The sequence below is a fragment of the Klebsiella sp. D-Nf1 genome (assembly GCF_002810515.1).
GTDB lineage: Bacteria > Pseudomonadota > Gammaproteobacteria > Enterobacterales > Enterobacteriaceae > Klebsiella > Klebsiella variicola.
This window is the reverse complement of the sequence record NZ_PIOK01000001.1, coordinates 1,936,340-1,992,272: the sequence shown is the minus strand read 5'-3', so window position 1 is coordinate 1,992,272 and position 55,933 is coordinate 1,936,340. Positions and strand designations below refer to the sequence as shown.

The 55,933-nt window shown below is 61.3% G+C and carries 55 protein-coding genes, 1 tRNA gene, 1 pseudogene and 1 other annotated feature (2 of these 58 cut by a window edge); of the genes and pseudogenes, 24 read left to right on the top strand and 33 right to left on the bottom strand.

All coding sequences use genetic code 11. The features are described from left to right. From hisC to hisL, 4 genes are all read right to left on the bottom strand, one after another. Positions 1-552, bottom strand: partial view of a histidinol-phosphate transaminase gene (gene hisC, locus CWM54_RS09820; protein ID WP_012967604.1) — the 5' portion only. 510 nt of this gene lie to the left of the window's left edge; only the first 552 of its 1,062 coding nucleotides appear in the window; it begins with the start codon at positions 550-552; the stop codon falls past the left edge of the window. Then, positions 549-1,853 carry a histidinol dehydrogenase gene (gene hisD, locus CWM54_RS09815; RefSeq protein ID WP_100696864.1) on the bottom strand — a complete coding sequence of 435 codons (1,305 nt, stop codon included), beginning with the start codon at positions 1,851-1,853 and terminating at the stop codon, positions 549-551. Before hisD ends, hisC begins: the two co-directional genes overlap by 4 nt. A gap of 39 nt (positions 1,854-1,892) precedes the next feature. Then, the gene (gene hisG, locus CWM54_RS09810) at positions 1,893-2,792 is read right to left on the bottom strand and encodes an ATP phosphoribosyltransferase (RefSeq protein WP_002912152.1); all 900 of its coding nucleotides are present in this window, start codon (positions 2,790-2,792) and stop codon (positions 1,893-1,895) included. Positions 2,793-2,839: 47 nt separating this feature from the next. Next, positions 2,840-2,962: a sequence feature (His leader region), on the bottom strand. Then, complete coding sequence (gene hisL, locus CWM54_RS09805) at positions 2,938-2,988, bottom strand: his operon leader peptide (protein ID WP_004899375.1); 51 nt, start codon at positions 2,986-2,988, stop codon at positions 2,938-2,940. It overlaps the preceding feature by 25 nt. Positions 2,989-3,164: 176 nt before the next feature. Here hisL and CWM54_RS09800 point away from each other — a divergent pair, with 176 nt between their 5' ends. The 4 genes from CWM54_RS09800 to plaP all read left to right on the top strand — a co-directional run bounded on the left by CWM54_RS09800 (position 3,165) and on the right by plaP (position 6,566). Continuing rightward, positions 3,165-3,989, top strand: a complete 825-nt coding sequence (locus CWM54_RS09800; RefSeq protein ID WP_074385334.1) for an SDR family oxidoreductase — start codon at positions 3,165-3,167, stop codon at positions 3,987-3,989. Positions 3,990-4,027: 38 nt separating this feature from the next. Then, positions 4,028-4,918 carry a LysR family transcriptional regulator gene (locus CWM54_RS09795; protein ID WP_100696862.1) on the top strand — a complete coding sequence of 297 codons (891 nt, stop codon included), beginning with the start codon at positions 4,028-4,030 and terminating at the stop codon, positions 4,916-4,918. A gap of 237 nt (positions 4,919-5,155) precedes the next feature. Next, a complete protein-coding gene (gene yoeI / locus CWM54_RS29500) occupies positions 5,156-5,218 on the top strand; it encodes a membrane protein YoeI (RefSeq protein ID WP_096335043.1) in 63 nt (20 codons plus the stop codon). Beyond that, positions 5,208-6,566 (top strand): putrescine/proton symporter PlaP, encoded by a 1,359-nt coding sequence (plaP, locus tag CWM54_RS09785; protein ID WP_061153942.1) that lies wholly within the window; start codon positions 5,208-5,210, stop codon positions 6,564-6,566. Before yoeI ends, plaP begins: the two co-directional genes overlap by 11 nt. Positions 6,567-7,372: 806 nt before the next feature. Here the strand turns inward: plaP and CWM54_RS09775 are convergent. The 4 genes from CWM54_RS09775 to nifL all read right to left on the bottom strand — a co-directional run bounded on the left by CWM54_RS09775 (position 7,373) and on the right by nifL (position 12,514). Then, a complete protein-coding gene (locus CWM54_RS09775; RefSeq protein ID WP_100696858.1) occupies positions 7,373-7,888 on the bottom strand; it encodes a nitrogen fixation protein NifQ in 516 nt (171 codons plus the stop codon). Further along, positions 7,888-9,294: a nitrogenase cofactor biosynthesis protein NifB gene (gene nifB / locus CWM54_RS09770; RefSeq protein ID WP_100696856.1), complete on the bottom strand. Its 1,407-nt coding sequence runs from the start codon at positions 9,292-9,294 to the stop codon at positions 7,888-7,890. The genes CWM54_RS09775 and nifB overlap by 1 nt, the downstream gene beginning before the upstream one ends. A gap of 164 nt (positions 9,295-9,458) precedes the next feature. Beyond that, positions 9,459-11,033, bottom strand: coding sequence for a nif-specific transcriptional activator NifA (nifA, locus tag CWM54_RS09765; protein ID WP_008804120.1), 1,575 nt, complete (start codon positions 11,031-11,033; stop codon positions 9,459-9,461). Continuing rightward, the gene (nifL, locus tag CWM54_RS09760) at positions 11,030-12,514 is read right to left on the bottom strand and encodes a nitrogen fixation negative regulator NifL (protein ID WP_100696854.1); all 1,485 of its coding nucleotides are present in this window, start codon (positions 12,512-12,514) and stop codon (positions 11,030-11,032) included. Before nifL ends, nifA begins: the two co-directional genes overlap by 4 nt. Positions 12,515-12,833: 319 nt before the next feature. Between nifL and CWM54_RS09755 the strand changes: the two genes are divergently transcribed. Further along, the gene (locus CWM54_RS09755; protein ID WP_100696852.1) at positions 12,834-13,364 is read left to right on the top strand and encodes a flavodoxin; all 531 of its coding nucleotides are present in this window, start codon (positions 12,834-12,836) and stop codon (positions 13,362-13,364) included. Positions 13,365-13,388: 24 nt separating this feature from the next. On the opposite strand, the gene nifM is transcribed toward CWM54_RS09755, so the two are convergent. The 14 genes from nifM to nifH all read right to left on the bottom strand — a co-directional run bounded on the left by nifM (position 13,389) and on the right by nifH (position 27,136). Continuing rightward, the gene (gene nifM / locus CWM54_RS09750; protein ID WP_100696850.1) at positions 13,389-14,189 is read right to left on the bottom strand and encodes a nitrogen fixation protein NifM; all 801 of its coding nucleotides are present in this window, start codon (positions 14,187-14,189) and stop codon (positions 13,389-13,391) included. Further along, a complete protein-coding gene (locus CWM54_RS09745; RefSeq protein WP_061153948.1) occupies positions 14,189-14,632 on the bottom strand; it encodes a nitrogen fixation protein NifZ in 444 nt (147 codons plus the stop codon). Before CWM54_RS09745 ends, nifM begins: the two co-directional genes overlap by 1 nt. Further along, positions 14,629-14,886, bottom strand: coding sequence for a nitrogenase-stabilizing/protective protein NifW (locus tag CWM54_RS09740; protein ID WP_061153949.1), 258 nt, complete (start codon positions 14,884-14,886; stop codon positions 14,629-14,631). Before CWM54_RS09740 ends, CWM54_RS09745 begins: the two co-directional genes overlap by 4 nt. A 2-nt stretch (positions 14,887-14,888) precedes the next feature. After that, entirely contained in the window at positions 14,889-16,031 is a 1,143-nt protein-coding gene (nifV, locus tag CWM54_RS09735; protein WP_100696947.1) for a homocitrate synthase, read from the bottom strand. A 16-nt stretch (positions 16,032-16,047) separates the two neighbouring features. Continuing rightward, positions 16,048-17,250, bottom strand: coding sequence for a cysteine desulfurase NifS (gene nifS / locus CWM54_RS09730; protein ID WP_100681272.1), 1,203 nt, complete (start codon positions 17,248-17,250; stop codon positions 16,048-16,050). Positions 17,251-17,265: 15 nt separating this feature from the next. Further along, positions 17,266-18,105 (bottom strand): Fe-S cluster assembly protein NifU, encoded by an 840-nt coding sequence (gene nifU / locus CWM54_RS09725; RefSeq protein WP_061153951.1) that lies wholly within the window; start codon positions 18,103-18,105, stop codon positions 17,266-17,268. Between the two features lie 194 nt (positions 18,106-18,299). Further along, positions 18,300-18,770 (bottom strand): NifB/NifX family molybdenum-iron cluster-binding protein, encoded by a 471-nt coding sequence (locus tag CWM54_RS09720; RefSeq protein ID WP_061153952.1) that lies wholly within the window; start codon positions 18,768-18,770, stop codon positions 18,300-18,302. Further along, complete coding sequence (gene nifN / locus CWM54_RS09715) at positions 18,757-20,142, bottom strand: nitrogenase iron-molybdenum cofactor biosynthesis protein NifN (RefSeq protein ID WP_008804130.1); 1,386 nt, start codon at positions 20,140-20,142, stop codon at positions 18,757-18,759. The genes CWM54_RS09720 and nifN overlap by 14 nt, the downstream gene beginning before the upstream one ends. 9 nt (positions 20,143-20,151) lie before the next feature. Continuing rightward, a complete protein-coding gene (nifE, locus tag CWM54_RS09710; protein ID WP_100681270.1) occupies positions 20,152-21,525 on the bottom strand; it encodes a nitrogenase iron-molybdenum cofactor biosynthesis protein NifE in 1,374 nt (457 codons plus the stop codon). Between the two features lie 715 nt (positions 21,526-22,240). Beyond that, positions 22,241-22,903, bottom strand: a complete 663-nt coding sequence (locus tag CWM54_RS09705) for a NifB/NifX family molybdenum-iron cluster-binding protein (RefSeq protein WP_074385344.1) — start codon at positions 22,901-22,903, stop codon at positions 22,241-22,243. A 10-nt stretch (positions 22,904-22,913) separates the two neighbouring features. Next, on the bottom strand, positions 22,914-23,132 hold the full coding sequence (gene nifT / locus CWM54_RS09700; protein WP_004203557.1) for a putative nitrogen fixation protein NifT: 219 nt from the start codon (positions 23,130-23,132) through the stop codon (positions 22,914-22,916). A gap of 39 nt (positions 23,133-23,171) precedes the next feature. Next, the gene (gene nifK, locus CWM54_RS09695) at positions 23,172-24,734 is read right to left on the bottom strand and encodes a nitrogenase molybdenum-iron protein subunit beta (RefSeq protein ID WP_100696848.1); all 1,563 of its coding nucleotides are present in this window, start codon (positions 24,732-24,734) and stop codon (positions 23,172-23,174) included. Between the two features lie 55 nt (positions 24,735-24,789). Further along, the gene (gene nifD / locus CWM54_RS09690) at positions 24,790-26,238 is read right to left on the bottom strand and encodes a nitrogenase molybdenum-iron protein alpha chain (RefSeq protein ID WP_100681269.1); all 1,449 of its coding nucleotides are present in this window, start codon (positions 26,236-26,238) and stop codon (positions 24,790-24,792) included. Between the two features lie 16 nt (positions 26,239-26,254). Then, entirely contained in the window at positions 26,255-27,136 is an 882-nt protein-coding gene (gene nifH / locus CWM54_RS09685; protein WP_004203553.1) for a nitrogenase iron protein, read from the bottom strand. 403 nt (positions 27,137-27,539) lie between these two features. On the opposite strand from nifH, the gene nifJ reads away from it, so the two are divergent. Further along, entirely contained in the window at positions 27,540-31,055 is a 3,516-nt protein-coding gene (gene nifJ / locus CWM54_RS09680; RefSeq protein ID WP_100696846.1) for a pyruvate:ferredoxin (flavodoxin) oxidoreductase, read from the top strand. A gap of 16 nt (positions 31,056-31,071) precedes the next feature. Here the strand turns inward: nifJ and CWM54_RS09675 are convergent, their stop codons facing one another. Further along, positions 31,072-31,380: an ArsR/SmtB family transcription factor gene (locus tag CWM54_RS09675; RefSeq protein WP_008804136.1), complete on the bottom strand. Its 309-nt coding sequence runs from the start codon at positions 31,378-31,380 to the stop codon at positions 31,072-31,074. Positions 31,381-31,620: 240 nt separating this feature from the next. On the opposite strand from CWM54_RS09675, the gene fusA reads away from it, so the two are divergent. Continuing rightward, positions 31,621-33,723 (top strand): elongation factor G, encoded by a 2,103-nt coding sequence (gene fusA, locus CWM54_RS09670; protein ID WP_100696844.1) that lies wholly within the window; start codon positions 31,621-31,623, stop codon positions 33,721-33,723. A 105-nt stretch (positions 33,724-33,828) separates the two neighbouring features. Here the strand turns inward: fusA and CWM54_RS29395 are convergent, their stop codons facing one another. After that, entirely contained in the window at positions 33,829-33,957 is a 129-nt protein-coding gene (locus tag CWM54_RS29395; RefSeq protein ID WP_021313317.1) for a hypothetical protein, read from the bottom strand. Then, positions 33,958-35,382: an exodeoxyribonuclease I gene (sbcB, locus tag CWM54_RS09665; protein WP_023340484.1), complete on the bottom strand. Its 1,425-nt coding sequence runs from the start codon at positions 35,380-35,382 to the stop codon at positions 33,958-33,960. Positions 35,383-35,562: 180 nt separating this feature from the next. Here sbcB and dacD point away from each other — a divergent pair, with 180 nt between their 5' ends. The 6 genes from dacD (at position 35,563) to cobT (ending at position 41,172) form a co-directional block, all read left to right on the top strand. Continuing rightward, entirely contained in the window at positions 35,563-36,726 is a 1,164-nt protein-coding gene (dacD, locus tag CWM54_RS09660; protein ID WP_008804139.1) for a serine-type D-Ala-D-Ala carboxypeptidase DacD, read from the top strand. 176 nt (positions 36,727-36,902) lie between these two features. After that, positions 36,903-37,376: a DNA gyrase inhibitor SbmC gene (gene sbmC / locus CWM54_RS09655; protein WP_012967620.1), complete on the top strand. Its 474-nt coding sequence runs from the start codon at positions 36,903-36,905 to the stop codon at positions 37,374-37,376. A 98-nt stretch (positions 37,377-37,474) separates the two neighbouring features. Continuing rightward, the gene (locus CWM54_RS09650) at positions 37,475-38,533 is read left to right on the top strand and encodes an FUSC family protein (protein ID WP_100696842.1); all 1,059 of its coding nucleotides are present in this window, start codon (positions 37,475-37,477) and stop codon (positions 38,531-38,533) included. 167 nt (positions 38,534-38,700) lie between these two features. Further along, positions 38,701-39,024, top strand: coding sequence for a DUF496 family protein (locus CWM54_RS09645; RefSeq protein ID WP_002911883.1), 324 nt, complete (start codon positions 38,701-38,703; stop codon positions 39,022-39,024). Between the two features lie 312 nt (positions 39,025-39,336). Beyond that, a complete protein-coding gene (gene cobS / locus CWM54_RS09640; protein WP_100696840.1) occupies positions 39,337-40,077 on the top strand; it encodes an adenosylcobinamide-GDP ribazoletransferase in 741 nt (246 codons plus the stop codon). A 27-nt stretch (positions 40,078-40,104) separates the two neighbouring features. Further along, positions 40,105-41,172, top strand: a complete 1,068-nt coding sequence (gene cobT / locus CWM54_RS09635) for a nicotinate-nucleotide--dimethylbenzimidazole phosphoribosyltransferase (RefSeq protein ID WP_100696838.1) — start codon at positions 40,105-40,107, stop codon at positions 41,170-41,172. Between the two features lie 45 nt (positions 41,173-41,217). On the opposite strand, the gene CWM54_RS09630 is transcribed toward cobT, so the two are convergent. Continuing rightward, on the bottom strand, positions 41,218-42,327 hold the full coding sequence (locus CWM54_RS09630; RefSeq protein ID WP_100696836.1) for an adenosylhomocysteinase: 1,110 nt from the start codon (positions 42,325-42,327) through the stop codon (positions 41,218-41,220). Positions 42,328-42,526: 199 nt separating this feature from the next. Between CWM54_RS09630 and CWM54_RS09625 the strand changes: the two genes are divergently transcribed. After that, on the top strand, positions 42,527-43,258 hold the full coding sequence (locus tag CWM54_RS09625) for an HPP family protein (protein WP_061153966.1): 732 nt from the start codon (positions 42,527-42,529) through the stop codon (positions 43,256-43,258). Between the two features lie 21 nt (positions 43,259-43,279). Here the strand turns inward: CWM54_RS09625 and CWM54_RS09620 are convergent, their stop codons facing one another. Next, positions 43,280-43,669 carry a tautomerase family protein gene (locus tag CWM54_RS09620; RefSeq protein WP_008804146.1) on the bottom strand — a complete coding sequence of 130 codons (390 nt, stop codon included), beginning with the start codon at positions 43,667-43,669 and terminating at the stop codon, positions 43,280-43,282. A gap of 115 nt (positions 43,670-43,784) precedes the next feature. Between CWM54_RS09620 and CWM54_RS09615 the strand changes: the two genes are divergently transcribed. Beyond that, positions 43,785-44,741, top strand: a complete 957-nt coding sequence (locus tag CWM54_RS09615; RefSeq protein ID WP_100696834.1) for a LysR family transcriptional regulator — start codon at positions 43,785-43,787, stop codon at positions 44,739-44,741. On the opposite strand, the gene CWM54_RS09610 is transcribed toward CWM54_RS09615, so the two are convergent. Together CWM54_RS09610 and shiA are read right to left on the bottom strand one after the other, a co-directional pair. Beyond that, positions 44,701-45,441 carry a lipoyl protein ligase domain-containing protein gene (locus CWM54_RS09610; RefSeq protein ID WP_100696832.1) on the bottom strand — a complete coding sequence of 247 codons (741 nt, stop codon included), beginning with the start codon at positions 45,439-45,441 and terminating at the stop codon, positions 44,701-44,703. The two genes, CWM54_RS09615 and CWM54_RS09610, sit on opposite strands and share 41 nt — an antisense overlap. Before the next feature lie 46 nt (positions 45,442-45,487). Further along, positions 45,488-46,807, bottom strand: a complete 1,320-nt coding sequence (shiA, locus tag CWM54_RS09605; RefSeq protein WP_100696830.1) for a shikimate transporter — start codon at positions 46,805-46,807, stop codon at positions 45,488-45,490. 306 nt (positions 46,808-47,113) lie between these two features. Between shiA and CWM54_RS09595 the strand changes: the two genes are divergently transcribed. After that, positions 47,114-47,611, top strand: coding sequence for a molybdopterin-dependent oxidoreductase (locus tag CWM54_RS09595; RefSeq protein WP_061153970.1), 498 nt, complete (start codon positions 47,114-47,116; stop codon positions 47,609-47,611). Between the two features lie 10 nt (positions 47,612-47,621). After that, positions 47,622-49,532: a putative bifunctional diguanylate cyclase/phosphodiesterase gene (locus tag CWM54_RS09590; RefSeq protein WP_100696828.1), complete on the top strand. Its 1,911-nt coding sequence runs from the start codon at positions 47,622-47,624 to the stop codon at positions 49,530-49,532. Between the two features lie 4 nt (positions 49,533-49,536). Here CWM54_RS09590 and CWM54_RS29065 read toward each other — a convergent pair. After that, positions 49,537-49,656, bottom strand: a pseudogene (locus tag CWM54_RS29065) (hypothetical protein); the annotation flags it as partial. 97 nt (positions 49,657-49,753) lie between these two features. On the opposite strand from CWM54_RS29065, the gene CWM54_RS09585 reads away from it, so the two are divergent. Then, on the top strand, positions 49,754-50,086 hold the full coding sequence (locus tag CWM54_RS09585; protein WP_061153971.1) for a DUF1971 domain-containing protein: 333 nt from the start codon (positions 49,754-49,756) through the stop codon (positions 50,084-50,086). Between the two features lie 6 nt (positions 50,087-50,092). Further along, positions 50,093-50,428: a DUF1869 domain-containing protein gene (locus CWM54_RS09580; RefSeq protein WP_100681259.1), complete on the top strand. Its 336-nt coding sequence runs from the start codon at positions 50,093-50,095 to the stop codon at positions 50,426-50,428. Between the two features lie 5 nt (positions 50,429-50,433). Here CWM54_RS09580 and CWM54_RS09575 read toward each other — a convergent pair whose 3' ends face one another. Beyond that, positions 50,434-51,348, bottom strand: coding sequence for a LysR substrate-binding domain-containing protein (locus CWM54_RS09575; RefSeq protein WP_100696826.1), 915 nt, complete (start codon positions 51,346-51,348; stop codon positions 50,434-50,436). 131 nt (positions 51,349-51,479) lie between these two features. On the opposite strand from CWM54_RS09575, the gene CWM54_RS09570 reads away from it, so the two are divergent. The 3 genes from CWM54_RS09570 (at position 51,480) to CWM54_RS09560 (ending at position 54,248) form a co-directional block, all read left to right on the top strand. Then, on the top strand, positions 51,480-52,055 hold the full coding sequence (locus tag CWM54_RS09570) for a hypothetical protein (RefSeq protein WP_100696825.1): 576 nt from the start codon (positions 51,480-51,482) through the stop codon (positions 52,053-52,055). A gap of 178 nt (positions 52,056-52,233) precedes the next feature. Next, complete coding sequence (locus CWM54_RS09565; RefSeq protein WP_064323654.1) at positions 52,234-53,070, top strand: alpha/beta fold hydrolase; 837 nt, start codon at positions 52,234-52,236, stop codon at positions 53,068-53,070. 206 nt (positions 53,071-53,276) lie between these two features. Beyond that, positions 53,277-54,248 (top strand): sensor domain-containing diguanylate cyclase, encoded by a 972-nt coding sequence (locus CWM54_RS09560; protein WP_012541130.1) that lies wholly within the window; start codon positions 53,277-53,279, stop codon positions 54,246-54,248. On the opposite strand, the gene CWM54_RS09555 is transcribed toward CWM54_RS09560, so the two are convergent. Continuing rightward, positions 54,245-55,345, bottom strand: a complete 1,101-nt coding sequence (locus CWM54_RS09555) for a phosphotransferase (protein WP_100696824.1) — start codon at positions 55,343-55,345, stop codon at positions 54,245-54,247. The two genes, CWM54_RS09560 and CWM54_RS09555, sit on opposite strands and share 4 nt — an antisense overlap. A 159-nt stretch (positions 55,346-55,504) precedes the next feature. Between CWM54_RS09555 and CWM54_RS09550 the strand changes: the two genes are divergently transcribed. Continuing rightward, on the top strand, positions 55,505-55,777 hold the full coding sequence (locus CWM54_RS09550; protein WP_319823384.1) for a type II toxin-antitoxin system PemK/MazF family toxin: 273 nt from the start codon (positions 55,505-55,507) through the stop codon (positions 55,775-55,777). Positions 55,778-55,830: 53 nt separating this feature from the next. Here CWM54_RS09550 and CWM54_RS09545 read toward each other — a convergent pair. Then, positions 55,831-55,906 (bottom strand) — tRNA-Asn (locus tag CWM54_RS09545). A gap of 5 nt (positions 55,907-55,911) precedes the next feature. Here CWM54_RS09545 and CWM54_RS29495 point away from each other — a divergent pair. Beyond that, a protein-coding gene (locus CWM54_RS29495; protein WP_219163281.1) for a DUF5951 family protein crosses the window boundary here: on the top strand, positions 55,912-55,933 show its 5' end (the start). 158 nt of this gene lie beyond the right edge of the window; 22 of the gene's 180 nt are visible here — the first part of the coding sequence; the start codon lies at positions 55,912-55,914; its stop codon lies beyond the right edge, outside the window.

Sequence of the window (55,933 nt, the reverse complement as noted above, 5' to 3'; positions counted from 1 at the left end):
ATAGGCTTCGTCGGCGACCACGATGGCTTTATCGCGGGTCATCTCCAGCAGGTCGCGTATCGACTGCGGATCGATGATCTGACCGGTCGGGTTGTTCGGGCTGCAGACAAAGACCACCTTCACGCCGTCCAGCTGCGCCTCGATACCTGGCAGGTCGAGCTGCCAGTCGGCGAGGGTCGGCACGGTGCGGCATTCGACGCCGATGGTCTCGGCGCTGACGCTGTACATGCCGTAGGTGGGCGGGCAGTAGAGTAGCGCGTCTTTGCCGGGCTCACAGAAAGCGCGGATCAGCAGCTCAATCCCTTCGTCGGCGCCGCGGCTGACCAGCACTTGCTCCGGTTTGACGTCGGCGTAGCGGGCGTAGCTCTCGATGACTGCCTTCGGCTGCGGCTCCGGATAGCGGTTCATCGTTTGCGCGGTAAGCTGGAAAGCCACGGCGGTCGGGAATTCGTTGGCGTTCAGCCAGACGTCGCCTTTGCCGCCCAGGCGGCGAGCGGATTGATACGGGGTCAGCGCGCGGACGTTGGCGCGGGCTAAATCTTCAATGCTCATGCTTGCTCCTTCAGGGCGGCAACGCGCAGCGTTACGGCGTTTTTGTGGGCGTCAAGGCGCTCGGCGGCGGCCAGGATCTCAATCGTTGAGGCGAGGGCGGCAAAGCCGTCGCGCGACAGCTCCTGCACGGTCATCCGCTTCTGGAAGTCGGCCAGGCCGAGGCTCGAACAGGTGGCGGTATACCCATAGGTCGGCAGGACGTGGTTGGTGCCCGAGGCGTAATCGCCCGCGGATTCCGGTGACCAGTCGCCGAGGAAAACCGAACCGGCGCTGGTGATGCTGTCCACCAGCTCGCGGGCCTGACGGGTCTGAATGATCAGGTGCTCCGGACCATACTGGTTGGAGATAGCCACGCACTGCGCCAGGTCGCGGGCCACGATGATCCGGCTGGCGGAGAGGGCCACGCGGGCGGTTTCCGCGCGCGGCAGGGCGGCCAGCTGGCGTTCGACGGCCTCAGCGACGCGGTTGCCGAGGTCGGCGTCCGGGGTCAGGAGGATCACCTGCGAGTCCGGGCCGTGTTCCGCCTGCGACAGCAGGTCGGAGGCGACAAAGTCCGGGGTGGCGCCGCTGTCGGCGATCACCAGCACTTCCGACGGGCCGGCCGGCATGTCGATGGCTGCGCCGTCCAGACGCTGGCTGACCTGACGTTTGGCTTCCGTGACGTAAGCGTTACCCGGGCCAAAGATTTTATCCACCTTCGGCACCGACTCGGTCCCGAGGGCGAGGGCGGCGATAGCCTGGGCGCCGCCGACGTTAAAGATGGTTTTTACGCCGCACAGCTGCGCGGCATAGAGGATCTCATCGGCAATCGGCGGCGGCGAGCAGAGCACTACCTGCTGACAGCCGGCGATGCGCGCCGGTGTCGCCAGCATCAGCACTGTGGAGAACAGCGGCGCCGAGCCACCCGGGATGTACAGCCCGACGGAGGCGATAGGGCGGGTGACCTGCTGGCAGCGCACGCCCGGCAGCGTTTCGACATCCACCGCCTGCAGCTGCTGCGCGTTGTGGAAGGTCTCGATGTTTTTCACCGCCACCTCCATCGCCTGCTTCAGCTCGTCGCTGAGGCGTTCACCGGCGGCGGCGATCTCCGCCTCGCTCACCTGCAGCGCGGCGACGGTGGTTTTATCAAACTTCGCGCTGTATTCGCGCAGCGCCGCGTCGCCGTTGGCTTTGACGTTATCGAGGATCTCCGCCACCGTTTTACTGATGCTGTCGGAGGCGGAAATCGCCGGGCGCGTTAAGAGTTGTTGCTGTTGGTCTGCGCTACAGCTGTTCCAGTCGATGATTGTGTTGAAGCTCATGATTGTTTTCCCCTGTGTGTCCCGTGACCGGCTGGCCGATTACTCCATCATCTTCTCAATCGGCAGCACCAGAATGGAGCTGGCGCCCAGCGCTTTCAGTTTTTCCATGGTCTCCCAGAACAGGGTTTCGCTGCTGACCATGTGCATCGCCACGCGCTGCTTGTCGCCTGCCAGCGGCAGAATAGTCGGACGCTCGGCGCCCGGCAGCAGGGCAACCACTTCTTCCAGGCGTTCGGTCGGGGCGTGCATCATGATGTATTTCGACTCGCGGGCCTGGATCACGCCCTGAATACGGGTCAGCAGGCGGTCAATCAGCTGCTGTTTGGCGTCGGCCATCTCGCCGTCGCGCTGGATCAGGCAGGCTTTGGAGCGGTAGATCACTTCCACTTCGCGCAGGCCGTTGGCTTCCAGGGTGGCGCCAGTGGAGACGAGGTCGCAGATGGCGTCGGCGAGGCCGGCGCGCGGCGCCACTTCCACGGAGCCGTTCAGCAGACAGGATTTAAAGGAGATACCTTTTTGATCGAGGTAACGCTTCAGCAGGTGTGGGTAAGAGGTGGCGATGCGTTTGCCATCCAGCGCCGCCGGGCCGTTCCAGGCTTCATCCACCGGGGTCGCCAGCGACAGGCGGCAGCCGCCGAAGTCGAGACGGCGCAGGGTGAAGTAGCGCGGGTCTTCGCCCTGAGCGCGGCGGCTGAGCAGCTCTTCTTCCAGTACGTTTTCGCCGATAATGCCGAGGTCGACAACACCGTCCATCACCAGGCCCGGGATATCGTCATCACGCACGCGCAGAATGTCGATTGGCATATTTTCTGCCAGCGCAATCAGACGCTGGGTGTGCAAATTGACTTTAATGCCGCAGCGGCTGAGTAATTCGCGTGAATCTTCGCTTAAACGGCCTGATTTCTGAATAGCTATGCGTAAACGGGTGTTGTCTAACATTGTTCTTTTCCTCTGAATACCTGTCTGAATCTGTCCGAATTTGGTCCAAAAAAAAGCCCCCGGAAGTGAATCTTCCGGGGGCTCTCTGCGCGTTCATGCACCACTGGAAGATCCAAATGTCTTCCAGCACACATCGCCTGAAAGACTAGTCAGGATGATGGTGATGATGGTGGTGTTTAAATTGAACGCGGTTCATAAAAATTCTCTGTGAATGACTATGCATTTGATGTCCTTTAACCTAAACCACTTCCGCCGCAGAAAGCAAGGGCTTTTTTCTATCATTAATTCATTTCACATTGAGCGAAGAAATTGTCAGTTGCCGCTGGCTGGCGTAGCCTGTAATCAGCACAGCGAAAGAGTCAGGAGCCTGGGATGAAAAAGGTCGCGATAGTCGGTTTGGGATGGCTGGGGATGCCGCTGGCGCTGTCATTGATGGCGCGAGGCTGGCAGGTCACCGGCAGTAAAACCACGCAGGATGGCGTGGAGGCGGCGCGGATGTGCGGGATTGACAGCTATCCGCTGCGCCTGGAGCCGCAGCTGGTCTGTGATACCGAGGACCTCGACGCGCTGATGAACGTCGATGCGCTGGTGATCACGCTGCCGGCCCGGCGTACCGGGGCGGGAGAGGGGTTTTATCTGCAGGCGGTGCAGGAGATTGTCGATACCGCGCTGGCGCACCATATTCCGCGGATCGTCTTCACCAGTTCCACCTCGGTGTATGGCAACGTCAACGGCACGGTGAAAGAGAACTCCCCGCGCCAGCCGCAAACCGCCAGTGGGCAGGTGCTCAAGGAGCTGGAGGACTGGCTGCACAATCTGCCGGGGACGTCGGTGGATATTCTGCGCCTTGCCGGGCTGGTGGGGCCTTCCCGTCATCCGGGACGTTTTTTTGCCGGTAAGTCGGCGCCGGATGGCCAGCACGTGGTCAATCTGGTGCATTTGCAGGATGTGGTGGCCGCTATCGAACTGCTGTTGCAGGCCCCGAAGGGCGGGCACATCTATAATCTATGTGCGCCCCGCCATCCGGCGCGCGGCCTCTTTTATCCGCAGATGGCCCGTGAGCTGGGGCTGCCGCCGCCGGTGTTCAGCGACAGCCCGGACGGCGGCCAGGGCAAGATTGTGGATGGCAATCGTATCTGCAATGAGCTGGGGTTTGAGTACCAGTACCCCGATCCGCTGGTGATGCCGATGGAGTGATCTGCCAGCGGTGATTCGCATACCGTAAGGGGGTAGCGATGAAACCACTGCTGGATGTCCTCGTGATCCTGGATGCCCTGGAAAAAGAGGGGAGCTTTGCCGCCGCGTCGGCAAAGCTCTTTAAAACGCCCTCGGCGCTGAGCTACACCATTCACCGGCTGGAAAGCGATCTCAATATTCAATTGCTCGACCGCAGCGGCCACCGCGCGCGCTTTACCCCCACCGGACAAATGCTGCTGGAGAAAGGGCGGGAGGTGCTGCATATCGCCCGCGAACTGGAGATCCGGGCGGTCAAGCTGCAGCAGGGGTGGGAGCACACCCTCCGCCTGGCGGTGGACAGCACTTTTCCCGTAGCGCAGCTCTCGCCGCTGATCGCGGCATTTTATCAACAACAGCCGCTGACCCGGCTGCACTTCATTTTTAGTCCCTCGCTGTTTGACTGGCGGCCGCTGACTGACGGGCAGGCCGATCTGCTGCTGGGCGCCCTCGGCGAGCCACCGCCGCTGAGCGGCTATGACTCTTTCCCCCTCGGCGAGCTGGAGCTGCTGCTGGTGGTTTCCCCGCAGCATCCCCTGGCGCGACATCGTGCTCCGCTGAGCTGGCGGACCCTGCGCCGTTACCGGGCGGTGGCCACCGGCGAGGGCGGGGCGCTGCTTAGCGATCAGGAGACCCTGACGGTGTGTGACGCCGCGGGGCAGCTGGCGCTGCTGCGCATGGGACTGGGCTGGGGCTGCCTGCCGCGCTATCAGGTGCAGGCGCTGCTGGAGAGCGGCGAGCTCATCAGCATGGCCGTGGGCGGCCAGTCGCCCCGCCAGCATGCCTGGATCGCCTGGAATGACGCCACCTGCGGTTTGGCGAGCAAATGGTGGCGCGAAGCGCTATTAGCAAATAGTGCTATTTTTGCAATTTATCATACGGAAATCGTATAGATATTAGCACGTTAAAAAATATGCTTACGCAATGAACTTCATAGCATCTTGTCAACGCCGTTGAATTTGTTGCAAAATATGCGGCCTGAAAACCAGAGACTAGCCGACGCTTTTTTTTAAAGTGTCGGTTATTTTTTTGGTCGAAAGACACATCATTCAATACCAAGAGGCCGGGCTTCGTACCGGATAGATATTTACTAAAAACCGACAGTCGTTGTCGCTGAGGAATAGAAAGAAATGGGGCAATTTTTTGCTTACGCGCTGGCATTCACCGTAAAAGGGGATAACTATGTCGCATAACGCTACTCCAAATACCTCTCGCGTGGAATTACGTAAAACGCTTACGTTAGTTCCGGTTGTAATGATGGGCCTGGCCTATATGCAGCCGATGACGCTGTTCGATACGTTTGGTATCGTCTCTGGTATGACCGACGGTCACGTGCCGACGGCCTACGCCTTTGCGTTAATCGCTATCCTGTTTACTGCCCTGAGCTATGGCAAGCTGGTACGTCGTTACCCTTCTGCCGGCTCGGCGTATACCTATGCCCAGAAATCCATCAGCCCGACCGTTGGCTTTATGGTGGGTTGGTCCTCGCTGCTCGACTACCTGTTCGCGCCGATGATCAACATTCTGCTGGCGAAAATCTATTTTGAAGCGCTCATTCCTTCGATACCCTCGTGGGTGTTTGTTATCGCGCTGGTCGCCTTTATGACCGCCTTTAACCTGCGCAGCATTAAATCCGTGGCCAACTTCAACACCGTGATCGTGGTGCTGCAGGTGGTGCTGATTGCCGTTATTCTCGGCATGGTGATTTATGGCGTGTTTGAAGGCGAAGGCGCCGGTACGCTGGCCAGCAGCCGTCCGTTCTGGTCCGGTGACGCGCACGTGATCCCGATGATTACCGGGGCGACGATCCTGTGCTTCTCGTTTACCGGCTTCGACGGCATCAGCAACCTGTCTGAAGAGACCAAAGATGCAGAGCGCGTCATCCCGCGCGCGATTTTCCTGACCGCGCTGATCGGCGGCCTGATCTTCATCTTTGCCACCTACTTCCTGCAGCTGTACTTCCCGGACATCTCGCGCTTTAAAGATCCGGATGCGTCACAGCCGGAAATTATGCTCTACGTAGCAGGTAAAGCCTTCCAGGTTGGCGCGCTGATCTTCTCCACCATCACCGTGTTGGCTTCCGGTATGGCGGCGCACGCTGGCGTGGCGCGTCTGATGTACGTGATGGGCCGCGACGGCGTATTCCCGAAAAGCTTCTTCGGCTACGTCCATCCGACCTGGCGCACCCCGGCGATGAACATCATCCTGGTCGGCGCTATTGCGCTGCTGGCGATTAACTTCGACCTGGTGATGGCGACGGCGCTGATTAACTTTGGTGCGCTGGTGGCGTTTACCTTCGTTAACCTGTCGGTGATTTCGCAGTTCTGGATCCGTGAGAAACGCAACAAGACGCTGAAAGACCACTTCCAGTATTTGTTCCTGCCGATGTGCGGCGCCCTGACCGTTGGCGCGTTGTGGGTCAACCTGGAAGAGAGCTCGATGATTCTGGGCCTGATCTGGGCCGGTATCGGTCTGGTCTATCTGGCCTGCGTGACCAAAAGCTTCCGCAACCCGGTGCCGCAGTACGAAGATGTGGCCTAAGGTATAGCGTGATGTAAATGAGAAAAGCCGGAGGGAAACCTCCGGCTTTTTTTTCGTTTGGCCCGGTGCGATATCTTTTGCCCGGCGGCGCTGCGCTTGCCGGGCCTACGGTGATGGTTAACCTGCTGAAATTTAATGGTTATGTAGGCCGGGTAAGCGAAGCGCTACCCGGCAACATGTTGGGCACGGAAACGACGGCCGGACGGTTCCCTCTCCCTCCGGGAGAGGGTTAGGGTGAGGGAAAGCACCGTCGTGCGATCCTTTATGTTATTAGTGACTTCAGTGCACATTGCGCTCCCGGTTAGTTTTCTGCGTTATGTCTCTCACGGCGCAGGGAGCGCACAGGGGGCGGCCAGTCGCCGCCGCCCCCTGTACCCCCGGGCTCCGGCCAGCAAAATCGCCACGTCGTGGTACATTCGACTTATCCCTGCAGGCTTCGGGTCGGGCCGAGGCAGCGTCCGTGCAAAACACGGCCCTCAGCCCGCATCCATGCGGGCTGCCCCGGCCTGCCGGGAACGTCTCAGCGATTTTGAGGCCGCCAGCACCGGCAGTTTCAGTAGCCCCTGATCCAGTGGTGATTTGGGGTTGTAGGCCGGGTAAGCGAAGCGCCACCCGGCAACATGTTGGACACGGAGCCTGATATATTGCCCGGCGGCGCTGCGCTTGCCGGGCCTACGGTGATGGTTAACCTTTTGATATGTAAATGGCTTTGTAGGCCGGGTAAGCGAAGCGCCACCCGGCAGAAACCCGCGTAAAGCGGTAAAACGCGTGTGTGGTTGGGTCAGCCGCAGGGGGCTGCGGCTTGTTTATAGCGGCGGCGGTTCGAAGCAGAGGCTGCGCTCCAGGCACTCGTCGCAGCTCGGCGATCGGCAGACAATCTCCCCCTGCGACTGCAGGCAGCGCTGGCGGTAAAAGAACTTTTTCCAGCGCATATGGTGGATGTTCTGCACCACCAGCTGTGGAAAGCAGTCGCTCATCAGTCGGCCCAGTTCCGCCCGCGAATCGAGTCCCAGATCCTCCCACAGATGGTTAAACGCCAGCGCCACCTCGGCGACGATCTGCGCCATCGGTTCGGCCCCCGGCGCCATCCACTCCGTCAGCCACTGTCCCAGCTGCCGACGCTCTTCGTCACGGGTGGCATTCAGCTCGGTCATCAGCCGACGGCGGCTCAGCGTCGCGCTGTCCAGCGGCGTCGCCACCTCGCCCAGCCGCTGCTGCAGCGCCCGCCATGCCGCGGGAGTTAGCCCCATCCGCAGCGGAAAGCAGCCTTTTCCGGCGTGATACAATCGCCACAGGCGAGTTAACCAGTCGACCGGCGCCATCAGGCGACTCCCTGACGCAGGCGCGATGCCGCCAGGCTCTGGCGCCGCTGCTGCCACCAGGCAGGCAGCACCTCGGCGACCGAACGCCACGCGCCGTCCACCTGCGGCTCAATGCCCTGCAATTCAAGTTGTTGCCATGGCGTATGGCCGATACGCACGCAGAACACCGCTTTCACGTCGGCGAGCAGCGCCAGCAGCGCCGCCAGTCTGGCCTCGTTCTCCTGTGGCTCACACTCCTCTTCGCCGCGGCAATATTTCGGCGTAAAGCGCTCGCCCACCAGCACCATACCGGCGGCCGACAGGCTGTAGATCGAGAAGCGGTCGGCATGGCCAAAATGACAGTCAATGACCTCGCCGTGGCGGGAGGCCACGGCCACCAGACAGGCGTCATCCGCGTCCGACTCCCCCTGCGTGGCGAGGCTGGCATGAAGTTCGGCGCGCTGGTGGAGGATGGGCAGCCAGTCGGGGAGGCTGTCCGGATCCGGCAGCCGGGTGAACTGCTGGCTGCGATCTTCGCCCAGCATGCCGATGGCGTCGGCACGGCACTGGTGGCAGTGGGTCATCTGCGGCATCTCCTCCCCGCACTGGCTGCGGATCGCGGCGAGCATCCCGGCGTCCGGCTCCGGCTGGCCGTTGAGACCAAAGACCGTGCCGTGCTCCGGTCTGGCAATCAGCGGCATAATATTGTGAATAAACGCGCCACTTTCCCGCAAACGACGGCTGACCTCAGCCATGCCGCCGTCGTTGATCCCCGGGATCAGCACCGAGTTTATCTTGACCAGCACTCCCGCGGCGGTCAGCCTGCGGACTCCTTCAAGCTGGCGGGCAATCAGGATCTCCCCGGCTTCCCGGCCGCAGTAGCGTTCGCCGTCGAGCCACAGCCAGGCATAGATTTGCCCGGCGATATCGGCATCCAGGGTATTGATGGTCACCGTGACGTGATCCACGCCGACCTCCAGCAGGCGATCGACCGCGTCGGGCAGCATCAGCCCGTTGGTCGACAGGCATAATTTGAGATCCGGAAGCTGGTCGCGGACCAGCTCCAGGGTGCGGAAGGTGCGGGTCATATTGGCCAGCGGATCGCCGGGCCCGGCTATGCCGACCACCGACAGCTGCGGGATGGCCTGGGCCACCTGGCGCACTTTCAACACCGCCTGCTCGGGGGTCAGCAGCGTCGATGACACCCCGGGACGGGATTCATTGCTGCAGTCGAATTTACGGTTGCAGTAGTTGCACTGCAGATTGCAGGCCGGAGCGACCGGGAGATGCATTCGGGCGAAACGGTGGTGCCCGCTGCGGGAGTAGCAGGGGTGCGCGGCGACCTTGTCGGCCACCCGCGGCGCTAACGCGCTGGCGTCCGCCGACTGACAGGCGTTACCGCCGGAAAAAGAAGAGCAGGAAGTCATGGTCGTACCTTCATGGTTGGGCGATACCTTCCTGCTGCAAACGACGTACCAGTGACGAATTTTTTATCTGGCTGAAAAATAAAGCGTTATCCCGCATCCCTGCGGCACAACATTGTCGCATTCCTGCCGCACTGACGACAATGTCCTGAACCTGACACCGCGGCCTACAGACGCGGCAGGGTGATATCCATGATCTGGATCCGGTAAGCGACCTGGCGCGGCGTCATCCCCAGCAGCCGTGCCGCCTTGGCCTGCACCCAGCCGGCTTTTTCCAGCGCGGCGATCAGTCGCTGGCGTTCGTCCAGGCTGTTGTCCAGCCAGCTGTCTTCTGCTGGCCCGCTGGCAGGCAGGGCTTTGGCGGGACGATCCTGGTGAGTGAAGAGGATCACGTCGCGATCGATCAGGCCACTCTCCGACATCACCGCCGAGCGTTCGAGGCAGTTCTCCAGCTCGCGAACGTTACCCGGCCAGCTGTACTCCATCAGCAGGCGGATCGCGCCCTCGCTGATCCGCAGCGTGCGCCCCTGATGCTGGCCGATTTTGCGCACCAGGAAGTGCGCCAGCTCGGCGATGTCCTCCTGACGCTCGCGCAGCGGGGGCAGGGCGATGGGCATCACGTTCAGACGATAGTAGAGATCCTCGCGGAAATGGCCCAGCCGGACCTCCTCCTCCAGGTGACGGTTGGTGGCGGCGATGATGCGGACATTCACCCGCAGGGTCTCATCGCCGCCGACCCGCTCCATCTCCCCCTCCTGGAGGATACGCAGCAGCTTGGCCTGGAACGAGGCGCTGCTTTCACCAATCTCATCGAGGAACAGGGTGCCGCCATCCGCCAGCTCAAAACGTCCTTTACGCTGACGCACCGCCCCGGTAAAGGCGCCTTTCTCATGGCCGAACAGTTCGCTTTCCAGCAGGGTGTCCGGCAGCGCCGCGCAGTTAAATTTGACGAAGGCGGCGCCAGCCCGCGGCGAATGGTGATGGATGGCATTGGCGATCAGCTCTTTCCCGGTGCCGCTTTCGCCGCGCACCAGCACGGTGGTGTCCCAGCGCGAAACCTGACGGATCACCTCCACGATCTGGCGCATCGCCGGGCTCTTGCCGACCATATTGTCAAGGCCCACCCCGCGCGACGACGAGCAGGCCGGCGGCCGTTCCACCTTCGGCGGCTGGCGGCTCGACAGGGCGGGTGAGGCCGGAAGGATCATCAGCCGGATGGTCTGGGCGACGAGGTTGGCGACGGTTTCGAGAAAACGGGTGCAGGCCGGCAGTCGCTCTTCCTGGCGCGCCATCGGTTGGGCCGCCAGCACCCCTATTGGCCGGGCGTTGGGCCCCATCAACGGTACGGCGATAAACGGCAGATCGTAATCGTAGAGGCTCAGGCGGTCGAGAAAACGCTGATCGTCGGCGACCCGGGGCAGCACCAGCGACTGCCCCTGGGCCAGCACGGTCCCCACCAGTCCCTCGCCGGGGCGATAGCGGATCTGCGTGCTGCCGGGGAGGGGCTGCTGGCCGGTTTGCTGCAGCGCTTCGATACTGAGGATCTCCTGCTCGCTGTCGTACAGGCAGATCATCCCGTGCTGCATAAAAGCATCGTTGTGCAATACGCTGAGCACCTCCTGCAGCGTTTTGCTGGCCTCGGTGGCCCGGCTCAGCACCACGCTTATCCGCTGCATGGCGGTGAACTGCTGAGAGAGATCGAAGCGTCTGACGGTGGTGTCCGGGTCGGATTCAGGGATCATGCTTCACCTCCGGTCAGGGTGTTAAACAGCGGGAAACGCAGGGTCAGGCAGGTGCCGCCCTGCGGTCGGGAAGCCAGCTCAATGGCCCCGCGATGGTGCGCCACCAGGGTCTGGATCAGCCGCAACTCCATGCCTTTGCCCGGCGAGTTCAGCGCGTCGGGGGAGTGGGCGTAGCGCACCTGCAGCAGCGGCACGTTGTCAGTCAGGTACAGCGACAGCCAGCCGTCGTTCTCCTCGGCATAGAGCTGCATCGCCAGCGGCACAGAGGGCAATTCGGCGGCGAGGGCCAGGGTGCGGTCGAGCCACAGGCTTAAGCACGCCAGCAGCGGGGTGCGCTGGCCAAAGCCGATCAGATGCGGTGAGGCCATATCAACCTGCAGCCCGTCGGGATCGAAGCGGGTACGGTAGAGGGCGCACAGATCGTCGAAAAAGGGCTGCAGCGGCCAGACGGCGGGGTTTTCGAGATCCAGCGAGGGGCGACAACGCTGGAGCCGCGCCATCGCCTCTTCCCCTTCACGCCAGGCGGCCTCCAGCGCCACATTCCCGCTTCCCTCGCCGTTCAGCCGACGGGCTGCCGCCAGCATATTAATCGGGCAGTTCAGCTGGATAAGCGCGGCGTCCAGCGACTCGCGGATCGCCGCCAGCAGCTTGCCGGCAGTCATTTGCTGCTTCAGCCGGTCAAGGCGCCCTTGCTCCTGCTGCTGACGCTGCTGGGTACAGTCGGCGATCACCACCAGGGTCCGCGCCAGCGCGCTGTCGATAAAGTAGCGGCTGGCCTCCTCACTGACGCCGGGCAACGGCCAGCAGGTCACCGACAGCCAGCGCGCGGCCCCGCGCAGCGCTACCGGCAGGATCGCCTCCACGCCGGGCGTCATCCGGCCAGGGGAGAGCTGCAGCTCGGTGAGCAGCTCCCGGCCGCCGCAGTCAGCGCAGAAGGTTTTATAGGCGAGGTTGTCCATCACCACCCGATCCTGCTCGTCCACCACCACCACGGCGGCGGGGATATTATTCAGCACCGCCTCCATCAGGGTCATATGGTTGCGCAGCCGTTGTTCGAGGGTGTAGCTGACGCTGATATCCCGCTGCATCGCCAGATAATGCTCCAGTTCCCCTTGCGGGCTAAGCACCGGGGTGATGTCAATCTCCACCAGGTACAGGCCGCCGTCCCGACGCTGATTAATCAGCTGACCGCGCCAGGGCTGACGCTGGAGCAGGGTATGCCACATCTCCTGATAGATCTCGCGCGGCGTCTGGCTGCTGGCCAGCAGGCGCGGGTTCTGGTTTAACAATTGCGCCAGTGAATAGCCGGTCTGGCGGCAAAACGCCGGGTTGGCGTAAATGATCCTGGCGCTGGCATCGGTGAGGGAGATGGCCACCGAGGCCTGTTCCACCATGGTAAAAAACAGCCCCGGATGTTGTTGAGTCAGCGCGCCGGCGATGGCCTCCGGCGCGGCGTTATCGAGCATCATATTCAGGGTCATCGCAAACTCCTGTGTCGCAGTTATGACAAATTGTCCGACACCGTGCGCAAAACGCGGCGGGGTAAGCCGAACCCGGATAACCATGCAAAGTGTGCGCCCTTATCGGAACGACCACGCGAAACATTGATCCGACAGGGGGAAAATTCACGGATTTTTACCTTTCGCCCCGCCGGGTGCGCCTTTGGCGCGCGGCATTGTGAGGCGAAGCGATCCTGATGGGGCAGGGATGGGCCGTCGCGGTGCAGGGCAACCTGGCACAGCCTTCGCAATACCTCTGTCGTCATTCCTTTTTTCAACACCATTCCGACAGGAGCGTACTATGGCGAACATTGGCATTTTCTTTGGTACCGACACCGGTAAAACCCGCAAGATCGCGAAACTGATCCACAAGCAGCTGGGGGAGGCCGCCGCCGCCCCGGTCAATATCAACCGCGCCACGCTGGAGGACCTGCTGGCCTACCCGGCCCTGCTGCTGGGGACGCCGACGCTGGGCGACGGCCAGCTGCCGGGCCTTGAGGCCGGGGGCGAGAGCGAGTCGTGGGCCGAGTTTATCCGCAACCTCGGCGACGTCAGCCTGCAGGGAAAAACGGTGGCGCTGTTTGGTCTCGGCGATCAGCGTGGCTATCCAGATAACTTCGCCAGCGGGCTACGGCCGCTGTACGACGCCCTGCGTGCCCGCGGGGCGACGATGATCGGCAGCTGGCCGAACGAGGGGTATGAGTTCAGCGCCTCATCGGCGCTGGAGGGGGATCGCTTTGTCGGGCTGGTGCTGGACCAGGATAACCAGTTCGACGAGACCGACGCGCGTCTGGCGACCTGGCTTGAGGAGATTAAACCGCATCTGTTGTAGGCGCGATGGCGGGTAGCCTGTCGGCTACCCGCACAGCCCCGGCTGGCGCGCTAACATCTCGGCCAGCCACTGGCGCTGGTGGCGGCGCTGGCTCTGTTGACTGAGGTAATCGCGGGCGCTTTCCAGCGCCTGCTCAGGCGTCATCGGCGCGGCAGGGCGAATGGCCTCACACCAGATCAGATGCCAGCCGAGCTCACTGGCCACCGGCGCGCTCAGCGCATTTTCCGCCAGCGCAAACAGCGCCTCCTCCAGCTGCGGATAGAGCAGCCCCCGGCCGATCCAGCCCAGCAGTCCGCCGTCCAGCGCGCTCGGGCAGTGGGAGTGTCGCTGGGCCAGCGGCGCAAACGCCTCACGAGAGGCTTCGATTTGCCCATGAAGCTCCCGTATGCGCGAGTAAACCGCCTGGTCGTCGCCATCGACGGTGAGCAGCAGATGGCGGGTCAGGCGCTGTTCCGGGCGCATAAACTGCGCCTGATGCCGCAGATACCAGGCCTGCACCGTGGCGGGATCCGGCCGCGGCGCCTGGCTGGCAATCCCGGCGAAGGCGGTTTCCAGCCGGGCGTGGTGCAGGACGATCGCCGCCCGCTCCGCTGGCGTAAATCCTCCCTCATCCAGCCAGGCGCCCAGCGAAGTGGTGAGGCCCTCCAGCAGCGCGGCGGGGATCGCCTCCGGCGCAATCTGAGCGACGATGAGCTGCTCCATCTGGGCCTGGCGCTGCCAGGCCGCCTCGAAGGCCTGCCGGTCGACCGCGTCGATGGCCGCCGGCTCGCAGTTCCAGCGGCTCTGCGCCAGCCGCTGCCGGCCAAATCGTTGCCATGGCTCCATTATTCTTCCTCCTCTGCCAGCGCCAGCGCGCTTACCGGGACCTGGAACCAGCGGCCGCCGAAGTCGACGATATAGCCGTCGCCATGCTCGCCCCGGTCGGTGGCTTCGATGCGCCCCAACTGCCCGACGCTGACCACCATCTCGCCCTGCATCGCCAGCGCCGTCTGACAGATTACGCTATCGCCATACTGCAGATTGCCGGCCAGCCAGGGTCGATCGCCGGCAATCAGCTCCTGTTCGCGGCAGCCGACCACCCGGTCGCAGTCCGGGAAGTGGATCTGGTAGATGATCTGGTCCTGCAAGAATACCCCCCAGTCGCGGACATAGCCGATGCTGCCCCGGCGCACCAGCAGGGCGCCGGACGGCAGGCCCGCATAGGTGCCATCGTTACGGATGGCGCGCACGACGCGGACCGCTTCGCTAAAGGTAAATTGGGGTCTCATGGCGTGTTCTCCTCGAACTGTTGCTGATAACTCTCCGCCAGCAGTCGGCGCGCCAGCAGCCAGTGCGCGCGCGGGTTCTCCTCCAGCTGGTTGAGCAGAGGCACTTCCGCCTTCAGCTTGCGGTGAAAGGTGGCCAGCACCGGCAGGCTGCAGTGCGCCAGGCGCTCGGGCTGGTAGGGAACGGCGAAAAACTGAAAGAACGCATCGGCGGAGCGCAGGTCGCCCACGCCGGGGATCTGATAAAACCACTCCATACTCACCCCCTGGCCTGCAGCGTCTCGGCGCCGCAGAGCGCGTGGTAGATTGCCGCCAGCTCATCATCCCGCGGGCTGCGTTTGCCGTTTTCGGCAAAGCGACGGAGCGCTGGCAGCAGCTGGTCAATTTGCGCTGACGTCAGGTGATAGCCCATTCGATCGAAGACGCCGTTAACCGCCTGGCGACCGGAGTGTTTGCCCAGCACCAGCCGATAGCCGCGGCCCAGCAGGGCGGGGTCGATTGCCTGATAGCTCTCGCTGTCGCGCAGCAGCGCCGCAACATGCACGCCGGATTCGTGGGTAAAAACCAGCTCGCCCACCAGCGGCTGCTGGGGATCCACCGGGCGGCGGGTGGCAAGGGCCACCCGCTCGCACAGCGCCGGCAGGGCGGTGAAACGCACGCCGGTCTCGACGCCCAGGCAGCGCTCCAGCCCGAGCGCCACGGTCTCCAGCGCCGCGTTGCCCGCGCGTTCGCCCAGGCCCAGCACGGTGGTGTTGACGCTGGTGGCCCCGGCGCGCACCGCCGCCAGGGTGTTGGCGGTGGCCAGACCCAGATCGTTATGGGCGTGCATTTCGAGTTCGCCGGGCCAGACGCGGCGCAGGGCGGCGATCTGCGCCGTGGTGGTGAACGGGTCGAGGATACCGACGGTATCGGCATAGCGCAGACGGGTGGCTCCCGCCTCCCGGGCCAGGCGGGCAATATCCTGCAGCGTCGCGTCGCTGGCTCGCGAAGCGTCCTCACAGCCAATGCAGACCTTCAGGCCAAGGGTGTGGGCGAGGTGGATCAGGGCCGCCAGCCGCTCCAGCAGCAGCGGTAAGCCTTCGCGCAGTTTGTACTGTCGCAGCTTGTCGGAGGCGGGGATGGAGATATCCACCCAGTCCATGCCCAGGTCGGCGCTCTGGCGAATTTCTCCCGCCTGCATCCGGCACCAGGTCATCAGCGTGGCGCCCGGGAGCTGTCGGCGCACCTGCCGGATGCGGGCGCACTCCTCCTCGCCCATCGCCGGGGTGCCGACCTCCATGGCCTCGATCCCCGCCGCGTACAGCGCCTCGGCGATAGCGATCTTTTCGCTGGCCTGAAAGGCCACGCCGGGGCTCTGTTCACCATCGCGCAGGGTGGTGTCGTTAATCAGTACGCGTCCCATCATTGTCTCCCCCGCCTTAGCCGTAGACCGGCGTGAAGGCGCCATCCTGCAGGTGCGGCTGACCCTGTCGCCAGTAAGGCGACAGGGCGCGCAGCCGGTCGATAACCGACGGCAGGGTGGCGATGACGTAGTCGATCTCTTTTTCCCGGGTATAGCGTGAGAGGGAGAAGCGGATGGTGCCGTGGGCCGCGGTGTAGGGGATATTCATCGCCCGCATGACGTGCGACGGCTCCAGCGAGCCGGAGGTGCAGGCGCTGCCGCTGGAGGCGGCGATCCCGGCCTGATTCATCAGCAGCAGGATTGCCTCACCCTCGATACACTCGAAGGCCAGATTGAGGGTGCCGGGCACCCGCGGCTGGCTGCCGCCCATCACCGTCACCGCCGGGATAGTGGCCTGGAGATGCTGTTCAAGACGATCGCGCAGCTGGCTAATCTGCGCCATGCCCGGCAGATGAACCTGCGCCAGCTCGCTGGCGGCGCCCATCCCGACAATGCCGCTGATATTTTCCGTACCGGCCCGCCGACCATGCGCCTGGTGGCCGCCGCGCAGCAGCGGGCGAAAACGCGTTCCCCGCCGTAGCCAGAGGCAGCCCACCCCTTTGGGGCCGTGGAATTTATGCGCCGAGCAGGAGAGCATATCGATCCGCGTCTGGCTGAGCGCCATCGGGATTTTGCCCACCACCTGCACCGCGTCGCAGTGAAACAGCGCGCCCTGCTCATGAGCCAGCTCTGCCAGTTCGGGCACCGGGAACATGACGCCGGTTTCGTTATTGGCCCACATGATGCTGACCAGCGCCACGCGCGGACTAAGTGCCGCCCGAAACTGCGCCATATCCAGGGCGCCCTGCTGATCCACGGCGATACGGTGGATCAGGTATCCCTGACGCTCCAGCTGCTCACACACCGCCAGTGTGGCGGGATGTTCGACCGCGCTGGTGATGATCTCGCGCCGCTCCGGCATCAGGGCCACCGCCGAGGCGATGGCGGTGGTGGTGGCCTCGGTGGCGCAGGAGGTAAAGATGATCTCGCTGGGGTAGTCGGCCCCGAGCAGGGTGGCCACCTGCTGGTGCGCCCGTTCAAGGGCCGCCTGCGCCGGCAGACCAAAATCGTGTATCGACGAAGGGTTGCCGTAAAAGTCGGTCAAAAAGGGCATCATCGCGTCGAGAACCATCGGGTCGAGACGGGTGGTGGCGTTGTTATCAAGATAAACAGGTTTCATCGTATCCCCCTTGGGTTAGTTAACCGCGGCCGGGGCCGCCACCACGTCCATGTAACTTCCGGTACGCTCCATCAGCTTTTGCTGCAGCCAGGCGAGGGTCATGTCGGTCATCATGCAGCCGCTGCAGCTGCCGGAGAGGCTGACGGTCACCTGACGCGGGGTGACGTTGAGCAACGTCATGTCGCCACCGTCGGCCTGAATGTGCGGACGCAGTTCGTTGATGGTATCGACCACGCTTTGCCAGTGCGCATCGTGGGCCGTCTCCGCTGGCAGGGGCGCTGGCGGCTGTTGGGCGAGGATCGCCGCCAGCGCCAGCTCAATTTTTTCATGGCAGGCGGTGCAGCCGCCGCCGGCTTTGGTGTAGTTGATCACTTCCTCGAGGGTGGTCAGGCCGTTGTTCACCACGGCCCGGCGAATATGTCCTTCGTCGACGCCGAAGCATTTACAGATCAGCTTGCCCTCCTCATGCTCCTCCTCAAGGCTTTCGCCGCGAAAATGGGCGATGGCCGCACGCAGCGCTTCCTGGCCCATCACCGAGCAGTGCATTTTTTCCGGTGGCAGACCGTCGAGGTAGTCGGCGATCTGCTGGTTGGTGATCTGCCCGGCTTCGGTCAGGGTGTGGCCGATAATCAGCTCCGTCAGCGCGGAAGAGGAGGCGATGGCGCTGCCGCAGCCGAAGGTCTGGAAGCCCGCCTCCTCGATGATCTCGGTCTGCGGATCAACCCGCAGCATCAGGCGCAGCGCATCGCCGCAGCTTAATGAACCCACATCGCCCACCGCGTTGGCGTTGTCGACCACGCGCGCGTTGCGGGGATGAAAAAAATGGTCTTTCACTTTCTCGGAGTAGTTCCACATGCTGTCAGCTCCAGGGATGATGACGAAAACGCCGGGGCGCGGTACACCGCAGACTGGCGGTGGTACTGACCCCCAAGCAATTGCGATACCAACGCATAAAAACCTTATTTGTTAATGACCTGGTGGGTTAACCGCCCCCGACAGGGCCGACACTGTTGTGGCGTTTTGTGGGCTTTGTCACATAAACGACAGGATCAGGGGAGCGGGTCGGGCTCCTCCCGCCACGCTTGCTCCTCCAGCAGGCGGTTAAAGCGCTGCGGATCGCGTTGCCGCGCGCTGCGGCGCTGCGCTTTTTCATACCAGGAAAGCTGGATCTCCTGCAGCAAGCCGAGGATGGTGGTCTGGTCGGGGACGCGTTCGGCGCGGACGCCCACCTGCAGCAACTGGCGAAAAACCGCCTCGCCAATCGCCACGCAGAACAGGGTGACGCAATCCTCAAGGGCGTGGATGCGCTCGGCTATCTTCTCGGTCTGGTGACCGCTGGCGACCGGGAACTCCACCACCCGCAGCAGGGTGACCCGGTCGGCTTTGACGCCGTAGACCACCAGCCGCGGCGTGGCGCCGAAATGCTGATCGACGTGGCGGTAATCGGAGCTGGCGAAGGCGACTTTCATCGACCACTCGTCGGCGTGGACCATATCAAACTGACGGTTAATGGGCGGCATAAGCGTCTCCTGAAGCCGGCTGGGGGTCGGCGCCCTGGCGAAGCGGCGAGCGGTAGAGGGCGGTGTGGTGATGGCGGTCGCGCAGCAGATTGGCCAGCTCAAACAGCGTATCTCGCATACCGGCGTACCCCTGGCGGACGCGACGAAACTCACCGAGCCGGTCGAAGAGGGGAAAACCGACGCGGATCAGCGGCAGGGCAAACTGCTCCGCCAGATCGCGGGCGTGAGAGTTAGCCACCAGCAGATCGGCGGGTTGGTGGCTCAGCAGCTGCTGCAGATCCTCAAGATCCCCCGGCACGACCTGCTCGACCGGCAGCTGGCGCAGGCTGGGGTGGCTGGTGGGGGCGACCAGCGGGCCGGGCTGCATCCCCTGGCTGCGGGCGAAATCACACCACGCCGCCAGCAGGTCGCCCTCAGCCGCCATCGCCATGCGCTGGCCCTGAAGCCACATATGGCAGTCGATCATCGCATCCTGCAGCTGGCCACGCTGGCGCTCAATCCAGGCCGGTACGCGGCGTCCGGACATCTTCGCCAGCTGATGGATAAAGGTATCGCAATGGTCGAGGGTCATCAGATGCGGCAGGGCGATCACGTCGCCGCGGCTGCGTTGGGTCAGGAGCGATGCCGCCCGCTGGAGCGACACGCCAATGGCGAAGCTGCCCAGACTCTGGCCCATCTGGGCAATCTGGCGCAGCGAGGCGCCGCCCTGGGTCAGGGGCGTAAAATCCCCTTCACCGAGGTGGCCATCCATTGACTGCGAGAGGTCCGGCAGGATCACCGGCTGCAGGCCAAAGGCCTCCACGCAGCGGCCCAGCCATTCGATATCCCCTGGCGAACAGAGGTGGCTGACCAGCAGGTTGACCCGCCGGGGCCGCTGCCCCGGACGCGGCGTCGGCGCGACCCACTGCTCGATCACGCTCTCGATCACCGCGCTGTAGCCGTTTTCCATCGAGCCAAAAAAATCCGGGGTATTGACGGTGAGGATCGCCACGCCGTTATGGCGCGGATGCGCCTCACGAAACTGGCGCACCACCCGGGCGATATCGCTGCCCTGCGCTTCCGCCAGACCGGTGCTGAGCAGCACGATGGCCTGCGGGCTGTGGCGCTGGCAGAGGGTGTCGAGCGCGGTGAAGATATTGCCGTCGGCCCCCATGATCGTGGCGGTCGGATCCATAGCCGTCGACTGCAGCGGCACCGGGTCATGGAAATGCTGAATAAAGAAAACTTTGGCGAAGGCGCTGCAGCCCTGGGCGCCGTGGACCAGCGGGATGGCCTGGGCCAGCCCGAGGCTGGCGAGGATTGCCCCGAGCGGTTGCCCGGTTTTAATCGGGCTCACCGCCAGCGGTTTTTCACTGCGGATAATATCTGCCATGGTGTTCTCCTAGCGCCACGGGGCGCGGGCATGCGTTTGCGGCCAGACGGGGCTGGCGAGGGTCAGACAGAGCTGGCGGGCGAGGGTGATGATGCCCTGATAGCCGGCGTAGGCGTGCTCGCGCTCCTGATTGATATCGAGAAACGGCAGCCGGGCTTTCCAGGCGGTGTACATATTGCGCCCGCCGGCGATCATCAGGTCCGCCTGATAGCGGTACACCACGTCGAGCAGGGTGCGGGCATTGCCCTCCTCAAGCATCACCGCCTCGTCGCCCATCAGCTCACGGATCCGCTGTTTGTCCTCCTCGGTGGATTTCCGCGTGCCGGTGGCCACCACGGTCATGCCGAGATCCTGCAGGGCCGATACCACCGACCAGGATTTCACGCCGCCGGTATAGAGCAGCACTTTGCGCCCGCGGAGCTGCTCACGCCACGGCGCAAGGGCCTGCTCCGCCGCCTGCTCTTCGCGGGCGATTAGCGCGTCGGTGCGGCGGCGCAGGTCGTCATCCCCCAGCAGCGTCGCCAGCTGGCGCAAGGCGTCGGAGGTGGCGCGGATCCCGTAGAAGCTGCCTTCAAACCACGGCGTGCCGTAGCGCAGCTCCAGCCCCCGGGCGACGTTGATCAGCGCGCGCGAGCACACCAGCATATTGGCCTGCGCCCGGTGCAGGGTCTGGATCTCGGCAAAGCGGCCGTCGCCGGAGAGGCTGCCGAGGACGCGGATCCCCAGCTCGTCGAGCAGCGGCTGGACCTGCCAGAACTCGCCGGCGATATTGAATTCGCCAATCAGGCCGATATCGTGGCGCTGGGCCGGGGCAAAGGGCGTGTTGTCCGGCCACGGGGCCGGTTCGCGCTGGCCAATCACCTGCCTGAGCATCACGTCGCCCGCCATTCGGTTGCCAAGATTTTTACTGCCGTAGAAACCGGCGGCGTCAATGGCGATGACCGGGACGCCGGTGGCGGTCTGTGCGGCCTGGCAGACCGCCTCGATGTCATCGCCCTCCATCGCCGGTACGCAGGTGTTGTAGATAAAGACCGCCGCCGGATGATAGCGGTCGACGATGTGACGCACGGCGTGGAACAGGCGGCGTTCGCCGCGGCCCATAATCACATCCTGTTCGTTAAGATCGGTGGTAAAGCCGAGCCGGTTGAGGGCCGGGCCGGCGCTGACGCTGCCGCGGTTATCCCACGAGCTGCCCGCGCAGCCGATGGGGCCGTGCACCAGGTGCGCGACGTCGGCGATGGGCAGGAGCGTTATCTGCGCGCCGTCGAAGGCGCAGCCGCCGGCGGTAGCGCCGGGCTTAGGAGCGCTGCAGCCGGATTTTTGCTTCTGGTTGTGCTCGCAGGCGGGTTCGTCCAGCAGCGCCAGAATTTCCTTTCCCTTCATAGTGACCTCGTTGACGGTGGGAGACCGGAGAGGTGATGCAATTCGCGCTCCAGGGAGAGGGGGATTGATTTTTAAGGAAAAAGGGTTGTGGGTTTTGCGACAAAGGCAACAATCGGACAGGGGGAGGCATGATTTATCGCGCTGATAACTGGATTTACCGCGACAGTATTGCCGCATATTGGCGAATGACGGGAGGCGACGATAAGGTGGAATATTCCGTTCACCGACCTTCCTCACTATTTCATTGCGCCCTCTGCGGGTGAACGGCATGGGGGGCGTTTCGCCCGCCCCCCATGACCCCCCGCATGGCGCTGAAAATTGCCGCTGCGCGGTCCGCTCCACTCCGGCTTCATCTGGCGGAACGGGCGGACTCGACATCCTTGTCTCGACCGCCCTCTGGCCGCCGTCCTGGCGGCCAGTCCTGGATGCGCGCCTGCGTTCTCGCCAATTTTCCTGATGCGCCCAACCCCCCCGCTGTCACTTTTGTCCCTGTCCTGCGGCGCTTGCCTTGCTGAAAGAAAGGATGCCCCTGCGGGGGCAAAAAAAAGCCCGCGGGGTCGGCGGGCAACAAGCACAACATTTCCTGATGCGCCCAACCCCCCGCTGTTACTTTTGTCCCTGTCCTGCGGCGCTTGCCTTGCTGAAAGAAAGGATGTCCCCTGCAGGGACAAAAAAAAGCCCGCGGGGTCGGCGGGCAACAAGCAAAACGCAACGATTAAAAAACACGTTCCTCCAGAGGGTTATCCCGGTTGAGGCGCTTCGCCAGCCACGGCGGCAGCCGACCGGCCAGCATCGCGCTTACCGCGTCGCACTGAGCCTGAATCGTCGTGCCCGGCGGCGCTTTCATCGGATGGATCTGATGGCGGATCAACCTCGCGGCGGCAGGCCCGCCAATCTCCTGACAAAACAGCAGATGGCAATCCTCCAGCAGCCTGGCGCGCATCTCACTGGCGTCAGACGCGGCAGAAGAAGAGGCATAGCGGCGCAAATCCTCCAGCCAGCCGCCCTGGTCATCGAAGGCATAGATAAAAAACAGCCGGTTCTGGCCAAAATGACCATTGATGGCCAGGCCATCCTGCGAGCAAAAAGCGACCCTCAGCTGCGGCGTTCGCTGAGGATGGCGGGCGATGCGCAAATGGCCGGGCAGCACCCCCTGCAGGCAGGCGATGACCCGCGCCCAGCGGGCCGGGGACATCACCGCCGTCGCCGAAGGAAAACTGGCGGCCAGCTGAGGCTGCGTCAGGGTGGTTAACCGTGCCGGGGTCAACGTTTCGCCGCACTCCTGCGCCAGCCAGTCGACGACTTGCACCGGCTGCAGCTCCGGCAGCGTCTGGAACAGCGCCAGCAGACGCCAGAAAAGGGTATCGTTGTCGGACATTTCCAGCTCCTTATAGCAGCGTGCTGCGGGTGGCGCGCAGGCTTATCGGGAAGACGGGTCGCCCCGGCTGCGGATTGACGTAGTAGCGACGTCCCCCCTCGAGGGCAATCGCGCCGCCCCAGCGGTCCGTCTCGTCATGTTCGACCTGGAGCACCCGGGCCTCCAGATCCTGTTTGGCGATATAGGCATACAACGCCTCGCCGCGCTCACGGAAAATCACGATGGGCATACTCCCTCCTGGCCCCGCCTGCGGCGGGGCGCCTGATGGTTAACGAACGAGGTCGAAGCTGTAATCGGTTTTGCCCAACTGGCTGGTGTCGTGGTCCAGTTTTTCCAGCACGGCGTTCACCAGCGTCGTGACGATGTTCATTGCGCCTTCATAGCCCCAGGTGGTCTGGCGGTGCAGATGATGGCGGTCGAACAGCGGAAAGCCCAGACGGATCAGCGGCACTTCGAAGGCTTTGCCTTTCGCCAGGGTATCGCGCTGGATAAACTTGCCGTAGGAGTTACCGATCATAAAGTCCGGCTGACGGGTGAACATCAGCGACCGGAAGTGCCACAGGTCGCAGTTGATGAACACTTCGCTTTCCTGACCGTACGGCGAGGCATCGAGCATTTTCTTCATCGCTTTTTGCCAGCGTTTATTGGCGTTATGACTGAGGATCACCGTCGGCTCGCAGCCCAGCTCCAGCAGGAAGCGCGTCAGCCCCATCACGAAATCCGGATCGCCGTAGAGGCCGAATTTTTTGCCATGCAGCCAGGTGTGGGAATCCAGCATCATGTCGACCAGCCGGCCGCGCTCCAGGGTCAGAGCGTCGGCGATCGGTTTGCCGGTCAGCTGACTGACGGTCATTAGCAGCGCGTCGGTGGCGGCCAGGCCCAGCGGAACGGCCACCTCGGTGGCGGGCTGGTTCCACATCTCCTGAACCACCTTTTTGCTTTTCACCAGCTGCCACGGCTGCAGCAGCAGGGTGTCAATGGCGTCCGGCGCGGTTTTGATCTCCTGCTGGCTGGTGCCGCCGGCGTACATCCGGTAATGGCCGTCGGCGGGGGTGTCGAGCACCTCTGATGGGTCGGAGAGCAGGCTGCACGGGACATCCATCTGCGCCATCATCCGCTTCAGCACGCGGAAGTTGCCGAGATAGGTCTCAAATCCGGTCACCAGATTGAGCTTTTGCTGTTTGCCCGGCTGCCCGGCGTAGTCAGCGGTAAAGGTCTTCGCGAACCCTTCGAACATATTGTCCCAGCCGGTGACATGGCTGCCGATAAAGCTGGGGGTATGGGCGTAAGGAATGGCGATGCTGTCGTCAACAAATCCCTCTTTTTTGGCGTTGGCGATAAACGCCTGCAGATCGTCGCCGATCACCTCGGCCATGCAGGTGGTGGAGACGGCGATAATCTCGGGTTTATACAGCGCGCTGGCATTCTGCAGGCCCAGATTCATGTTGTTGTTGCCGCCGAACACCGCCGCGTCCTCGGTCATGGAGTCGGAGACGCAGGCGACCGGCTCTTTAAAATGGCGGTTAAAGTAGGTGCGAAAATAGGCGACGCAGCCCTGGGAGCCGTGCACGTAGGGCAGGGTGCCGGCGAACCCCAGCGAGCAGAGTACGGCGCCGAGCGGCTGGCAGGCTTTGGCCGGGTCGACGGTCAGCGCCTCGCGCTGGAAGTTCAGCGCTTCATACTCGGCGGTGGTGGTCCAGGCAAAAACCTCCTGCACACGCTGCGCGTCGTGCGCCTCTTCAAGGGTCTTTTTATTCTGGAACAGGGTCTGGTATTCATCCTGTTCAAACAGCGGATAACAGCTGTGAATTTTATCGATCGTTTGGCTCATGGTGTTCTCCTCCCGCGCCACAAATCGGTGGACTGACGGGACAGTGAAGGGGCAATCACGCAGACTTCAGCCACGGGGCAGTCAGTTCGTTCCACGCCGGATTGTTCAGGGTCATATCCATATCGCGGGCAAAGATGGCGAAGCCGTCATAGCCGTGATAGGGGCCGGAATAGTCCCAGGAGTGCATCTGGCGGAACGGCACCCCCATTTTCTGGAAGATATATTTCTCTTTGATCCCGGAGCCGATGAGGTCAGGTTTCAGCGCTTTGACGAAGGCCTCCAGCTCATAGCTGCTGGCATCGTCAAACAGCAGGGTGCCCTCTTTCAGGTCCGGCAGGGTGCGGTCGTAATCATCGTTATGGGCAAACTCGTAGCCGGCGGCGATGATCTCCATCCCGAGATCCTCATAGGCACCGATGACGTGGCGCGGCCGCAGCCCCCCCATGTACAGCAGCACTTTGCGCCCCTCCAGCCGCGGGCGATATTTGGCGATGATGGCCGCCATCTGCCCCTCATATTTGGCGATCACCGCTTCCGCATTGGCGCGAATGGTGTCATCAAATTGATCGGCGATCTTGCGCAGCGATTCGGCGATTTTGGTCGGGCCGAAGAAGTTATATTCCATCCACGGGATCTGATGTTTCTCCTCCATATGGCGGGCGATATAGTTCATCGAACGGTAGCAGTGGACGAGGTTGAGCTTAACGAACGGGGTGTTCTCCATCTCCACCAGGGTGCCGTCGCCGGACCACTGCGCCACTACGCGCAGCCCCATCTCCTCCAGCAGAATGCGCGAGGCCCAGGCGTCGCCGCCGATGTTGTAATCGCCAATGATGGCAACATCGTACGGGGTGCTGGCAAACGGCTGCCCTTCGCGATTGTTCAGCACCCAGTCGCGCACCACGTCGTTGGCGATATGGTGGCCCAGCGATTGCGATACGCCGCGAAAGCCTTCGCAGCGCACCGGGATCACCGGTTTATCCAGCGCCTTGCTGCTGGTGTTGGCCACGGCGCTGATGTCATCGCCGATCAGGCCCACCGGGCACTCCGACTGGATGGTGATCCCTTTGGTCAGCGGGAACAGCAGCTCCATCTCTTCGATCAGTTTGGTCAGCTTTTTATCGCCGCCGAAAACAATATCGCGCTCCTGAAAATCAGAGGTGAAGTTCAGGGTGCCGAAGCTGTCGACGCCGCTGACGCCGGTATAGTAGTTGCGCCGTCCGGCGCGCGAATACTGGCCGCAGCCGATGGGGCCGTGCGAGATATGGGCCATGTCTTTGATTGGCCCAAACACCACCCCTTTCGAGCCCGCATAGGCGCAGCCACGCACGGTCATCACCCCGGGCTGCGATTTACGGTTCGAGATAATGCACTTGCCGACGCTCTCCATCTGCGGATCGCTGATCATCATGTGCTTTCTGCGCTCTTTGCGCGCGGTTTCGGGAAACACCTCCAGGACTTCCTGGATGAGCGCAAGGTTACGTTCGCCTGTTGCGTTGGTCATGGTGAGGATCCTGTGCTCAGGCCGCGTTTTCTTCAGCGGCGGTTTTACCAATGATGCTGGTGTCTTCTTCTTCCATGATGCCGAACTCCATCAGCAGCGATTCCAGCTCGTCCATGGTGCACGGCGTCGGCACCACTTTTTTGGTGTTATTGACGATCTTCTGCGCCAGTTGACGATATTCGTTGGCCTGCTGACAGGTCGGGTCGTACTCGATCACCGTCATCCGGCGGATCTCCGCGCGCTGCACAATGTTGTCGCGGGGAACGAAGTGGATCATCTGCGTGCCAAGCTTCTCCGCCAGGGCGATGATCAGTTCGTCTTCCCGGTCGGTTTTGCGCGAGTTACAGATCAGGCCGCCGAGGCGCACCTTGCCGGATTTGGCGTACTTCACGATCCCTTTGGAGATATTGTTGGCGGCATACATCGCCATCATCTCGCCGGAGCAGACGATGTAGATCTCCTGAGCTTTGTTTTCGCGGATCGGCATAGCGAAGCCGCCGCAGACCACGTCGCCGAGGACGTCATAGAAGACGAAATCCAAATCTTCTTCATAGGCGCCTTCTTCCTCGAGGAAGTTGATGGCGGTGATCACCCCGCGTCCGGCGCAGCCGACGCCTGGCTCCGGGCCGCCGGATTCGGCGCAACGGACATCGCCATAGCCGATTTGCAGAACGTCTTCGAGCTCCAGATCCTCGACCGAGCCCACTTCCGCCGCCATCTCCATGATGGTGTTCTGGGCTTTAGCGTGAAGGATCAGACGGGTGGAGTCCGCTTTCGGATCGCAGCCGACGATCATCACTTTCTTACCCATCTCGGCGAGGGCCGCGACGAGATTCTGGGTGGTGGTGGATTTACCGATACCGCCTTTACCGTAGATAGCGCATTGACGCATGGTCATGGTGACTTCTCCTGTTGTTGAGTGTTTGCCAGCAGAGAAGTGCAGGGAACGTACCAGCTGCGAATTTTTGTTCAGCCATTTGATAAATAAATGTTTTTTGTAAACCGGCCGCGCCGGGAGGCTGAGCAAACGGCACAATAACGCCACCAAATGTGCGAAACAGAACAATTTCCCCCCACGGGCCCGGCGCGGCGCTTTGTCACCTGTTCAACAGCTTGTCGCGCACAGTGTCTTATTCCCCGCAATCCCGCCGGACGGGCCTGCGCGTTTCTTCCCTTAACCTGTTGAATTGATGAGTGACAGGCGGCAATTTGCGAGCTGGCACAGGCTGTGCTTGGAGAGGTGACAGGGTTTGCCGCGGGCTGCCGCGGTAAAGAGAACGCTCACCTTTGAGGATTGAACGATGTCCGGAAACATGAAAACAATGGATGGCAACACGGCGGCGGCCTGGATCTCCTACGCCTTTACCGACGTGGCGGCCATCTACCCCATCACCCCCTCCACGCCGATGGCGGAAAATGTCGATGAATGGGCCGCTAAGGGGAAAAAGAATCTGTTTGGCCAGCCGGTGCGCCTGATGGAGATGCAATCCGAAGCCGGTGCCGCCGGGGCGGTGCACGGCGCGCTGCAGGCGGGAGCGCTCACCACCACCTACACCGCGTCGCAGGGGCTGCTGCTGATGATCCCCAATTTGTACAAAATTGCCGGTGAACTGCTGCCAGGCGTTTTTCACGTCAGCGCGCGGGCGCTGGCGACCAATTCGCTGAATATTTTTGGCGACCACCAGGACGTGATGGCGGTACGCCAGACCGGCTGCGCCATGCTGGTGGAGAATAACGTTCAGCAGGTGATGGACCTGTCGGCGGTGGCGCACCTGACGGCGATCGCCGGGCGGATCCCGTTTATCAATTTCTTCGACGGCTTTCGCACCTCGCACGAAATACAGAAGATTGAGGTGCTGGCGTATGAGCAACTGGCGACGCTGCTGGACCGCCCGGCGCTGGAGCGCTTTCGTCGGCAGGCGCTGCACCCGGATCATCCGGTGATCCGCGGCACCGCGCAAAATCCGGATATCTACTTCCAGGAGCGGGAGGCCGGTAACCGCTTCTACCTCGCGCTGCCCGATCTGGTGGAAAGCTATATGGCGAAGATCACCGCGCTGACCGGGCGGGAATATCACCTGTTTAATTACCACGGCGCGCCGGATGCCGAGCGGGTGATTATCGCCATGGGCTCAGTGTGCGACACCGTCCAGGAGGTGGTGGAGACGCTGAATGCGGCGGGGGAGAAGGTGGGGCTGCTCAGCGTCCATCTCTATCGGCCGTTCTCGCTGGCGCACTTTTTCGCGCAACTGCCCGCCAGCGTGCAGCGTATTGCCGTCCTTGACCGTACCAAAGAGCCGGGGGCGCAGGCGGAACCGCTGTGCCTCGACGTCAAGAACGCCTTCTATCAACGCGACGATGCGCCGCTGATTGTCGGCGGCCGCTACGCGCTCGGCGGTAAGGACGTGCTGCCCAACGATATCGCCGCGGTGTTTGACAACCTCAGGCAGCCGCTGCCGAAGGACGGCTTTACTCTGGGTATTGTCGATGATGTCACTTTTACCTCGCTGCCCGCCCGGCAGGAACCGCTGGCGGTCTCCCATGCCGGGATCACCGCCTGCAAATTCTGGGGGATGGGCTCGGATGGCACCGTCGGGGCGAACAAAAGCGCCATCAAGATCATCGGCGATAACACGCCACTCTACGCCCAGGCTTACTTTTCCTACGACTCGAAAAAGTCCGGGGGGATCACCGTTTCGCACCTGCGCTTTGGCGACCGGCCGATCACCTCGCCCTACCTGATCCACCGGGCCGATTTTATCGCCTGCTCTCAGCAATCCTATGTCGACCGCTACGACCTGCTGGAGGGGCTGAAGCCGGGAGGCACTTTTCTGCTCAACTGCAGCTGGTCCGAGGCGGAGCTGGAGCAGCACCTGCCGGTCAGCGTCCGGCGCTATCTGGCGCAGGAAAAGATCGACTTTTATACCCTCAATGCGGTGGACATCGCCCGTGAGCTGGGCCTCGGCGGGCGCTTTAACATGCTGATGCAGGCGGCGTTCTTTAAGCTGACGGCGATTATCGAGCCGCAAACGGCGGCGGACTATCTCAAGCAGGCGGTGGAGAAAAGCTATGGCAGCAAAGGGGCGAGCGTCATTGAGATGAACCAGCGGGCTATCGAGCTGGGGATGGCGGCGCTGCACCGGGTGACGTTTCCCGCTCACTGGGCGACCCTCGAGGCGCCGGCACCGCAGGCGAGCGCCCTGATGCCGGATTTCATCCGCGATATCCTGCAGCCCATGAACCGCCAGCGTGGCGACCTGCTGCCGGTGAGCGCCTTCGCCGGGATGGAAGACGGCACCTTTCCCTCCGGCACCGCCGCCTGGGAGAAGCGCGGCATCGCGCTGGAGGTGCCGGTCTGGCAGCCTGACGGCTGTACCCAGTGTAACCAGTGCGCCTTTGTCTGCCCGCATGCGGCGATCCGCCCGGCGTTACTGAGCGCTGAAGAGCAGGACACGGCTCCCGCCGGGCTGCTGAGTAAACCCGCTCAGGGGGCCAAAGACTATCACTATCATCTGGCTATCTCGCCGCTGGACTGCTCCGGCTGCGGCAACTGCGTGGAGAGCTGCCCGTCGCGCGGCAAGGCGCTGCAGATGGTCTCCCTCGACAGCCAGCGTGCGATAGCTCCGGTCTGGGATTACGCCCTGGGACTGGCGCCAAAAGATAACCCGTTTCGTAAAACGACGGTCAAAGGCAGCCAGTTCGAAACGCCGCTGCTGGAGTTTTCCGGCGCCTGCGCGGGCTGTGGAGAAACGCCCTATGCCCGGCTTATTACCCAGCTGTTTGGCGACCGGATGCTGATCGCCAACGCCACCGGCTGCTCTTCGATCTGGGGCGCCAGCGCGCCTTCGATGCCCTATACCACCAACCATCGCGGCCACGGGCCGGCCTGGGCAAACTCGCTGTTTGAGGATAACGCGGAGTTCGGTCTCGGCATGATGCTTGGCGGCCAGGCGATCCGCCAACAGATCGCCGAGGAGCTGACCGCCGCGCTGGCGCTGCCGGTCAGCGACGCGCTTCACGCCGCGATGCAGCAGTGGCTGGCGCAGCAGGATGAGGGGGAGGGGACCCGCGAGCGCGCGGACCGCCTCAGTGCGTTGCTGGCGGAGGAAAAAGAGGGCGTCCCGCTGCTGGAGCAGCTCTGGCAGAACCGCGACTATTTCGTCCGGCGTTCGCAGTGGATCTTCGGCGGCGACGGCTGGGCCTACGATATCGGCTTTGGCGGCCTCGATCATGTGCTGGCCAGTGGGGAAGACGTCAATATTCTGGTGTTTGATACCGAGGTCTACTCCAACACCGGCGGCCAGTCGTCCAAGTCGACCCCGGTGGCGGCGATCGCCAAATTTGCCGCTCAGGGAAAACGCACGCGTAAAAAAGATCTCGGCATGATGGCGATGAGCTACGGCAATGTTTACGTCGCCCAGATCGCCATGGGCGCCGATAAAGATCAGACCTTGCGGGCCATCGCCGAGGCCGAGGCCTGGCCGGGACCGTCGCTGGTGATCGCCTATGCCGCCTGTATCAACCACGGCCTGAAAGCCGGGATGCGCAGCAGTCAGCGCGAGGCGAAGCGGGCGGTGGAGGCGGGATACTGGCACCTGTGGCGCTATCATCCGCAGCGGGAAGCCGAGGGCAAAACGCCGTTTATACTGGACTCCGAAGAGCCGGAAGAGAGTTTCCGCGACTTTTTGCTCGGCGAGGTGCGCTACGCCGCGCTGCATAAAACCACGCCGGATCTGGCGGACGCGCTGTTCCGACAAACGGAGGACGATGCCCGGGCGCGTTTCAGACAGTATCAGCGGCTGGCGGGAGAGGAGTAGGCTGTCGGTTAGCGATTCACGGCTGCTGCATCACGTTCAGCAGCGTATCCAGCAGGCCGGGAAAACGGGCGTCCAGATCTTCCCGGCGCAGCGAAATCATGTTCTCCCGTCCCTGAGGCCGTTGCCAGATCACACCGCTGTCGCGCAGGACGCGCCAGTGGTGGGTCATGGTGGACTTGGCCACCTCTTCCTGGCGCAGAGCGTTGCAGCTCAGCTCGCTGCCGTCGGCCAGCGTGCGGATGATCTCCAGTCGCAGTGGGTTACCGAGCGCGGAAAGGACATTTTCCAGGCGAATTTGTTCTCGTTCGGGGTGATTGGCGATCATAATAATCCTGTGTCGGCGGTGGCGCGGCGCATGGTAGCCGCAGCCCATATCGGCGGCTGGCGGCTACTATACCCAAACTCCGGTTCTGATACCACGCGCGCCGCCGCAACCTGACCAATCGTAATAATAGCAAAAATAGTTCGAATATACTCGTACAGTTGTACTATGATAGGCGGCAGTTAAATGAACTGCGGATCATTCCGACCGCAGACTGACAGTCAAAATGACTAAGGACGCATCATGCCCCGACCCATCCCCCTCGAACGTTATCGCAACATCGGTATCTCCGCGCATATCGATGCCGGTAAAACCACCACCACCGAGCGCATCCTGTTTTATACCGGGATGAGCCATAAGCTGGGTGAAGTACACGATGGCGCGGCAACCACCGACTGGATGGCCCAGGAGCAGGAGCGCGGGATCACCATTACCTCGGCGGCGGTAAGCTGCTTCTGGCCGGGTATGGACCGCAGCTTCGAGCCGCACCGGATCAATATCATCGACACCCCGGGGCACGTGGATTTCACCATTGAGGTGGAACGTTCCATGCGCGTGCTCGACGGCGCGGTGATGGTGTATGACTCCGTCGGCGGGGTGCAGCCCCAGTCGGAAACCGTCTGGCGCCAGGCGAATAAATACCACGTTCCGCGGCTGGCCTTCGTCAACAAGATGGACCGCCCCGGCGCGGACTTCTTCCGCGTGGTGCAGATGATGATCGACCGCCTGAAGGCCAACCCGGTGCCGATTGTGATCCCCATTGGCGCCGAAGAGCATTTCACCGGCGTTGTCGATCTGGTGAAAATGCGCGCCATCCTGTGGGATGACGCCACCCAGGGCATGACCTTCAGCTATGGGCCTGTCCCTGACGATCTGCTGGCGACGGCCCGCGAGTGGCGGGAGAAAATGGTCTCGGCGGCGGCGGAAGCCAGCGACGCGCTGATGGATAAATACCTGGAAACCGGTGAGCTGGACGAGGCGGAGATCGTTGCCGGTCTGCGCCAGCGCACGGTGAAGGGGGAAATCCAGGTGGTGCTCTGCGGTAGCGCCTTTAAAAACAAAGGCGTGCAGCGCATGCTCGATGCGGTGGTGGAGCTGATGCCGTCGCCGCTGGATATTCCGGCGATACAGGGCGTTGATGAGAAAGGCCAGCCGGCGGAACGCCATCCGAGCGACGATGAGCCGCTGTCGGCGCTGGCGTTTAAACTGATGACCGACCCCTACGTCGGCCAGCTGACCTTTATCCGCGTCTACTCCGGGACGCTGAAAAAAGGCGATGCGGTGTGGAACCCGGTGAAGGGCAAGAAAGAGCGCATCGGGCGTATCGTGCTGATGCACGCCAACGACCGCCACGAAGTTGACGAACTGCACGCCGGGGATATCGCGGCCTGCGTCGGTCTGAAGGATGTGACCACCGGTGATACACTGTGCGATCCGGATGCGATCATTACCCTCGAACGGATGGAATTTCCGGAGCCGGTGATTTCGCTGGCCATCGAGCCGAAGACCAAAGCGGATCAGGAGAAAATGGGCATCGCGCTGCAGCGGCTGGCGGCGGAAGATCCGTCGTTCCGTCTGCATACCGATGAAGAGTCCGGCCAGACGATTATCTCCGGTATGGGCGAGCTGCATCTGGAGATCATTGTCGACCGGATGAAGCGCGAGTTTGGCGTTGAGGCCAACATTGGTCGTCCGCAGGTCACCTACCGCGAAACCCTGCGCAAGAAAGTGACGGACGTGGAAGGCAAATTTGTGCGCCAGTCCGGCGGCAAAGGGCAGTACGGGCACGTCGTGCTGACCCTGGAGCCGCTGGAGCCGGGCAGCGGTTTCGTCTTCGAGGACGCCACCAAAGGCGGCGTGGTGCCGCGCGAGTACATCCCTTCCGTGGAGAAAGGGCTGCGCGAAGCGATGGGCACCGGCGTGCTGGCGGGCTATCCGGTGGTTGACGTGAAAGCGACCCTGACCTTTGGGTCGTACCACGACGTGGACTCCTCGGAAATGGCGTTCCGCATGGCGGCGATCTTTGGCTTCCGGGAAGGCGCGCGCAAAGCGGATCCGGTGATCCTTGAGCCGGTGATGCACGTCGAGGTGGAGACGCCGGAAGAGTACGCCGGGAATATTATGGGCGATCTCTCTTCCCGTCGCGGGATGGTGCAGGGGATGGAAGAGCGCTTCGGCAGCCAGATCATCCGCGCCGACGTGCCGCTGGCGGAGATGTTTGGTTATTCCACCACGCTGCGTTCGATGTCTCAGGGACGGGCAACCTACAGCATGGAGTTCCACCATTACGCGGAAGCGCCGCGCAATGTGGCGGATGAAATCATCGCCAGCCGCGCGAAAAGTTAAGCAACGTTCCCGGGTGCGACGCGAGGCGTCTTACCCGGGCTACGAGTCCAGCCATCGTTTGTAGCCCGGGTAAGGCGTTAGCCGCAACCCGGGAATTTCAGCCAATCAGACAATATCCTGTGCGTACTGCCACAGTGCCTTCAGCTGCGCCAGCTTCTCTTTATCATCCGCATACTGCTGATACAGTTTGTAGCCCGGGTAAGGCGTTAGCCGCAACCCGGGAATTTCAGCCAATCAGACAATATCCTGTGCGTACTGCCACAGCGCCTTCAGCTGCGCCAGCTTCTCTTTATCATCCGCATACTGCTGATACAGCATCTGTAGCTCATCGGCATAGGCCTGCAAAAACTCAGGCGTAAACACCTGACGACGATGCTCTAACCAGCGCTGCTGCTCATGTTCATCGAGCGTGCCGGGGAAGTTGCGCGCCCGGTAGTTAAACAGCAGGCGTTCGATACGCTTGTCGGCGAAGGTAATATCCAGCGCCGGCAGATTGCGCGGTTCGGTTTCCAGCACGATTTTCATCGCCGCGCGGTCGGCATCGCTAAAGAACCCATTGTAAAGCTGGGCGTCGACGTTCTCGGACGGCACGAACGGTTCGGCTTCGGCATAGACCGCCACCACTTTCTCGCGCACCTGCGGATTCGCCCGCAGCAGCTGGGCATTCTCCAGACAGCGTTGAATAGAGATCCCCAGCCGGTCGGCATCCTGCGGGCGCAGAGTATTGGCCTGAGCCAGCACCGGACATTTATTGAGATGCACCAGCTTAATCGGCGCCGCCGGCAGATCGCCAAGCTCGGCGCGCGGGGTGTAAAGCCGCTCGCGCAGGGCATCGGCATCGAGCTCCAGCAGCGGCGCCATATCGCCCGCCAGATCGACCATAATCACCGCATTGCGGTTTTCCGGATGCCAGGCCAGGGGCGCCACCAGGCTGGTGTTGCCGCGCGCGGCGCCAAACATGCCGGAGACATGCACCAGCGGTTTCATCTGCGGCACGTCGATGAGCGTCGCCAGCTTGCGCTTATTGCGATGGCTGTAGAGATAATCAAACAGCCGCGGCTGCTGGGTTTTCACCAGCTTTGCCATGGCGATGGTGGCGTACACATCGGCCATCGCATCATGAGCGTTCTGGTGTTCAATACCGTTGGCGACGGTCAGATGTTCAAGCCGGAAGCTGGGCAAACCCTCGTCATTCTCCGGCCAGGTGATCCCTTCCGGACGCAGGGCATAGCAAGCGCGCATCACGTCGAGCAGATCCCAGCGCGAGTTATCGTGCTGCCAGCTCCAGGCATAAGGGTCATAGAAGTTGCGATAAAAGATATTCCGTGTCACTTCGTCATCAAAGCGCACGTTGTTATAGCCGACAATACAGGTTTGCGGCACTGTGAACAGATCGTGGATGCGGCGGGCAAACGCGGCCTCGTTATCCCCTTTGGCCAGCGCTTCCTGCGGGGTGATCCCGGTGATCATCACCGCCTGCGGCTGTGGCAGGTAATCGTCAGCAGGCTTGCAGTAAAACACCTCGGGCTCGCCCAGCACGTTCAGCTCCGCGTCGGTGCGGATGGCAGCGAACTGCGCCGGCCGGTCGAGGGAAGGGCTGGTGCCGAAGGTTTCATAATCGTGGAATAAAAATCCGGGCTGGTTGACGCTATCTTGCATAGTCTGTTCATTATCCGTGGTGGCGTGCGACGGGTATGGTAAACGATTTGCCCGGGCATCAGAAGGGTAACGGCAAGCAACATCCTCTGCTGTGTCATATTTTCTTGCAATTAAACCCTGATATGAAACGCGAAGTTCCGTAAAAAGGACGGCGGATCTGTAAATCTAGAGGATATGCCGTTGAAAGGCCGTTTGTTTATTGCTGTATCTTTGCTCGCTTCGAGCGTTTCCTGCGCATTTGCCGTCGACTTCCCTGCTACGGTCGCGCCACCGGCTATTCAGGCTGGTTCCTGGGTGCTGATGGATTACACCACCGGTCAGGTCCTGACCGCGGGTAACGAACATCAGCAGCGCAATCCTGCCAGTCTGACCAAACTGATGACCGGCTACGTGGTCGATCGCGCCATCGACAGCCATCGTATCACCTTTGACGACATCGTCACCGTAGGTAAAGACGCCTGGGCGAAGGGCAACCCGGTGTTCGACGGGTCATCCCTGATGTTCTTAAAGCCTGGGGATCGCGTCAGCGTCCGCGACCTCAGCCGTGGGCTGATTGTCGACTCCGGTAACGACGCCTGCGTCGCGCTGGCCGACTATGTCGCCGGTGGCCAGCCGCAGTTTGTCGCCCTGATGAATCAGTATGTCGAAAAACTGCACCTGCAGGACACCCATTTCGAAACCGTCCACGGCCTCGACGCCCCGGGCCAGCACAGTTCGGCCTATGACCTCGCTGTGCTGTCGCGGGCGATTATTCATGGCGAGCCTGACGTCTACCACATGTACAGTCAAAAAAGCCTGACGTGGAACGGGATCACCCAGCAAAACCGTAACGGTCTGCTGTGGGATAAAACCATGAACGTCGATGGCCTGAAAACGGGCCACACCTCGGGCGCCGGGTTCAACCTGATCGCCTCGGCGGTGGATGGCCAGCGCCGGCTGATCGCCGTGGTGATGGGGGCGGACAGTCCGAAAGGCCGCGAGCAGCAGGCCGCTAAACTGCTGCACTGGGGGCAGCAGAACTTTGACACCGTGCAGGTGCTGCAGAAAGGCCAGAAGGTCGGCACCGAACGCATCTGGTACGGCGATAAAGAGCAGATTAAGCTCGGCACCGATCAGGATTTCTGGTTAGCGCTGCCGAAGGCGGAAGTGTCGCGGATTAAAGCGAAATATGTGCTGGATAAGAAGGATCTGGAGGCGCCGATCGCCGCCAACCAGCGGGTCGGCGAGATTTCGCTGTATGACGGCGACAAGGTGGTGGGGCACTATCCGCTGGTCACCCTCGAAAGCATCAATAAAGGCGGGGTGTTCTCGCGAATGAGCGATTACCTGCACCACGAGCTGTAACCATGATAACCGCCTCTTTGCAGGCGGTTTTTTTTCGTCTGTCGCTCCTGCTGGCGGGGCGTCTCTTTTTTCAGCAGTGTGATGGCGACTCTGTGAATTCGCGCACATACTGAGGGGGGATCTCCTGTTAAATTAACTGTATATTCATACAGTCATTTATCTCCAAAGGAGGCAAGATGAACTACAGCATCACCACCCTCGGCAAGAAAACCATTGCCGGTTTCCATCTGGTCGGGCCCTGGGATCAAACGGTCAAGCAGGGGTTTGAGCAACTGATGATGTGGGTTGAGAACCATCAGGTGCCCGCCCGTGAATGGCTTGCCGTCTACTACGATAACCCGGAGGAAGTGCCGGCGGAAAAACTGCGCTGCGCCACCGTGGTCGCCGTTGACGAGGATTACGTCATTCCCGCCAACAGCGAAGGGGTGATACTGGCGGCGGTTGCCGGCGGGGATTACGCCTGCGCCCGCGCGCGGGTGGTGGATTACGATTTTGCCACCCCGTGGATGCAGTTTTTCGACAGCCTGCTGCAGAGCACAACGTATCGCGTGGCCCCCAGGCCCTGTTTTGAGATCTATCTCAACGACGGCAACCACGACGGCTACTGGGATATCGACATGTATGTCCCCGTTGAGCGCGTAGCGTCGTAGCGGTTTACCCCTATTCCGGACAAGGATTTTTACATTCCCGGCACGCTCCGGGCGAAAAAGCAGTTACAATTGGCCTTTTCGTTTTGCCGGAGAGGGTTGTGCGCGCTGATAAATCACTCAAGCCATTTGAGATCCGCTTGTATCGCCATTATCGGGTAGTGCATGGCGTGCGGATTGCGCTGGCCTTTGTGCTCACTTTTTTGCTGGTGCGGCTGCTGAACGTGCCTGAGGGGACCTGGCCTCTCATCACCCTGGTGGTGGTGATGGGTCCGATCTCCTTCTGGGGCAACGTCGTGCCGCGGGCGTTTCAGCGCATCGGTGGCACGATCCTCGGCTCGGCGCTGGGGCTGGTGGCGCTGAAGCTTGAGCTCATCTCCCTGCCGCTGATGGTCCTCTGGTGCGCGGCGGCGATGTTCCTCTGCGGCTGGCTGGCGCTGGGCAAGAAACCCTATCAGGCACTGCTGATCGGCATTACCCTGTCGGTGGTGGTCGGGGCGCCGCCCGGCGATATGCATACCGCGCTGTGGCGAAGCGGCGACGTGATCTTCGGCTCGCTGCTGGCGATGCTGTTTACCGGTATCTGGCCGCAGCGGGCGTTCATCCACTGGCGCATCCAGATGGCCAGCTATGTCACCAACTTTAACCGCCTCTACCAGGCCGGCTTCTCGCCAAATCTGGTGGATCGGCCGCCGCTGGAAAAGCATCTCCAACAGGCGCTGAACGACGTCGTCAAAATGCGCGGGCTGATCACCCCCGCCAGCAAAGAGACGCACATCCAGAAGGCGATCTTCGAGGCTATCCAGACCGTCAGCCGCAACCTCGTCTGCATGCTGGAGCTGCAGATCAACGCCTGGTGGGCCACCCGTCCTGGTCATTTTGTGATGCTCAATGCGCACACCCTGCGGGAGACGCAGCAGATGACCCAGCAGACGCTGTTGGCCATCGCCCACGCCTTGTATGAAGGGAACCCTCAGCCTGTGCGCGCCAACAATGAAAAGCTGAATGAGATCGTTCTCGAACTGCGCCAGCTGATGAAAGAGCAGGGTGACGACAGCCTGGCGGAAACCCCAATTCATGGCTATGTTTGGCTCTCGATTGAACTGGCGCGTCAGCTGGAGCTGCTGTCGCATCTGATCTGCCGCGCGTTGCGCAAATAAGCACCAGATGCACCGGGTAACTGCATGGGTTGTTTCGATTCAGCAGCGTTTAGGGTTATGATAAACGCAAAGGAAAAAACATTGTCATCAGCGACTGCTAGCAGTTATGTTAGCCCTATATCGCAGTCGCTTTACGAATCCGAATCTCAATTATTAGGGGTGTAAAAATGGAAACAACTAAGCCTTCTTTCCAGGACGTACTGGAGTTTGTTCGTCTGTACCGTCGTAAGAACAAACTGCAGCGTGAAATTCAGGACGTTGAGAAAAAGATCCGTGATAACCAGAAGCGCGTTCTGCTGCTGGACAACCTCAGCGACTACATCAAACCGGGCATGAGCGTGGAAGCTATCCAGGGCATCATCGCCAGCATGAAGAGCGATTACGAAGATCGCGTTGATGATTACATCATCAAAAATGCCGAGCTGTCCAAAGAGCGCCGCGACATCTCCAAAAAACTGAAAGTGATGGGCGAAGCCAAAGTCGAAGGCTAATCCCTGCCGGTCCGGCGGCGATCGACGTCGCCGGGCTGTTCTGCTCTCCCTCCCCATTCGTCTCTTTTTCTGCAAAACTTTGTCCCGGCAACTGCCTCTCCTCACCGACTCTTTGCTATACTGCCCCGCGAAAACGTATTGATATCGGAAGGGTTTCTCTCATCCTGGCCGGGCATCTGACGCAGCGGCGTCAGAGCGATATCTCAACACCTCTCACCTCTCCGACGATCGATTCGCCAGAAGACAAACTCAGGTGCTGACCGGGCGCGACCGAACTCTTCCGCTGCTTTCGCCGACAGGAGTCAACCTCACGTGATTAAGTCATTCTTTGCTGCACTCTCGTTTATCAGCCGCCTGCCGGTCCCGGCGCGGTTATCTCAGGGGCTGGAGATCGAACAGTACCAGCGCAGTATCGTTACCTTTCCGCTGGTCGGTTTACTGCTCGGCGCCATCGCCGGCGCGGTGGTGCTCTTCCTGCAGCCGTGGTGCGGCGTCCCGCTGGCGGCGCTGTTCGGCGTGCTGGCGCTGGCGCTGCTCACCGGCGGATTTCACCTTGACGGGCTGGCTGATACCTGCGACGGCATCTTCTCAGCCCGTACCCGCGATCGGATGCTGGAGATCATGCGCGACAGCCGGCTGGGCACCCACGGCGGACTGGCGCTGATCTTCGTGCTGGTGGCGAAAGTGCTGGTGGTCGGCGAGCTGTTGCTGCGCGATATCCACCCCATCGCAGCGCTGGCGGCGGCCTGCGCCGTCGGTCGCGGAATGGCGGTGCTGCTGATGTATCGTCATCGCTACGCGCGGGAAAAGGGGCTGGGCAATCTGTTTATTGGCAAAGTTAGCCTGCAGCAGACGCTGGTGACGGTGGCGATGGGGGTAGCGCTGGCCACCGTCCTGCTGGGGCTGCAGGGTCTGCGCGCCGCGCTGATCACCCTGGTGCTGATCTGGGGACTGGGATGGGCGCTGAAGCGAACCCTCGGTGGGCAGACCGGGGATACTCTCGGGGCGGCGATTGAGCTGGGTGAATTACTCTTTTTACTGGCGCTGCTGTAAGGCCTGGCGCCAACGGTGAGGAACAGAATGGAAACACTTTCTGCGTTACTGGCTGCCATTCCGCAGCCCGATGTAGCGGGCATGACGTGCGCTCAGCAGCATATTGATGGCCTGCTAAAGCCGCCCGGTAGCCTTGGCCGTCTGGAGACGCTGGCCGTGCAGCTGGCTGGTTTGCCGGGGCTGCAGGGGCAGCTGGCGCTGGCGGAGAAGGCGATAGTGGTCATGTGCGCCGACCATGGCGTCTGGCATGAAGGCGTGACGCCTTCGCCGCAGGTGGTGACGGCCATTCATGCCGGCAATATGGTGCGGGGAAACACCGGCGTCTGCGTGCTGGCGGTGCAGGCCGGGGCCAGGGTGCAGGTGGTGGATGTCGGCATCGATGCCGACCCGCTGCCGGGCCTGATTAACCTCAAGGTGGCCCGCGGTAGCGGGAATATCGCCCGGACGGCGGCGATGAGTCGCCAGCAGGCGGAGACGGTGCTGCTGGCCAGCATGCATCTCACCCGCCAGCTCGCCGCCGACGGGGTGAAAGTCTTTGGCGTCGGCGAGCTGGGAATGGCCAATACCACCCCGGCCGCAGCGGTGATCAGTGTCCTGACGGGCAGCGATCCTGACGCAGTGGTGGGCTGTGGGGCCAATCTGCCACTCGCGCAGCGGGGCCATAAGGTGGCGGTGGTGCGCCAGGCGATAGCCCTTAACCAGCCGAACCCGGAGGAGGGGCTGGATGTCCTGGCGAAGGTGGGCGGTTACGATCTGGTGGGCATGACCGGGGTGATCCTCGGGGCGGCCTCCTGTGGTCTGCCGGTGGTGCTGGATGGCTTCCTCTCCTATGCCTCTGCCCTGGCGGCGTGTCGCATGGCTCCGGCGGCGCATCCATATCTTGTCCCTTCGCACTTGTCGGCGGAGAAAGGGGCGCAGATCGCCCTGGACGCGCTGGGTCTGCGGCCCTATCTCGATATGGACATGCGCCTGGGAGAGGGCAGCGGCGCCGCGCTGGCGATGCACCTGCTGGATGCCGCCAGCGTGATGTACAACCAGATGGGAACGCTGGCGCAGAGCAACATTGTACTGCCGGATACCGCGCCGTCGTCCTGATGGTAAAGCGCATCGTCTCCACGATCGGGGGACGATGCGCTGCGTTTACAGCGCCTGCTGCCAGACCGCCTGGGGCAGGAGGTAAACCTGCGCCGGGGCGCGCATGCCGTCGGTGACAATATGGCGAATGCCGCTGGCCATCACCGCCAGGGTGACGTCAAAAGCGTTCAGGCTGTCGCCGAAGCCCGCGGTCAGGTTGAGCATCGAACCATTGGCCAGAAGATAGATGGTTTTGTCAGCCATGCGGTAGGCGTTGATATACGACATCACCTCTTCCTGAGGGTACTGGCGCAGGTACTCGCCGTCGATCTCTTCCGCCACGTGGCCGACGTTAAGGATAAAGACTCCCGCTTTCGCACGGTCCAGCGCCTGGCGATTAACCACGTTTTTCCCGCCTGTCGCCGTGGCCACCACATCCGCTGAGGCGATAGCCTCCTGCAGAACCACCACGTGCCAGCCGTCGTAGGCTGCCTGCAGACGACGGGCAGGATCGATCTCCGCCACCATCACCTGACCGCCAAAGGCTTTTGCCGCCGCCGCGACGCCCTGGCCGACCAGGCCGTAGCCGATCACCAGCACTTTTTTCTCATGCAGGGTGAGATGAGTGGTCTGGAAGAAGGTGTGCCAGGCGGTGAGACCGACCATATGGCGGTTGTGCAGCCCCTCTTTGACCGGCAGATCGTCCCAGTTAAAGATCGGATAGCCTGGCTGAATATCGCCCAGCCGATTGACGCCCGAGCCAGTGGCTTCCAGACCCGCCACGATGTTACCGAACTCGCCGCGCTGATGGAGCAGGGTGGTGATATCGGCGCCCATCTCGCACAGGTGAGTGGGCTGCCAGGCAATCGCTTTTTCCCATGACTGTTGCCAGTCGGCATCGCTCATATTGCGCCACGCACAGGCCTCGGCGCCGCGCTCCACCAGCCAGGCCACCACGTCGTCTTGCACGGTGGTGGGGTTACAGGTGGTTAAAAAGACCTGAGCGCCCTTGTCGAGGATCCCCTGCACCAGCGGGATCATTTTCATGTCGAGGTGCATACAGCAGGCCAGGCGCACGCCGCTGAGGTCGGGCAGGGCGGCGACCTGACGCAGGGTACGCGGCATATTCTGGCTGGCCCATGCCACTTCTTTCGCTAAAGAGATTTTATTATTCACTGGGTTATGACCTTCAGTTCGCAAAAGGGGTATCCCCCTGACAGAAAAGGGATTCTATCAGCCCACGCGAGAATTCACAGCCCTGTGCCCTCAGGACGAGATTGCCCGCGCTATTCCCTGCGAAATACATGGTTGTTAATGTAAGGTTAAAAAAAGAAAATAAAATATAAGTAATTCCTATGACCTAAGCGATAAAGCGATGTTGAGTGTCATTTCTGCGGGGCTGTTTTCACGGCTGCGGATTTTCCTTGGGCGCCTGAAGCCGCACGCGCTGCCGGTGGCCCGCCGGCATATCGTGCTGGGATCCATTGGCGCCGGCACCGGGCTGGCGGTAACCAGCATGTTCAGCCACTGGCTTCTCGGCGAAGTCAATCTGTGGTTTATTGCCCCCATGGGCGCGTCGGCGGTGCTGTTATTTGGCGTGCCGAGCAGCCCGCTGGCGCAGCCGTGGTCGATTGTCGGCGGTAATGTGCTGTCGGCGCTGATCGGCGTCACGGTGGGTATGCTGGTTCCCCATCCGGCGCTGGCCTGTGGCCTGGCGGCAGCGCTGGCGATCGCCGGGATGTATTTTCTGCGCTGTCTGCATCCCCCCGGCGGCGCGGTGGCCCTGACGGCGATCCTCGGCGGCGCCGGGGTGCACAGCGAAGGCTATCACTTTGTGCTGACGCCGGTGCTGCTCAACTCGCTGATGCTGGCGCTGCTGGCTATCGTGTTTAATAACCTGGTTGGCCGCCGCTATCCGCATCCGCTGGCGGCGGAGGAGGTCAAGCCCCGGGCGGTGCCGCTGGGCATCTCGGTCACCCGGGAGGATATTCACGCCGCGCTGCTGGAAGGCCAGTTCCTCGATATTGATGAAGATGATGTCCAGGAACTGCTGGAGAATATTGAGCAGCAGGCGCGCCAGCGCATCGCGACGGCAGCCCGCCGCTAAGGGCGCACTTCGGGCTGCGGGTTACAGATCGCCGGTAAGATACTGTGCGACCCCGCGGCCAAAGCTCCAGTCACCTTTCTGATTACTGATAATCGACACCATCACATCATCGCCGCTCAGGCCGCAGTGCTCCGCCAGCTCCTCCTGCAATAGGGCGAAGAAGCGCTGCTTCTGCGCCTCGCTGCGCGGGCTGGTATAGACCCGCACCACCACCAGATCCCGCGTGCGGGTCAGTCCGAGGCCGGTATCGTCAATCACCATATGGTGGGCTTTGTTTTCGTGAACAATCTGGTAGCGGTCGCGTTCCGGTACCTCGAAGGCACGCAGCACGGCGCGATGGGCGGCATCCAGCAGGGTTCTGATCTCCTGTTCCGTACGGCCTTCAATCAGGTCAAATGTCAGTAATGGCATGCAGGTGTTCCTTATCGTTAGGGAATAATGACGGGCTGAACAGGATGCTAGCCGATGCCGTCGCGGGCAAAAACCGCTATAGTTGAATACATTGTTTTTACTGGTGAACAATCACATGAGCGAGAGTCGTCCGGAGAGTTACTGGGCCCATCTGTACTGGCTGACGGTGCTGGAAGAGCAAAAAAGCTATACCCGGGCCGCGGAAAAGCTGGGGATCAGCAAGTCGGCCATCAGCCAGAAAATCAGCGAGCTGGAGCGGGTGACCGGGAAAACCCTGGTCCATCGCACCACCCGCAGCGTGAGCCTCAGCGACGACGGACTGCGGCTGGTGGCGGAGCTCAACGAGCCGTTTGGTCAGTTGCGGGATATTTTCACCGGCGCCTGCGATGAGGGCGGGCCGCTGCGGGGAACGCTGCGCCTGACCGCGCCGGTGGCCTTTTCCCGCCAGCAGCTGGTCCCGGCGATTGCGCCGTTTTTGCATCAGCATCCCCAGCTGCATTTGCAGCTTGAGGTGACCGACCGGCTGGCCTCTCTGGCCAGCGAAGGGTTCGACCTCGCCATCCGCCATTGTCGGCGCGAGGCGCTGCCGGACACCCACGTCGCCTGGCCGCTGTGTCACACCGCGACGCTGATCGTCGCGTCCGCCGACTATATTCGCCGCCATGGCCGCCCGGAGACCCCCGACGATCTGCGCCACCACCAGTGCCTGACCTATCCCCGTGGGCCACAGCGCCCGCAGTGGACGTTCGCCTCCCGCCAGGCGCCCGATGAACGGGTGACCATCAACGTGCAGGGGCCCTTCGCCACGAATAACAGCGAGTCGCTACGCGATGCCGTGCTGGCGGGACTGGGGGTGGCGCTGCTGCCGGATTTCAGCGCCCGGGAGGCCATTGGCCGCGGGCTGGTGCAGGAGCTGCTGCCGGCGTGGCAGCCGGTGGAGGTGTTTGCCGATCGGCTGTATGTCATCCGGCCTTATACCCCGCGCGTGTCGCGCGCAGTGGAAACCTTCAGCCGCTACCTGAAAGCGACCTTTAGCGAGCCGCGTCCAGCTCCCGCGCCAGCGCCTCGCTAAAGCGGGGCAGCAGATGGCGCTCGCCGGGAAGCCGCTGCGCGAGGGTGACGGTTTTGTCGGCGCAATAGACCCGCTCGCTGCCGAGCTGCGCTTCGAAGGCGTTCGCCGCCTGATGCGCCGCGGTAAGATCAGCGTCAATAAGGATCGCCGCATGGGCCAGCACCACGTGGCCGCGGCCTGCCGCCAGCGGCCGCCAGTACTGGGCGGTACCGACAATCTTGCGCGCCGCCTCGCCCTCCCCGCAGGCGAGGTTATACCGGCCATCGCAAAAGGAACCGTTTACCGCCCGGGCGTGGCTGGCAACGCCGAAGCGCGCCAGGGTACGCTGCAGCACCGCGCACAGCGAGAGGTAGATGGGTTCGGCGGCCTCGCCGAGCGACTGCTGCACCGGCCAGGCGAGACTAAGGTTGATAATGCCCGGCCCCTGGGGCACCAGACCGCCCCCGGAGCGGCGGAGCCATACCGGCCAGCCGCGCGCGGCAAAATGCGCGCTGACCGCTGGCAGGTCCGCAAACTGACGATAGCTCCCGGGCACCACAAATCCCTGCGGCGCCTGCCAGAGTTGGGCGACGGCCTCCCCGGCGCTGGCTTTGGCAAACAGCGGCTGTTCCGCCTGGGTGGGGTCCTCGCAAAACTGCAGCGCCAGCGAGGAGGGGGTAAAACGGCGAGGCCAGCAGTCGGCCAGGGACAACAGAGACATGCATTCTCCTTACCGGAGGGCGCGGGTCACGCCCCCCGCAGGTGGGTCAGTGGACGGTCTGTTTTTTCATCAGCAGGGCGGTGAGCGCCGACAGCAGGCATCCCGCGGTCAGATAGAGGGCCACGCTGTGCCATGAACCGCCGGAGAAGGTGACCAGCGCCGCGGCGATAAACGGCGTAAAGCCGCCGCCGACCACGCTCGCCACCTGGTAGCCGACGCCGGCGCCGCTATAGCGATAGCTGGCGCCGAACAGCTCGGTAAACATCGGTTGCTGGACGCAGACCACCATATCATGGGCGATATTGGCCAGCATCAGGGCGAAGAACAGGATCCAGAAGACGGACTGACTCTCCATCGCCATAAAGAAAGGAAACCCGCTCAGGGTACCGATCAGCGCCCCGGTGATATAGATCCGCCGACGGCCATAGCGGTCAGCCAGCCAGGCGAAGCAGGGGATAGTCAGGCAGCTAAGCCCGCCCACCAGCAGGCCGATGTTGAGAAACAGTTCGCGCGGCAGACCGAGGTTTTGCGTGGAGTAACTGAGGGCGAAGGCGGTGACGATATACATCGTCAGCAGCTCGCACAGCCGCAGCGCAATAATCAATAAAAACGCCCCCGGATGGCGGAGCAGCGCTTCCACCACCGGCAATCGCTTCTTCTCTGGCTGAAGGTTGGCCTGGCTCTGCTGTGCTTCAAACTCCTGCGATTCCGCCATGCCGTTACGGATCCATAGCGCAATAAGGACCAGTACCACGCTGAACAGGAACGGTAAGCGCCAGCCCCAGCTGAGGAACTGCTCGTCGGTGGTCAGGCTGCTGATCAGCGAGACCAGCCCGGTCGAGAGCAGCAGGCCGACGCCGTAGCCCACTTGCACCCCGCTGCTGTAAAAGGCTTTTTTTCCCTGCGGGGCGTTCTCCACCGAAAGCAGTGCCGCGCCGCCCCATTCCCCGCCGACGGCAAACCCCTGAACCGCCCGCAGGAACACCAGCAGCGCCGGCGCCCACCAGCCGATCTGGCTGAATGAGGGGAGCAGGCCGATGCAGGCGGTGGCGATACCCATCATCCAGACGGTCATCATCAGCATCCGTTTGCGCCCGAGGCGGTCGCCAAAGTGGCCAAAGATAATCCCGCCGAGCGGGCGAAAAAGAAACCCGACGCCGAAAGTGGCAAAGGCGGCAAGGGTTCCCATCGCCGGGCCGATCTGCGGGAAAAATTCGCGGTTGAACACCAGCGCGGCGGTAATGCCGTAGAGAAGAAAATCGTACCAGTCGACCACCGCGCCGGCAAAACTGCCCCATGCCGCCCGCCGGGCGCGAAGCAATGAATCTGGCGCCTCGACGGGCTGCACGCTTATTGTTGAATCCATACCCTGTCCTGTCAGTCACGTAATTTGTCGTTATTGGAATGAGACGCTTTTACTATTGCGTCTGCTCTGAGACTACCGCGCAGCGGCCCAGGAGGAAAGTAGTTTGCCTGCTAAGCGGGGAGATGGCACAAAAAAGAAGCGACGGGAAAGGCGGGCTAAATCACACCCTGTACTAAACAATCTGGCAATTTGCCAGCCAGCTTATACTTTTAATTAAATCAACGGATAACAAAGAGGGACACCTTTTAAGAATTGACGTAAATGGTTTACACTTAACATGTCTCCTTCTCTGGAATGGTGAGTTAAATGCGTCTACTTCTTGCAGTGTTATTTTGTTCTGTCATGTTGCCTTCTGCTTATGCTGAAAAACTGCCTGCGCCGACAGGAAAACCTGTACTGACCATTTCCGGAAAAATCGGGAATACGAACGTCGGTGACAAGGCCGTTTTTGACCTCGCGGCGCTGGAAAAACTGGGGATGAAGACGGTGGAAACCACCACCCCCTGGTACACCGGTAAGGTTCGTTTTGAGGGCATTCCCCTTAATAAACTCATGGATTTAGTCGGTGCTAAGGGCAAATCCGCCCGCGTGTTGGCGCTTAACGACTACACCACCATTATTCCGATTGATGATTTTTATAAATTCCCGGTCATTATGGCGTTAAAAATGAACGGCGAATATATGCGTGTTCGCGATAAAGGTCCATTATTTATCGTCTACCCTTACGACAGCAGCGCTGAATTACAAAACCAGATCTATTATTCCCGATCGGCCTGGCAAGTTTCTAAGATTATTATAGAGTAAGGGTTGGATCTTGAATCGAATACTCACGGCTATTATTTTGTCGTTATTTATTGTTACCGGATATATTACTTATCTGGTGCATGAGCGACAGAGTGAGTTGCAAAAATTTACCCGCTATACAGACTCGTGGTCAATGTCGCAGATGGTGTCGGAATATATGCGACTGGAGTCTCGTCTGGCGGGAATGGCGATCGGGGCCGAAGGGGCGGACCACGATGAGGCGCGCCTGCGCCTGGAGATCATGATGAGCCAGATCGAACTCCTGCAGCAGGGCGATCTGGGTAAATTTATTAACAAAAGCGAACAACGGAAGGCGGTGGTCGCGACGCTGATTCGTAATCTTCATCTGCTTGATAAACAAGTTGATACCATGACGCCGGAGCAGGTCAAACAGATCCTGCCGGTGTTGAGTGAACTGGATGGCCCCCTGACCTCAATGGCCGCCGCCACCCTGACGCAAGATATTAATATTGTTAATATCACGCATGATAAAATCCAGCATCTTTATTATATCTATTCGGTGATCTCCATTCTGCTGATCGCCATGTGTATTACTCTTGGTCTGCTGATGCTCCGGCAGAATAATAACCTGCGTCGCGCCCATGTGCGCATGAAGACGCTGGCCAACGATTTGCAGGCCTCGAAAGAGAAGCTGCAGGTGCAGAACCGCCGACTGCAGTACGATGCCTACCATGATTCGCTGACCGGTATGCCGAATCGTCTCTCTTTCTGGCAGCGGCTGCAGGAGATTGTCAACCAGGTGCGTCCCTATCAGGGTTGCGCGGTGGTGATGCTGTTCGACCTCGACAGCTTTAAGGATGTGAACGATACCCTCGGCCATGATGCTGGCGATAAGCTGCTGCAGGATCTGGCCAGCCGTCTCTCTTTTTTCCGCAAAACCTCCGAGACGCTGTATCGCCTTGGCGGCGATGAGTTCGCGATGCTCTCTTACGATCTGACTGAAGAGATGGCTCTCGAGCGCGCCAATGTGATACGGGAGAAGATCAGCCAGCCCTATCAGATCTACGATGCGCAGATTAATATCGACGCCTGCATCGGGATCGTTATCTCTGACGGCGAAAGCCGGACCGATTATCTGTACAAGTGTGCCGACCTTGCGCTGTACGAGGCAAAAAAAGAGGGTAGCGGTCATGTGCAAATTTTCCGGCCGGGCATGCTGCAGCGCCTGCAGGAGAATAAATCGTTCGAAGATGACCTGCTGCAGGCGCTGGGCCATGACGAATTTAAAGTCTACTACCAGCCGATCGCCGATACCGTTACGCGTGAAATCTACGGCTATGAAGCGCTGGTTCGCTGGTTCCATCCCGTGCGCGGCGCCGTGCCGCCGACGGTGTTTATTCCCGTCGCGGAGAAAATCGGCCTGATCAATACCCTCGGCGAGTGGGTGCTGAAAACCGCCTGCGCCGAAGCGGCCAGTTGGGCGACGCCGCTAAAAGTCTCGGTCAACGTTTCGCCGATTCAACTGATGAACACGTCGTTGACCGATACCATTATCGGTGTGCTGCAGCAGACCGGCCTCGATCCGCGACGCCTGGATCTGGAGATCACCGAGTCGGACGTGTTCAATGAGAATACCCGTTCGCTGGAAATTCTCAGCCAGCTGCGCGAGCAGGGCATTCAGATTTCCATTGATGACTTTGGTACCGGCTATTCTTCTCTGTCGCGTTTAAGCTACTTCCCGTTCGATAAAATCAAAATCGACCGCTCGTTTGTTATCAATATTCCGGAGCAAAAAGACGATTTGGATATCGTTCGCCTGATTATCAGTATGGGAAAGAGTCTGCATATGCGTATTGTGGCGGAAGGCGTGGAAACCGAAGAGCAGTTGACCTCGCTGCAGGCGCTGGGGTGCGACCTGGTCCAGGGGTATTTAATCGGCAAGCCGAGTCCGCTGCGCTAACAAATTTTAACGCATTTATTTTTATTCTCCCGGGCGATTTCAGGATCCTGAAATCGCCTTTTTTATTTTACCGCGTCGCTAATCCCTGAGAGGTATAAAAAGGAGTAGACGGTAAAATCAGCAATAAAATAATATCCTTAGCGTTTAAAAGGGGTATATGATATGCATCATAAAGGCTATTTCTGACCGTCGCATTTGAGACGGTAAAGTGAGGTACAATCATGCAGCGAATCATTATTCCCACCCATTACGTTCACACCCGCAGCACGCCGCTGTGGACCAAAGAGACCGCCCCGGCCTCTATCTGGCGCCGCCATCTGGATGCTGGCACCCGGCAGGGCGTCTATCCTCGTCTCTCGGTGATGCAGGGGGCGATCCGCTATCTCGGCTATGCCGATGAAACCAGCCCCGATCCTGTTGAAACCCTGACCATTGAAGCCGGGCAGTTTGGCGTTTTTCCGCCGGAGAAATGGCACTGTATTGAGGCGCTCAGCGAGGACACGGTTTTTAATGTCGACTTTTACGTTGATCCGAAAATTCTCATCGAGGGATAACCAGAGATGAACAGTGAAAATAAAGGCTATGCCTTGGCGGTAGAGAACGGCCAGCTTCACGAAAAACGCGAAAAAATATATCTCAAACCGATGGCGCTTTATATTCCTCAGCACGCGGTGGAGGCGGTAAATAGTCTGCTGGATGACCTGCCGGGTGGTAATGAAGAAGGGGAGTGGGTGTTAACCGTCACCAATAATAATAACGGCGTCTCGGTTGATAAAACCTTTTCCTCGCTGGCGGCGCTGCGCGACCCGCTCACCGCCGCTGATGCGGTGAAGGATCTGATCAATATCGTTCGCGGCTACGAGTCCGATGAAGAGACCAACGTTTGCGGCTGGTAAGCCCGCTACTCTTCCGCCGGATGGCGACCGTCACCTAATACCATCTGGCCGACCAGCCACTCCCGCAGAGCGATAATATCCGCGCGCTGCGCCGCTGCCTCGGTGGTGACCAGGTAGTAGCAGGCGCCCGGTAATGCACAGCTAAACGGCGCGGACAACACCCCGCGCTGCAGCAGATCCCGCGCCAGCAGTTCGCTGGCGATCACCACCCCCTGGCCGGCCACCGCCGCCTGCAGGGCATGGGTCTCATCGCTAAAGGTTAACCCCGCATCAATATTCAGCGTCGACGGCCCATAGCGGCGGCGCCAGTTCTCCCAGTTTGGCGAGTCGGCCGGCACGCGGCGGTTGGCGACGTGAAACAACGTCACCCGCTGCAGATCTTCATGCCGGGCGAGTCCCAGCGACGGGCTGGCGACCACGATAAAACGATCTTCATACAGCAGCGTGCAGCACAGGTCCGGCTCCGGCGTTTCACGATAGCGAATCGCGGCGTCCACGGTACCCAGTTGCAGATCCACCCGTTCGACGCTGGTGTGCAGACGCAGGTCGATAGCCGGAAAGCGGGCAGTAAAGTTCGCCAGCCGTGGCACCAGCCAGTGGGTGAGAAAATTGGAGGTGGTGGTGACAGTTAAGGATGGCGGCTGACGGGCATGAGCGATCTGGACGACGGCTTGCTCCAGGGCGCTAAAGGCGCGCTGCGTGGCGGCGTAGAGGATCTCGCCATCGGCAGTCAGGCTAACGCCCTGCGCGCTGCGTTCGCACACCCGGCACGCCAGCACCGACTCCAGCTGTTTAATCTGATGGCTGACTGCCGTCGCGCTGACGCCGAGCGCCTCGGCGGCCTGTTTAAAACTGCGGTGGTGGGCGACGGCATGAAAGGCGCGCAGCGCCCCCAACGGCGGTAGACGGGGTGTTCTCATGGCTGAGTTTTTCTCATCTATGGCTGAAAACTATGCGTTTGTGTAAGGCAATATAGTGGCGCTAGGCTATGGGCATGTAAAGACAATGGCATGAATTAAATTCATGCTAGCTGGCATGTCAGGAGTCAATCATGCACGTTGTAAGCCGCTACACCGCCGCGGACGCGGCGGGGATTATCGAGCCGCGTGGCCGCGCCATCGCCCTGAGCGTGGCTTTTGCCGCCGGAGTCTTGCTGTTAAACATGGTTCCCGTTATCGGAGTGACCGGCGTGCTGAGTCTGCTGACGGCGCTAATCGCCGCTTGCGGCGCCGGGTGGGGATCCACACGCGGGCAGTCATGGCTTTATCGCTCGCCCCTGGCGGCGACACGCTGGGCCTTTCTGCTGTCGGCGGCCGGCTGGCTGCTGGCGCTGGTGGCCTGGTATGGCGGGCAGGACTGGCCCGCCATGCTGCCGGGCGTGGCGTGCGGCGGGGCGGGGGCGGTTGTCGCCTGGCGGATTGCGGCGGGACGGTCGGTGCAGTGTGGGCCCAGAGTCGGTGGCGCAACGCTGCTGAGCGTGGTCGTTGTCATCGTGGCGACGCTATTGGCCCAACACACTGCCGGGGCCGGGCGCAGCGGCGTGTGCTTCGCCTTCGCCGTGCTGCTGGACCTGTCGCTGCTCGGCGCGCTGATCGTGCGTATCAGGCAGCAGGAGAGTGCGGCGTAAGTGAGTCCGGGAGGCAAATGAAACGAGACGGGGTAAGTCACCCGGCGTGGTGACAAATTTCTTCTACACTGTTACAGGCATCACATTCCTGTGCGGTCGGCACTCCTGCCGGCCGCCGTCGGCATTCAGCCCAGGCACGGGCCTGCAGGCTGGTTATCCTGAAAGAGGAGTCTGTAATATGGCATTTGTCACCACCCAAGACGGCGTCAACATTTACTTCAAAGACTGGGGTCCAAAGGAAGCTCAGCCGATTGTCTTTCATCACGGCTGGCCCCTGAGCGCCGACGACTGGGATAACCAGATGTTGTTTTTCCTTGCCGAAGGTTTCCGGGTCATCGCTATCGACCGTCGGGGTCATGGCCGCTCCGATCAGGTTAGCGAGGGGCACGATATGGACCATTACGCGGCGGACGTTTCGGCGGTAGTGGAACATCTGGATCTGCACAATGCGGTCCACGTCGGGCACTCCACCGGCGGCGGCCAGGTCGCCCGCTACGTCGCCCGCTACGGCCAGCCGCAGGGCCGGGTGGCAAAAGCGGTATTGATCAGCGCCGTCCCGCCGCTGATGGTGAAAACCGAGCAGAATCCGGGCGGTACGCCGATCGAGGTGTTTGACGGTTTCCGCAAAGCGCTGGCGGCGAACCGCGCCCAGTTCTATCTCGACGTCGCCTCTGGCCCGTTCTATGGCTTCAATCGTGACGGAGCTGAAGTGTCGCAGGGGACGATCCAGAACTGGTGGCGACAGGGAATGATCGGCAGCGCCAAGGCCCATTATGAAGGCATCAAGGCGTTTTCAGAGACCGACCAGACGGAAGACCTTAAGTCGATCACCTTGCCGGTGCTGGTGTTGCAGGGGGATGACGACCAGGTGGTTCCCTATAAAAATGCGGCCATCCTGCAGGACAAGCTGCTGCCAAACAGCCAGCTGATCATTTATCCTGGCTTCCCGCACGGGATGCACACCACCCACGCCGATACCATCAACGCCGATCTGCTGGCGTTTATCCGCGCCTGATCTTCCCCCTTTGCCGGACAGAATGCCGTTAATGGCATTCCGCCAGTGCCCTGGCCGCCCGTCGCCGGGGCACGCTGGTTGACGAGCAGGGGAAATCTGCTTAACTCATGGGATACCTGACGACTATTTTCCCCCTGGCAGGATAAAACGCCGGGTTTCTCTGTAGAAACCCGGCAGAATTCTGCGCAAGAGACAAGAGAGAGACAATGAAATTAGCCGGACTTCATCCCGACGAGCAGCGTCGCCTGCAATCGCTACGCTCTTCCGGGCTGTTGAATAGCGGAAAAGAAGAACGCTTCGATCGCCTGACCAGGCTTGCCCGTTCGCTGTATAACCTGCCGGTGGCGTCCATCAGTCTGGTGGGGGAAGATCTCCTGCATATTAAGTCCTGTGCCGGTCTCGATGTGGACACGGTGCCGAGAGATATTTCATTTTGCGCCCATACCATCCTGCAAACCGACCCGCTTATCGTCAACGACATGCAGCAGGACGAGCGCTTTCACGATAACCCGCTGGTCATTGCGGCGCCGTATATCCGCTTTTACGCCGGGTATCCGGTGCAACTGCCGGATGGCGCGACCGTTGGATCGTTCTGTCTGATGGATCACCAGCCGCGTTCATTTTCCGCCCATGAAATGCAGATCTTAAGCGATCTGGCGGCGATCGTGGAGGATGAGTTCAAGGTGCTGGATGCAGCAACCTCTGATGAGCTGACGGGACTGTTTAATCGCCGGGGATTCCTTACCCTGGCGGAGTATGCCCTGCTGACGGCCCAGCGCCGCCAGGAGCCGGTAAGCCTCGCCTTTGTCGACCTCGACCGCTTCAAGCACATCAATGATACCTGGGGGCATGAAGAGGGCGACCGCGCGCTGATCGCCATCGCCGATTTGATGAAAGCGGCCTTCCGTGAGTCCGATATCCTCGCCAGGCAGGGTGGGGACGAATTTATCATTCTGTTCGCCAATACCAGTCGCCACGATGCCGCGACAGCGATGGAGACGCTCAGTCACAACGTGGCCCGTTTCAACCAGCAGGCGGCTCACCCCTGGCAGCTGGCGTTCTCCTGGGGCTGCGTCGAGTACGATCCCGCCAGCCATCCCAGTCTCAACGCGCTGGTGGCCACCGCTGACCGGCTGATGTACCAGGCGAAGCAGAAGCAGGGTCGCGAGCGTCGCTAACCTGGCGTGGAGGCGTTCTGCAGGTACCGCTGCGCCAGCTGCCGCTTCTGCGCATAGCTGCTGAGCAGCGCCTGCTGTGATTTGCCTTCGTTATCGTAAAACAGACCGCCTTCGTCGGCGATAAAGCGATAATGCTGTTCCAGCTGGCCTATCACCCAGTCGATACGTTGCAGGGTGAGTAAGGTACACGACTGGCCATGCAGATCGTCTTCGATATCCAGCACGTGGGAGCGGAAAGCCTCCACAGCAAATAACCGGCTCAGCGCGGCTGGGTCCGCCAGCGCCGACGCCCAGCGCGCCGTTATCTGCTGAAAATGGGCCTGCACCTGCGGGGCGGCCTGTCGGGCGCGGAGCCAGGCGAGCTTGCGCCGGTAGCTTTCGACCGCCAGCCGCTTCAGATCGCGATAGTGCGCCAGCTGCTGCTCCGCGCCGGGAACCTGGGTCATCAGCCAGCTAAAAAAGAAGCGGGTCTCAAAGCGCTCGACAAAGTGGAACAGCGGATCGGCCAGACCGTTGCTGTTGAATTCCCTGAGCGGATCGAAGGGATACATGTAGCCAAAATCGAACAGCCACAGCTGCTCCTGATGGTCCACCAGCAGATTTCCACGACAGAGATCCCACTCCATCAGCCCCTGTTCCTCACAGGCTTCCAGGGTAGTAAATAGCTGGGCGATCAGCGGCGGGGTCAGATGGTGAATCAGCTCGCCATCGATCCACGGCGAGAGCAGGATGCCGAGGCGATAATCGGCATACAGCGTTGGGACGATGTGGGTGAAGCGCGGGGCGGTGACCGGGTTATCCTTCAGCCGTTGCAACGCTTGCCGGCGCTGCACTTCATTTAAAAACGACAGCTGGCCGTTGAGGTTGGCGACGCCGGCGACGGCGCGTCGTTTTTTTAAATTGTACTCCTTGCCGGCGATGCGCAGCCGGTAAACCTCGCCGGTCAGTCCCGAGCCGTATACCTGCACTACATAGGGTGAATCGGGGCCCAGCGCAGCGAGGGTTTCTGGTGGCAGCGGGCAGTGGCTGACGTCGCCGACGATAAGGGGTTCTCCGCTGCGATCGAACGCCTGCTGTTGCTGTTGTCTGAGGTTCATGGTGCCTCCGGGTGTAACGTTAGACAGCGTGGATAATCCACGCTATCTCACCCGCAAGCGGCAGTGAATTCATCCTACTGACGGGGGCTTTTTCAGGCTGAGCTGGGGTGCGTTCACGGAGGATACTCGGGGCGTAGGGCGGCGGCAGGGAAGGGCGCAGTGAGTCTCGGCGGGTTCTGGCGGCTGGAGGCATCGTTTAACAAGCTGACCCGGCTACCGGTCGTGGTTCCCGTCACCAGCGGCGGAAACTTTGCACGTACAGCAGGCTTCACGGTTTCACTGGAAGAGGCGGGGACCAAAACAACAGGTGTTATTCGCTGCGACCAGCCCAGAACTATCGATATGGCGGCCCGGAACGGCAAGCGTCTGGAACGCATACCTGACGCCGTTGTCAATGAGGTGCTTGCCAGGCTGGATGCGATTCTCAGTTAACGTCAGCGACGCAAAAAAGCAAAAAGCCTGCTCGAAAGCAGGCTTTTTAAATGTGGCTCCTCTGACTGGACTCGAACCAGTGACATACGGATTAACAGTCCGCCGTTCTACCGACTGAACTACAGAGGAATCGTGTGGAGTCGTATCTTAGCGGCG

What these genes read in the sequence shown, in the direction of transcription:
- CWM54_RS09800 (WP_074385334.1), top strand. Translation starts at nt 3,165, where the DNA reads ATGAAAAAGGTCGCGATAGTCGGTTTGGGATGGCTGGGGATGCCGCTG.
- CWM54_RS09560 (WP_012541130.1), top strand. Translation starts at nt 53,277, where the DNA reads ATGAAATTAGCCGGACTTCATCCCGACGAGCAGCGTCGCCTGCAATCG.
- nifA (WP_008804120.1), bottom strand. Translation starts at nt 11,033, where the DNA reads ATGATCCCTGAATCCGACCCGGACACCACCGTCAGACGCTTCGATCTC.
- sbmC (WP_012967620.1), top strand. Translation starts at nt 36,903, where the DNA reads ATGAACTACAGCATCACCACCCTCGGCAAGAAAACCATTGCCGGTTTC.
- CWM54_RS09610 (WP_100696832.1), bottom strand. Translation starts at nt 45,441, where the DNA reads ATGTCTCTGTTGTCCCTGGCCGACTGCTGGCCTCGCCGTTTTACCCCC.
- nifH (WP_004203553.1), bottom strand. Translation starts at nt 27,136, where the DNA reads ATGACCATGCGTCAATGCGCTATCTACGGTAAAGGCGGTATCGGTAAA.
- fusA (WP_100696844.1), top strand. Translation starts at nt 31,621, where the DNA reads ATGCCCCGACCCATCCCCCTCGAACGTTATCGCAACATCGGTATCTCC.
- CWM54_RS09625 (WP_061153966.1), top strand. Translation starts at nt 42,527, where the DNA reads ATGTTGAGTGTCATTTCTGCGGGGCTGTTTTCACGGCTGCGGATTTTC.
- nifM (WP_100696850.1), bottom strand. Translation starts at nt 14,189, where the DNA reads ATGGAGCCATGGCAACGATTTGGCCGGCAGCGGCTGGCGCAGAGCCGC.
- nifN (WP_008804130.1), bottom strand. Translation starts at nt 20,142, where the DNA reads ATGGCAGATATTATCCGCAGTGAAAAACCGCTGGCGGTGAGCCCGATT.
- CWM54_RS09675 (WP_008804136.1), bottom strand. Translation starts at nt 31,380, where the DNA reads ATGATCGCCAATCACCCCGAACGAGAACAAATTCGCCTGGAAAATGTC.
- nifT (WP_004203557.1), bottom strand. Translation starts at nt 23,132, where the DNA reads ATGCCCATCGTGATTTTCCGTGAGCGCGGCGAGGCGTTGTATGCCTAT.
- CWM54_RS09755 (WP_100696852.1), top strand. Translation starts at nt 12,834, where the DNA reads ATGGCGAACATTGGCATTTTCTTTGGTACCGACACCGGTAAAACCCGC.
- CWM54_RS09575 (WP_100696826.1), bottom strand. Translation starts at nt 51,348, where the DNA reads ATGAGAACACCCCGTCTACCGCCGTTGGGGGCGCTGCGCGCCTTTCAT.
- cobT (WP_100696838.1), top strand. Translation starts at nt 40,105, where the DNA reads ATGGAAACACTTTCTGCGTTACTGGCTGCCATTCCGCAGCCCGATGTA.
- CWM54_RS09740 (WP_061153949.1), bottom strand. Translation starts at nt 14,886, where the DNA reads ATGGAGTGGTTTTATCAGATCCCCGGCGTGGGCGACCTGCGCTCCGCC.
- nifS (WP_100681272.1), bottom strand. Translation starts at nt 17,250, where the DNA reads ATGAAACCTGTTTATCTTGATAACAACGCCACCACCCGTCTCGACCCG.
- sbcB (WP_023340484.1), bottom strand. Translation starts at nt 35,382, where the DNA reads ATGCAAGATAGCGTCAACCAGCCCGGATTTTTATTCCACGATTATGAA.
- nifL (WP_100696854.1), bottom strand. Translation starts at nt 12,514, where the DNA reads ATGACCCTGAATATGATGCTCGATAACGCCGCGCCGGAGGCCATCGCC.
- hisG (WP_002912152.1), bottom strand. Translation starts at nt 2,792, where the DNA reads ATGTTAGACAACACCCGTTTACGCATAGCTATTCAGAAATCAGGCCGT.
- CWM54_RS09580 (WP_100681259.1), top strand. Translation starts at nt 50,093, where the DNA reads ATGAACAGTGAAAATAAAGGCTATGCCTTGGCGGTAGAGAACGGCCAG.
- nifV (WP_100696947.1), bottom strand. Translation starts at nt 16,031, where the DNA reads ATGGGACGCGTACTGATTAACGACACCACCCTGCGCGATGGTGAACAG.
- CWM54_RS09775 (WP_100696858.1), bottom strand. Translation starts at nt 7,888, where the DNA reads ATGGCGCCGGTCGACTGGTTAACTCGCCTGTGGCGATTGTATCACGCC.
- CWM54_RS09615 (WP_100696834.1), top strand. Translation starts at nt 43,785, where the DNA reads ATGAGCGAGAGTCGTCCGGAGAGTTACTGGGCCCATCTGTACTGGCTG.
- CWM54_RS09620 (WP_008804146.1), bottom strand. Translation starts at nt 43,669, where the DNA reads ATGCCATTACTGACATTTGACCTGATTGAAGGCCGTACGGAACAGGAG.
- CWM54_RS09720 (WP_061153952.1), bottom strand. Translation starts at nt 18,770, where the DNA reads ATGCCGCCCATTAACCGTCAGTTTGATATGGTCCACGCCGACGAGTGG.
- nifJ (WP_100696846.1), top strand. Translation starts at nt 27,540, where the DNA reads ATGTCCGGAAACATGAAAACAATGGATGGCAACACGGCGGCGGCCTGG.
- shiA (WP_100696830.1), bottom strand. Translation starts at nt 46,807, where the DNA reads ATGGATTCAACAATAAGCGTGCAGCCCGTCGAGGCGCCAGATTCATTG.
- CWM54_RS09565 (WP_064323654.1), top strand. Translation starts at nt 52,234, where the DNA reads ATGGCATTTGTCACCACCCAAGACGGCGTCAACATTTACTTCAAAGAC.
- hisD (WP_100696864.1), bottom strand. Translation starts at nt 1,853, where the DNA reads ATGAGCTTCAACACAATCATCGACTGGAACAGCTGTAGCGCAGACCAA.
- plaP (WP_061153942.1), top strand. Translation starts at nt 5,208, where the DNA reads ATGTCGCATAACGCTACTCCAAATACCTCTCGCGTGGAATTACGTAAA.
- CWM54_RS09745 (WP_061153948.1), bottom strand. Translation starts at nt 14,632, where the DNA reads ATGAGACCCCAATTTACCTTTAGCGAAGCGGTCCGCGTCGTGCGCGCC.
- CWM54_RS09645 (WP_002911883.1), top strand. Translation starts at nt 38,701, where the DNA reads ATGGAAACAACTAAGCCTTCTTTCCAGGACGTACTGGAGTTTGTTCGT.
- nifB (WP_100696856.1), bottom strand. Translation starts at nt 9,294, where the DNA reads ATGACTTCCTGCTCTTCTTTTTCCGGCGGTAACGCCTGTCAGTCGGCG.
- nifD (WP_100681269.1), bottom strand. Translation starts at nt 26,238, where the DNA reads ATGACCAACGCAACAGGCGAACGTAACCTTGCGCTCATCCAGGAAGTC.
- CWM54_RS09570 (WP_100696825.1), top strand. Translation starts at nt 51,480, where the DNA reads ATGCACGTTGTAAGCCGCTACACCGCCGCGGACGCGGCGGGGATTATC.
- CWM54_RS09595 (WP_061153970.1), top strand. Translation starts at nt 47,114, where the DNA reads ATGCGTCTACTTCTTGCAGTGTTATTTTGTTCTGTCATGTTGCCTTCT.
- CWM54_RS09585 (WP_061153971.1), top strand. Translation starts at nt 49,754, where the DNA reads ATGCAGCGAATCATTATTCCCACCCATTACGTTCACACCCGCAGCACG.
- nifE (WP_100681270.1), bottom strand. Translation starts at nt 21,525, where the DNA reads ATGAAGGGAAAGGAAATTCTGGCGCTGCTGGACGAACCCGCCTGCGAG.
- CWM54_RS09705 (WP_074385344.1), bottom strand. Translation starts at nt 22,903, where the DNA reads ATGTCCGACAACGATACCCTTTTCTGGCGTCTGCTGGCGCTGTTCCAG.
- nifK (WP_100696848.1), bottom strand. Translation starts at nt 24,734, where the DNA reads ATGAGCCAAACGATCGATAAAATTCACAGCTGTTATCCGCTGTTTGAA.
- nifU (WP_061153951.1), bottom strand. Translation starts at nt 18,105, where the DNA reads ATGTGGAACTACTCCGAGAAAGTGAAAGACCATTTTTTTCATCCCCGC.
- CWM54_RS09795 (WP_100696862.1), top strand. Translation starts at nt 4,028, where the DNA reads ATGAAACCACTGCTGGATGTCCTCGTGATCCTGGATGCCCTGGAAAAA.
- CWM54_RS09555 (WP_100696824.1), bottom strand. Translation starts at nt 55,345, where the DNA reads ATGAACCTCAGACAACAGCAACAGCAGGCGTTCGATCGCAGCGGAGAA.